Source organism: Sphaerimonospora mesophila, from assembly GCF_001417795.1.
Lineage (GTDB): Bacteria > Actinomycetota > Actinomycetes > Streptosporangiales > Streptosporangiaceae > Sphaerimonospora > Sphaerimonospora mesophila.
This window is the reverse complement of sequence record NZ_BCBX01000034.1, coordinates 172,056-229,726: the sequence shown is the minus strand read 5'-3', so window position 1 is coordinate 229,726 and position 57,671 is coordinate 172,056. Positions and strand designations below refer to the sequence as shown.

The following is a 57,671-nucleotide window of genomic DNA, read 5'->3' as shown; positions in this document are numbered from 1 at the left end:
GCGCGGAGTGCTCAACTCCAACGGCTTCGCACAGGGCAGCCTCGTGCCCATCTCAGGCGCGGACGGCGGCACCGACTGGTACGGCATGTTCTTCCGCGACACGTTCCCGATCGGGCGCATCCCGGCGCTCATCCCCGCGACGTGGCAGGACGGGTGGCCGACCTTCGGCGACAACGGGGTCGTGGCGGTCGACGGCGAGTTCGCCAAGCCCATCGAGCTCGGCCCGGAGCAGGAGACGTTCGAGCGGCAGAAGAGCATCGTCGCCTCCGACGACTTCGCCAACGACGCGCCGCACAAGGCGTACATGGACGAGGAGTGGACGATCCCGGATCCGCCCAAGTACGACGACTCGCTCATCGGCGTCGAGCTCCTGCAGAACCCCGGGTTCGAGTCCACGCCGGTCGCGCCGTGGGCCGCGCAGTACGGCGCGACGCTGACCCGGGACACGACCGATCCGGCCTCGGGATCGGCGGCGCTCAAGGTGAGCGGCCGTACGCTCAACGGTTCCGGTCCGAACCAGTTTCTGAACGGGAAGATGCAGCGCGGTGTGACCTACACCGTGTCCGCCAAGATCAAGTACACCTCGGGTCCGGACAGCGTGCGGTTCAACCTCGCCGCCGACTGGGGCTCCGGCGTCCAGGTGATGTCGTCAGGGAACGTGCCACGCGGGCAGTGGACGACGGTCTCGGGCCAGTACACCGTGCCGGCGACGGCCAACGTGGACAACTTCAAGTTCGCGGTGGAGACGCCGTGGGCCAACCCGCAGCCGCCGTCGTCGAGCGTGGAGTATCTGATCGACGACGTCTCGATCGTCGGGCAGCCGGTGACGGCCGAGTCCCCGGCCGAGGCGGAGATCGCGTTCAACGGGTCGCGGCTCGACCCGGTCTGGGAGTGGAACCACGCCCCCGACAACCGCCACTGGTCGCTCACCGATCGCGACGGCTGGCTGCGGCTGACGACCGGCAGGGTGGTCACCGGCAAGTACGTCTACACGAAGCTCTCCAACCGGCCCGAGCTGGCCTGGTTCGAGGAGGCGCGGAACACGCTCTCGCAGCGTACGTTCGGGCCGCGGCAGTCGGTCGAGACCAAGATGGACATCTCCGGCATGAAGGACGGTGACGTCGCCGGCCTGGCCGCCTACAACCGCGGGTTCTCGTACGTCGCGGTCAAGCGTGCGGGCGGCCAGAACACGCTGGGCGTCGTCAACCGGGTGCAGCCGTTCTCCGTCGACCTCGACCAGGCGACGCTGGAGAACTTCGTGCCGGGCACGACGGTGTCGCTGGGGGACGCCACCCAGGTGCACGTGAAGGCCGACCTCGACTTCGCCTCGCCCACCGGACAGCTGTGGACGACGTTCTACTACAGCCTCGACGGGCTGGAGTGGACCCGGCTCGGCGACCGCGTCGGCCCGCAGACGCTGGACGGCACCCTCGCGCACTTCATGGGACACCGAGTCGGCCTGTTCAACTACGCCACCCGGCAGAAGGGCGGGCACGTCGACTTCGACCACTACCTGCTCAGCGACACGCTGACCGCGCAGAACAGGCCGCTCGACACGAGCGCCCTCGACGCGGCGATCGCGTACGCCGACAGTCTGGACGGGCGCGCCTACCCGAAGGACGCGTGGGCCGAGATGCGGACCGCGCTGGCCGACGCCAGGACGGCGCGGGCCGGTGAGCTCGGCACCCAGAACCAGATCGACGCGCCGGAGCGGGCGCTCAGCTACCAGTTGGCCCGGCTCGGCACGCTCAAGGCGGCCGCGCCGTCGCTGAACCTGTCCGTCACGGCCGGCACCCGGTGCGTCGGCAAGAAGGTGATGGTGACCGTCGAGGTGACCAACAACGAGGCGGTCCACGTGAAGGCGTCGGCCGAGTCGGCGTACGGCTCGGCCCCGTTCGGCGCGGTGCCCCCGGGCAAGACCAAGTCCCGCTCGTTCCCGGCCGGCGTGGCGAGCGTACCGGCCGGCCAGGTCACGGTGACGGCCTCCGGAACGGTGGACGGCGAGCCGGTGTCGGCGTCGCTGGACGCGAAGTACGACGCCCGCACCTGCGGCTGATCTCCGCCGGGGCGGCCCGGTGGTGGCGGCCCGGTAGGGATGGCCCGGTGGAGAGGGCCCGGTGGAGAGGGCCCGGTGGAGACGGCACGTGCCACCGGGCCACCCCGCCCTGCCTCTGTCCCTGTCCCTGTCCCCGTTCCTGCTTCTGTTCCTGATCCTGTTCCGGTTCGAGACCCCCTGCCCCGGGGCCCGCGGCCCGTCGGCCCTGGGCGTTCTACCACCCCCCATCCAAGGAGGACAGTTCGTGTTGAAGCATGTTCGAAGGGCGATCCGGCGACGGGTCGCCGCGGTCGCCGCGGCAGGCGCCGTGCTGGCGGCGGGGCTCGTCGCCACGGCGGCGCCCGTCCAGGCCGCCGGCCCGGACATCATCGTGAACGGCGGGTTCGAGGACGGCCTCGCCGGCTGGTTCGCCAACGACGGGAACGCGACCGACGGTGCGACGCTGTCGCCCACGACCGACGCCTACTCCGGTTCCGGCGCGGTGCTCGTCACCGAACGGAAGACGACCGGTTCCGGCCCGATGCAGGACCTCTCCGGCAAGGTGGAGGCGGGCAAGACCTACCTCGTCACGGCCCGGGTGAAGTACGAGAACCCCGACAGCCCGGCGACCAAGCAGTTCTTCGTCACGATGCACTACGGCGGCGGGACGTACACGAACCTCGGCACCGTGACGGTGCCGCGCGGGCAGTGGGGGCTGATCCAGGGCACGTTCACGATCCCCGCTTCGCAGAACGTCTCGACCGCGAGGATCTTCGTGGAGACGCCGTGGACGTCGAACCCCTCGTCGGCGCCGGACACGCACCTGATGGACTTCAAGGTCGACGACGTGACGCTCAACGAGTTCGTGCCGTCGCAGACCATCGAGGTGCTCGGCAAGAACCCCGGCGAGGGCAACCCGCTCATCTCGCACAAGTTCGGGGCGGACGGCAACGCCTTCGTTCACGGCGGCCGCGTGTACCTCTACATGACCAACGACACGCAGATGTACAACCCCGGTCCCAACGGGGTCTCCCCGACCAACACCTACGGCGGCATCAACACGATCACGGTCATCTCGTCCGACGACCTCGTCAACTGGGTCGACCACGGTGAGATCCCCGTCGCCGGTGCGAACGGGATCGCCCGCTACGCGAGCCAGTCGTGGGCCCCGGCGGTCGAGAGCAAGGTCGTCGACGGCAAGGAGAAGTTCTTCCTCTACTTCGCCAACAACGGCAGCGCCACGGGCGTCATCGTCGGCGACTCGCCGCTCGGCCCGTGGCACGACGAGCGCGGCAGCCTGCTCATCACGGGCTCGACCCCGGGCGCGTCGAACGGCAAGAACTGGCTGTTCGACCCGGGCGTGTTCGTCGACGACGACGGCCAGGCCTACCTCTACTTCGGCGGCGGTGGCGACGACGGGTCGGGCAGCTACGAGAACACCAACCACCCGAAGTCCACGCGGGTGATCAAGCTCGGCGACGACATGATCAGCACGAAGGGTTCGGCGGAGGTCATCGACGCGCCGCTCGTCTTCGAGGCGGGCCACGTGTTCAAGCGTGACGGCAAGTACTACTACTCGTACTCGTCGAACTTCGGGTACGGCGGCCCGATCGACCCCAACGGTCCGCCGACCGGGGCGATCGCCTACCTCATGGCCGACAGCCCGATGGGCCCCTGGACGGCCGACACGTACGCCGGCCTCATCTTCCGCAACCCCGGCACCTACTTCGGGGCCGGCGGCAACAACCACCAGTCGGTGTTCGAGTTCGACGGCGAGTACTACTTCACCTACCACGCCCAGACGCTCAACAGCCGGATCACGGGCGGTGCCACGCAGGGCTTCCGCAGCCCGCACCTCGCCAAGCTCGAGTTCGACGACGACGGCACGATCAAGGAAGTGAAGGGCGACTACAAGGGCGTCGAGCAGCTCCGCGGCCTCGACCCGTACCGCGTGATCGAGGCCGAGACGATCGCGTGGCAGCAGGGCATCACGACGAAGAAGATCGACGGAGCTTCGGAGGAGTTCGGTGCGCAGGCGCCGAACCTCGTGGTGCACGACATCGACGACGGCGACTGGACGTCGCTCGCGAAGGTCGACTTCGGCGAGGTCGGCGCCGCCGGCATCACCGCGAAGGTGCGCCCGCTCGTGGCCGGCGGGAAGATCGAGATCCGGCTGGACGGCCGCACCTCGCCCGTGGTCGCGACCATCCCCGTCGACGCGCCGCTCGGCGAGTGGACGGAGCTGACCGCCGACCTCGACGGCGTCACCGGCGTGCACGACGTGTACTTCACCTACGCCGGGCCCGGCGGCGACGATCTCTTCGAGATCGACTCCTGGGCCTTCGACGGCGGGAAGGGCACGGACACGACGCCCCCGACCATCGCGGTCTCCGGTGTCACCGACGGCCAGGAGTACGGCGACAGCCAGGACCTGACCATCGGCTGGACCGCCGATGACGCCGACTCCGGGGTGAAGTCGGTGACCGGCACGCTGGACGGTGAAGCGTTCGAGTCCGGAACCGTCAAGCCGCTGTACGAACTGGCCCTGGGCGAGCACACCCTGACCGTCACGGCCATCGACAACGCCGGCAACAAGGCCGAGCAGACGGTGAAGTTCTCGGTCGTCGCCTCGACGGACGACATCGCCGCCCTGATCGACCGCTTCGAGGCCGCCGGCAAGATCGGCGCCAAGAGCGCACACCGGCTCCGGATCAACCTCGCGACGGTTCGCGACGCGGAGCAGAAGGACAAGAAGATCGACAAGATCGTGAAGGAGCTGCGGAAGTTCCAGGACCTCGTCGACGACCCCAGGGTCGTCACCGACGCCCAGGTCCGTGACACGCTGATTCGGGACGCCGAGGCGCTGATCGTCCGGTACGGCGGCGCGTCGAAGTAGGACCGGCCACGAAGGATCACGGCATCGAGGGTGCCGGGCGACCGGAAGGGAACCCGGCACCCTCCGAAAGTTTCGGACACGTAGTCGGGCACGACCCCGCCTTTCCCCCGATTCAGCGGCTACATTGTCCGAAACATTTAGAGCTCGCGGCGGCGATTCGCCGTTAGACTGCGCCTTGTGACCGTATTCGACGAGTCGGCCGCGTCCGAGCCCGAACCGCTGACTCTCGCGCAGCTCGCCGAACTCGCGGGAGTGTCCACTGCGACGGTCTCGAAAGTGGTGAACGGCCGATCGGCCGTGGCGCCGGAGACCCGCGCCATGGTCGAAGCCCTCATCCGCAAGCACGGCTTCCGCAGGCAGCGGCGGCGCTCCAGCCCCGCTGCCGTGCTGGAGCTGGTGTTCCACGAGCTGGCCGGCGACTACCCCACGGAGATCGCCCGGGGGGTCGGGCAGGTCGCGCGCGAGCACCACCTGGCCGTGGCGATCTCCGAGCTGCAGGGTCATCACACTCCCGGCGGCGACTGGCTGGAGGACGTGCTCAGCCGCCGCCCCACCGGTGTGATCGCGGTCTTCTCCAGCCTGACCGATGCCCAGCGTGAGTGGCTCTCCACCCGCAAGATCCCGCTCGTTCTGCTGGACCCGACCGGCGACCCCGGCCATCTGGTCCCCTCCGTGGGCGCGGGAAACTGGAACGGCGGCCTCACCGCCACCCGCCACCTGCTGGAGCTCGGGCACCGGCGGATCGCCATCATCACCGGGCCCTCCCACGCCCTGTCCAGCCGGGCCCGTCTCGACGGCTACCGCGCGGCGCTGGACACGCTGGGCGTGCCCGTCGACCCCGACCTGATCTGCCCGGGCGACTACCGGATCGAGGACGGTCTGACGCACACATACCGGCTGCTGCAGCTGCCCGACCCGCCCACCGCCGTCTTCGCCTCCAACGACGGCCAGGCCATCGGCGTCTACCATGCGGCCTACCGCCTGGGGCTGCGCATCCCGCAGGATTTCAGCGTCATCGGCTTCGACGACATGCCCCCGGTGCGCTGGGCCGTCCCGCCGCTGACCACGATCCGCCAACCGCTGTCCGAGATGGCGGCGGCCGCGGCCAGGATGCTGGTGACGCTCGCCGCCGGCGAACCCCTCCCCACCAACCGCCAGGAGTTCGCCACGACCCTCGTCATACGCGACAGCACCGCTCCGCCGAAGCGATAGCGGATAGAAGCCGCCGGTGTTCGCCAACGCCGACGGCCCTCGGGGGGGATGCGCCATCCCCGAGGGCAGTGGGGGCCTCCGGCTCAGGGCTTGATCGCGATCCCGCCGTACGCCCAGGCATGGCCGCCGCCCGGAATGTGTTCCCGGTGCCCGTCCTCGTCCGGCCGCCACTTCACCACCTCGACGACGCCCGGATCGACCAGGTGCCAGCCGTCGAAGAACCGCATCACGCCGGCGTGCGTACGGGGCACCATGGGCGCGGTGCCGTTGTCGTAGGGCTTGGTGAACTCGTCCTCATCCACCTGGGGCGCGAAGTCGAGGGTGATGTGCGACAGCAGCAGGTGGCTGCCGGCGGGCACGGCGGCCTTGAACCGCTCCACCACGGCGTACGGATCCTCCTCGTCGGTGACGAAGTGCAGGACGCCCGCCAAGATGACGGCCACCGGACGCGTGAAATCGAGGGTGGCCCGAACCTCGGGATGGGACAGGATGGCCTCCGGCTGCCGCAGGTCGGCCTCGATCACCGTGGTCGTCCCGGCAGCGCTGCCGGTCAGCAGGGCCCGGCCGTGGACAAGGACGATCGGGTCGTTGTCGACGTAGACCACCCGCGCCCCGGGATCGATCGCCTGTGCGATCTCGTGGGTGTTGCCCTGGGTGGGGATGCCGGTGCCGAGGTCGAGGAACTGCGAGACGCCCCCCTCTGCGACGAGGTGCCGCACCGCCCGGCGGAGGAAGGCGCGGTGGGCGCGTACCCCCTCACGTGTGCCGGGAGACACCTTGATCAGTTTCTCGGCCGCCTCGCGGTCGGCCGCGAAGTTGTCCTTGCCGCCCAGCAGGTAGTCGTACACCCGGGCCGGGTGCGGCACCGTGGTGTTGATCCGCGTGGCGGCCTCGGCCCGAGCATCTGTCAGATCCTCCACCGTCACTCCCGGTCACTTCTCGATCTCATCGAATCTCCTCAGAGCCCCGCGGGCGCGGACCCGCGGCGTCGGCCGAAGCAGCTCCCGAAAGCGGGAACACGCCGAAGGTCGGTCGCACCCGCAGGAGTGGACCAACCCGTGGCACCGTATCCGGCTTGGGCCGGTCGGCGTGGGATAGCGCTAACAAACAATTTAAGCAGCTGTTGCAGTGGTCTGCCGCGTATACACCGTTACGGGGCCGCCCCGGGGGCCGCCCCGGTGAGGGCCCGACGGGTGGGGTCAGGCGCGGGTCCACTGCTGGTTGGTGCCTCAATGGCAGGTCCAGATGTGGATCTTGCTACCGTTGGCGGTGCCGTACTCGGCGACGTCCAGACACTTGTTCGCGCCCACGGCGGTGATGGTGCCGTCGGCGTTGAACCGCCACTTCTGGCGGGTAAGGGGTTTCCGCTCATGCCTGAGCCTCCTTTGCGGCTGAATGCGATAAGGGAGCGCGGATCGATGACCGCGGAGAACGCCAGGCGATCCGTCTCGGTACGTCGAAGACGGCGCATCGAAGCCGGCGCGATCGAGGCGGCGTGTTGAGACCGGCGCGTCATGACCACGGCCCCTGCCGTCCACCACCACAGAACCGGCAGGAGGAAGCGCCCTGAGAGCCAGTCTGGAAATCATGACGAAACGTGTCAAGGTCGCCGCGAGAAAGTTTCGCTCGCCCCCCTCTCGGCCGAGCCCGTACGCTGCAGTGATCTCGTGCGTCATCGATGTAAGTTTTCGGCCGTCCCCTTGACCGTCTCTTTCGCCGCTCTCGACGGCCGTCATCGCGATGAACGTTTCATCGCCGCGCCGCCGCCGACCGTACGCCCCCGCCTCGCCTCAGCAGTTGAGACGCGTCGAATGGCCGGAGGACCGCACCGACGAGGGCGCGGCCCTTGACGGCGCGCGCCATGTCGTATTTGCTGCGCCGCACCACCACCTCCATCGCCGAGGAAAGGATCACTTGATTAACAGGACCTGGTGTTAGCGCTAACAACCCATCGCCGGCGGCCGGTCGACCGGCGCCATTACTCCCCCGGAAGGCGGAGGAAAATGACCCCCCATCGTGTGTCACCACAAGGACGACAGAGGAACTCGCGAGATGTCGAGGCATAGGTCTCTCTTCACCGCCGTCGCGACCGCGGCACTGCTCGTTCTGAGCACGACGCAGACGGCGCTGGGCGACACCGCGACCAGCGCGATCACATCGCTCACCGAAGTCATGGCCGCCTCCTCGGGATGCGGCAAGACTCCGACGCTGAGAAGCGGTACGCAGTCGATCACGACCAGCGGGAAGAATCGCAGCTACATCCTGAGAATTCCTGACAACTATCAAAACACCACGCCCTACCGGTTGATCTTCGGGTTTCATTGGCGGGGCGGCACCGCCAATGAGGTCGACTCGGGCGGAAGCAGTGGGTATGTCTGGTCCTATTACGGACTCAGGGCGCTGTCGAACAACACCGCGATCTTCGTCGCTCCCCAGGGCTTCAACAACGGCTGGGCCAACTCCGGCGGCGAGGACGTCACCTTCGTCGACGACGTGATCCGCCGGATCGAGGCGGACCTCTGTGTCGACACCTCACAGCGCTTCGCCTCGGGCTTCAGCTATGGCGGCGGCATGAGCTACGCACTCGCGTGCGCCCGGGCGACCACCTTCCGCGCCGTGGCGGTCTACTCCGGCGCGCAGCTCAGCGGGTGCAGCGGCGGCGACCGGCCCATCGCGTACATCGGCCTGCACGGTCTCAGGGACCCGGTGCTCAACATCTCCGCCGGCCGGTCGCTGCGTGACAGGTTCGTGAGGAACAACGGCTGCACGCCGCAGAACCCGCCGGAGCCGGCGCAGGGCAGCCTGTCGCACATCGTCACCTACTACTCGGGGTGCCAGGCCGGATATCCGGTCGCCTGGGCGGCGTTCGACGCGGGTCACACCCCCAATCCCGTGGACGGGAAGTCCGGCGACTTCGAACCCGGCGGGAACTCCTGGACCAGGCAGGTGGTGTGGAACTTCTTCGCACAGTTCGGCGGCGCCACCCCGACGCCGACTCCCACGAGCACCCCCACGGGCGAGCCGCCGGCCACGAGCGCGCTGCGGGGCGTGGGGTCGGGCCGGTGCCTGGACGTCCCCGGCGCTTCCCAGACCAACGGCACGCAGCTGCAGATCTGGGACTGCCACGGCCAGTCCAACCAGCAGTGGACCGCCACCGGCGCCGGTGAGCTGCGCGTCTACGGCGACAAGTGCCTGGACGTCAACGGCGCCGGCACGGCCGACGGCACCAGCGTGATCATCTGGGACTGCAACGGGCAGAACAACCAGAAGTGGCGGTTCAACGCCGACGGCACCATCACCGCCGTGGGCGCGAACAAGTGCCTGGACGTGTCCGAGTACGGCACCGCCAACGGCAGCAAGATCCACATCTGGACCTGCCATGGCGGCACCAACCAGCAGTGGACCCGCGCCTGACCCCACCCGTCGGGCCCTCACCCGGGGCGGGCTCCCGGAGGCGACGTGTTCGCCCCCGGGAGCCCGCCGCGGCCCTGACCCGGCGGGCCGGACTCACCCCAGGCGATAGACCCGGGTGGCCGTTCCTCCGAAGACCTCGTCGCGCTCGGCGGCCGACAGCCCGGCGTCGGTGAGGAGTGCCAGCGCGGTCTCGGCCCAGACGGGCAGGGACCCGGCGAGGAGGCAGACGGGCCAGTCGGAGCCGAACATGAGACGCGAGGGGCCGAACGTCTCGAGCGCGACCTCGACGTACGGCCGCAGCCGCGCCGCGTCCCAGTCGTCCCGGTCCGCTTCGGTGATCAGGCCGGAGAGTTTGGCCGTCACGTTCGGTTCCGCTGCGAGCTCACGGATCAGACCGGCCCACGGTTCGAGCTTCCCGGACGCGATCGGCGGTTTGGCCAGGTGGTCCAGGACGAAGGTCAGCTCGGGCAGCGCGCGTACGGTCTCGATCGCGGCGGGCAGCTGATGGGGAACGACGAGCAGGTCATAGGTGAGCCCGGCCGCCGCCACCTCCCGCAGCCCGCCGCGGACGTCGTCGCGTGCCAGCCAGCGCGGGTCGCCTTCGCCCTGGACCAGGTGGCGGACGCCGCGCAGCAGGTCTCCGCCGGGTGAGGCGGCCAGTGCGGCGAGTTCGCCGGGGAGGCCGGGCCGGGTGAGGTCGGCCCAGCCCACGACTGCGGCGACGGTCTGTGATCGCGCCGCCAGCGCGAGGAACTCGCGCGTCTCCTGGGCGTCGGCCAGGACCTGCACGAGCACCGAACGGCCGATGTCCGCCTCCGCCGCGGTGGAGGCGTAGTCGGAGAGGGTGAAGTCCCGGCGGATGGGGGCCATCTGAGGGGGTTCGAGCCAGCTCTGCGGTCGCCGGGCGAGCTCCCAGAAGTGGTGATGGGCGTCGATGCGGGTCCCCTTGGGTGTCCCGGTGAGTGTCACAGCGCGTCGTGAGCCTCTCGTGCGAGTTGTCTCAGTGGTCTTCCGGTGGCCTCGGCCAGCCTCGCCAGGTCGTCGTGTTCGGGTTTGACCCCCCACGGTCCGTGCTTCATCCGCACGTCCCGGCCGTACAACCGCACGGTCTCGAAGTGCCGGGGCAGCGCGACCTTCTCGACCGTGGTGCGCCGCAGTCCCAGGCTGCCCGTCTCGGCCAGGACGAGTTCCTGCAGACCGTCGGCGAGTTCGACGGGCGCGAGCACGTGGAGGACATGCGCCGGCCGGCCCTTCTTCATGACCGCCGGGGTGATCCACGCGTCGGCGGCGCCGGCGGCCAGGGCGCGCTCGACGACGTACCCGAGGATCTCACCGGTCACGTCGTCGAGGTTCGTCGAGAGGACGACCTGCGAAACGGGCTCGGCGGCGGCCTCCCGCCCGAGCATCGCCACGGTCACGTTGGGCCGGTCGGACAGCTCGCGGGTGCCGGCGCCGTACCCGGTGGCGCGCAGTTCCATCTCCGGCGCCGGGCCGTACACCGTGCCGGCGGCACGGAGCAGCGCCGCCCCGGTCGGCGTGACCGCCTCCCCCGCCGCCCCGCCCCGCACCAGCGCGCCCTTCAGCAGTGCGAGCGTGGCTGGAGCCGGTACGGGAAGCACGCCGTGACGGGTACGCACCGTGCCGCCGCCCAGCGGTAGCGGCGCGCAGTGGACGCGCGTCACCTCCAGATCGCGCAGGGCCGCGGCGCAGCCGACGATGTCGATCAGCGTGTCGTGCCCGCCGAGTTCGTGCAGACGCACGTCGGCGGCGGGCACCCCGTGCAGCGCGCTCTCGACCTCGGCGATCGCGGTGACCGCCGCCTCCGCGACGGGCAGGCCGGCCCGCGCCGCCATCGCGATCAGCTCGCCCGCGCCGCGTTCGGTGGCGTCGTCGTCGACGTCGATCCGGACACGGGTGGCGGTCAGCGCACCGGTCCGCACCCGCTCGGCGTCCAGCCTCCAGCCGGTCAGCCCGGTCAGGGCGACGGCTCCGCGCACGGCGTCGAGGCGGGCGCCCGCGTCGAGGAGGGCCCCGAGCAGCATGTCGCCGGCCAGGCCGGTGAACGGATTCAGGAAGAGGATCACGTCGCACCTCTCGTAAGGCGGAAGGCCGCCAGCGCGGCGCCGAACCCGGAGTCGATGTTGACCACGGTGATCCCCGCGGCACATGAGGTGAGCATGGCGAGCAGGGCCGTCACGCCCTCCAGCGCGGCGCCGTAGCCGGTGGAGGTGGGCACCGCGATCACCGGGGTCTCGACCAGGCCGCCGATCACGCTCGCCAGCGCCCCTTCCATGCCGGCGATGACGATCACGCTGTGGGCCGCGCGCAGGTCGTCGACGGCGGCGAGCACGCGGTGCAGCCCCGCCACTCCCACGTCCCTGATCAGCGTGGTCCGCAGGCCGAGTGCGCAGGCGACGGCCGCGGCCTCCGCGGCCACCGGGCCGTCCGCCGTCCCGGCGGTGACCACGGCGACCGTGTGCTCGATCCGCCGTGCCTCGCGCCAGACCAGCAACCGGGCGTCCCGGTCGTAGCGGCCGCCGGCGACACGTCCGAGCACGGCCGTGGCGGCGTCGGGCTCGACCCGGGTCACCAGGACGGGCCCGGTGTTGCGGCCGAGCAGCACGGTGACGATGCCGACGATCTCGCTCGCCCGCTTGCCCGGGCCGTACACGATCTCGGGCAGCCCTTGACGCGTCTCGCGTTCGAGGTCGATCCGCGCGTAACCGAGGTCGAAAGCGCCGGTCACGCCACCTCCTCAGGCCGTGAGGTAGGGGATGGTCATGGGCCCCTCCGGCAGGACGCAGACCCGCCCGGGCAGGGCGCGTACGGCGGCCGCGATGTCGCCGGTCTGCTCCAGGTGGGCGGCGGCCAGGTCGGCGTCGTCCAGGTAGGACGTGTGCATGATCACGTGGGCGTGCCGCTGGATGCGGGCCTGGATCTGGACCTGCCACTGGTCGGACACGGTCTCGGCGCGGCGGGAGATCTCCGCCAGCAGTGCCTCCGGGGAGGCCGCCGAGGTCAGCACGTCCCGGTAGGAGCCGTGGTCGGGGAACCCGTCCCGGCACTCGGCCGCGCAGATGATCGTGCCACCGGGGCGCACGACCTGAGCGGCGGCGCTCATCCCCTTCACCGACTGGTACAGGTTCTGGTCCAGCGGAAATCCGGCGTTGGTGGTCACGACCACGTCGAAGGGCTCCGCGACCGGCCGCATGGCGGTGGCGCGGGCGGCGGCCGTGGCGGCGGCGTGCATCTGCGGCAGGTCGCCGCCGAACGCCCGCACGATCCGCTGTTCGCGGTTGAGCACGACGTCGAGGGCGAAGGTGACGCCGGTGGCGGCGGCGATGGCGCGGACGTCGTCGTGGACCGGGTTGCCCTCGATGACGCCCCAGGTGGCCCGGGGGTCCGCGATCCGGGCCGCGTCGTGCAGCGTGAGCACGGTCTCCAGGGCGGCGAGCCCGGGCGCGACCAGCTTGGGTCCGCCGGAGAACCCGGCGAAGAAGTGCGGCTCGACGAACCCGGTCGTGATGCGCACGTCGGCGTCCGTCCACTCCCGGTTCAGCCAGACCGGCACGTCCTTGCCGTGGCGACCCATCCACCTCAGCGACGAGGCGTCGCGCGCGTCGTGGTTGACGATCCGTACGGCGTCCACGACCTGGTCGCCGAACATCGCGCGCAGTTCCGTCTCGGTGTTGCCGCGGTGGGTGCCGGTGGCGACCAGGATCACGATGTCGTCGGATTCGACGATCCCGTCCAGCTCGGCCAGGATCGCCGGGATCATCAGGTGCCTGGGCTGCGGCCGGGTCCCGTCACAGGCCGAGATCGCCACCGTCTGCCCGGGCCGTACCCGCTCGCGCAGCGGCGGGCCCGCGATCGGCTCGCGCAGGGCCCGGCGGACCTCGGCGGCCTCGTCCGCCACGGCGGGCCGGGCGACCGGCGTGATCACCGTCGTCCGGTCGGCGGGCAGATCCACCACCAGCCCGCCGGTGCCGTAGGCGAGGTCAACCCGCATGCTCCAGCTCCCTCCACAGTTCCCCGGGCACGGGCGTGGCGGCGAAATCGAGATCCGCCCCCGCCTCGGCGGCGCTACGCGCCCCGATCAGGACCGTGGTGACGGCGGGGTGCCGGTGCGGGAACCGCAGAGCCGCGGCCGGCAGCGGCACGCCGTACGACGCGCAGACCCGCCCCAGCTCGCGCACCCGCGCCAGCGTCTCGGGCGGGACGGTTTCGTAGTCGTAGGTGGTGCCGCCGGCCAGGACGCCGCTGTTGAACACCCCGCCCACGATCACCGTCACGCCGCGCCGCTCGCATTCGGGCAGCAGTTCGCGTGCGGCGGAGCGGTCGAGCAGCGTGTAGCGGCCCGCCACGAGCACCGCGTCGACGTCGGTCTCCCGGACGAACCGGGTCAGCATCTCGGCCTGGTTCATCCCGGCCCCGATCGCGCCGACCACGCCCTGGTCGCGCAGCTCGGCCAGGGCTGGGTAGGCCTGCCCGGCGGCCTGCTCCCAGTGATCGTCAGGATCGTGGATGAACACCAGGTCGAACCGGTCGAGCCCGGTGCGCTCCAGGCTGTCCTCCAGTGAGCGCAGGACGCCGTCGCGGCTGTAGTCGCGCACCCGCACGTGCCCGGTCCGGCCGGGGAACCCCTCCTCCTCGCCTTCGCCGGGCACCAGGACGCGGCCCACCTTCGTCGAGACGACCGCCTGCGCGGCGCCGTCCGGCAGGCCCCGGAGGAAGCGGCCCAGGCGCTGCTCGGCCAGCCCGGCGCCGTAATGCGGCGCGGTGTCGAAGTAGCGGATCCCCGCCTGCCAGGCGGCGGCCAGCGTCTGCTCGGCCTGCTCGTCGCTCACCGGGGCGAACAGCCCGCCCAGCGGTCCGGTGCCGAGCCCGTACGGCCCGAGCCCGACCCTCACGACGACACCGGCCTCGGCCGCAGGCCGGCCATCCCGCCGTCGACGGCCAGCTCGACGCCGATGGTCGAGCCCGACGTGGGGCTCGCCAGGTATGCGACGGCGTGGGCGACCTCCCGCGCCGTCACCAGGCGGCCGTGCGGCTGGCGGGCGCACAGCGCGGCCCGCTCGGCCTCCGGGTCGGGGGCGGCCGCCAGCAGCCGTCCGACCCACGGGGTGTCGACGGTGCCGGGGTTGACGCAGTTGACGCGGATGCCCTCGCGGATGTGATCGGCGGCCATGGCCCTGGTCAGGGCGAGCACCGCGCCCTTGGACGCCGAGTACAGCGCACGCAGCGGCAGCCCGGCCGTGGCCGCGATCGAGCAGGTGTTGACGATCGCCGCGTGCGGGGACTCGCGCAGGTACGGCAGGGCCGCGCGGGTCACCCGGGTGATCCCCACCACGTTCAGGTCGAACACCCGCAGCCATTCGGCGTCGTCGTTGTCGGCGACCGTGCCCTGCGCGCCGATGCCCGCGTTGTTCACGAGCACGTCGATCCGGCCGAACCGCCCGGCGACCGCGGTGATCGCCCGGCGCACGGCGGCGTCGTCGGTGACGTCGCACACGAAGTCGGTGTCCACGAGATCCAGCACGGCCACCCGGGCGCCCCGCGCGGCCAGTTCCTCGGCGACGGCCCTGCCGATCCCCGAGGCGCCCCCGGTGACCACGGCGACCAGGCCGTCGAACTCCCCGCTTCCGCCCCGTCCGCCGGCCGTTTCGCTCATGCCTGGCCGACCCGCTGGCGCTGGCGGCCGAGACCGTCGATCTCCAGCTCCACCACGTCCCCTCGGCGCAGGTAGACGCTGGGACAGCGGCCGAGCGCCACCCCCGCCGGGGTGCCGGTGTTCACCACGTCACCGGGCTCGAGCACCATGAACTGGCTGAGATACCAGATCACGTGGTGGACGCCGAAGATCTGGTTCTTGGTGTTCCCGTTCTGGCGGAGCTCGCCGTTGACCCACAGCCGCAGCCCGAGCGCCTGCGGGTCGCCGACCTCGTCCGCCGTGACCAGCCAGGGGCCCAGCGGGTTGAACGTCTCGCACGACTTGCCCTTGTCCCACTGGCCGCCGCGCTCGTTCTGGAACTCCCGCTCGGAGACGTCGTTGGCGATCGCGTAGCCGGCGATCACGTCCGCCGCCTCCTCGGGCGAGGACAGGTAGCGGGCCGTACGGCCGAGGATCACCGCGAGCTCGACCTCGTAGTCGGTCTTCACGCTGCGCCGCGGCACCAACACCTCATCGTCGGGCCCGACGAGCGTGTTCGGCGCCTTCAGGAACACCACCGGCTCTGGGGGGATCACGGCCCCGGTCTCCTCCGCGTGGTCGGAGTAGTTCAGGCCGATGCAGACGATCTTGCCCGGTCTGGCGACCGGCGCTGCGATGCGCTCGTACGGCCCGGCCTCGGGCAGCCGCCCCTCCGCCAGCGCCGACCGCACCCGTTCGACGCCGCCTCCGGCGAGGAACGCTCCGTCGATGTCGGCCGTCAGCGACGACAGGTCGAGGACCCTGCCATCGGGCGCGAGGACACAGGGCAGTTCCTCGCCCGCCGGACCCACTCGCAACAGCTTCACGGTCTGCCTACTCCGCTGCCTGATCGGGGACGTGTCGTACCGAGCGTGGCAGATTCATTGGGTTGATGTAAACCCATTGTTGGGATATGTGCCGGTTTTCTTGACCGCTTCTCCAGGCACCCATAGTGTTTGCTTCATATTCATCGGATCAATTGGAGCCCGCTCATGCCGACGATCACCTCTGTCGACGTGATGGACATCAGGTTCCCCACCTCCGCCACACTCGACGGCTCGGACGCCATGAACCCGGACGGCGACTACTCGGCGGCGTACGTGGTGCTGGGGACCGATGACGGTGAACTGGCGGGGTACGGGCTGACGTTCACCATCGGACGGGGCAACGACCTGTGCGTGGCCGCCGCCCGGCAGATCGGGGCCCGGCTGGTCGGCCGCGACGTGGACGAGCTGGCGGTCGGCCTCGGCGGCCTCTACCGGGAGATCATGTCCGACAGCCAGCTGCGCTGGCTCGGCCCGGAGAAGGGCGTGGTGCATCTGTCGGCCGCCGCCGTGCTGAACGCCGCCTGGGATCTCGCCGCCCGCCGGGCCGGCAAGCCCCTGTGGCGCCTCGTCGCGGAGATGTCACCGGAGGAGCTGGTCGCGGCATGCGACTTCCGCTACCTGTCCGATGTGCTCACCCCCGCCGAGGCCGTCGAGATGCTGGCCGCGCTCGCCCCCACGCGCCAGGATCGGATCGCCGAGCTGGCCGAGCACGGCTACCCCGCCTACACCACCTCCCCGGGATGGCTCGGTTACGACGACGCCAAACTGCGCAGGCTGTGTCGTGAGGCCGTCGCCGAGGGCTGGACCCATGTCAAGCTGAAGGTGGGCGCGAACGTCGAGGACGACGTACGCCGCCTGTCGATCGCCCGGGAGGAGCTCGGCGACCGCACGCTGCTGCTCGACGCCAACCAGGTCTGGGACGTCCCGCAGGCCATCGCCTGGGTGAGGCGTCTCGCGCCGTACGAGCCGTTGTGGATCGAGGAACCGACCAGCCCCGACGACGTGCTCGGCCACGCGGCCGTACGCGAGGCGGTCGCCCCCATCGGCGTGGCCACCGGCGAGCACTGCCACAACCGGGTCATGTTCAAGCAGCTGCTGCAGGCCGGGGCGATCGACTTCTGCCAGATCGACGCCTGCCGGCTCGCCTCGGTCAACGAGATCATGCCGGTGCTGCTGATGGCCGCCAAGTTCGGTGTGCCGGTCTGCCCGCACGCGGGAGGTGTCGGCCTGTGCGAGCTGGTCCAGCACATGTCCGTGGTCGACTACGTGTGCGTGAGCGGCGGCCTGACCGGTCGGGTCCTGGAGTACGTCGACCACCTGCACGAGCACTTCACCGATCCGGTCCGGGTCGAGCGCGGGCGCTATCTGCTGCCCGAGGCGCCCGGCTACAGCGCCCGCATGCACCCCGAGTCCGTGGCCGCCTACCGTTACCCTGATGGCCACCGGTGGGGAGGGTGAGTGGGCGTCATCGAGACCGCGATCGACACGATCAAGCAGATGATCATCAGCGGGGAGCTTCGCCCGGGACAGAAACTGCCCGTCGAGAAGGACCTCGCCGAACAGCTCGGCGTCGCACGCAACACCCTGCGTGAGGCCGTCCGCGCGCTGATCGCCATGCGGGTCCTGCAGACGCGACAGGGCGATGGCACCTACGTCACCAGCCTCTCCCCCGGCCTGCTGCTCGACGGGATGAGTTTCGTCGCCGACATCCACCTGGACGCCGGGGCCGGAGAGTTCCTGCATGTGCGCAGGATCCTCGAGGCGGAGGCGACGGCGCTCGCCGCCGCGCGCTTCCCCGACGCCGACCTCGCCCGCCTGGGCGAGCTGCTCGACCGGGCCGAAAGCGTCGCGGCGCAGAGCCCGATCGACCACGAGAAGCTGGTCGCCCTCGACCAGGACTTCCACGCCCTCATCGCCTCCCACTGCGGCAACGCCGTCCTCGCCGCCGTCATCCAGAACATGTCCGGCCGCACCGTGCGGGCCAGGATCTGGCGCGGCATGAGCGACCCCGAGGCGGTGCAGCGCACCCTCAGGGAGCACCGCGCCGTCCATCGGGCGCTGCTGGCGCGGGACGCCGAGCGGGCCCGGATCCACGCCGCCGCGCATGTCCTCGGGGTCGAGGAGAGCCTCAACGGTTCGCGTTCTCCGGCAGGTGACGACGATGAGTGACGACCCTTCCTCCTCGGCGCGGGCGACGGCCGACGCGGTGCATGCGGCGAACGACTCCAGCGGCGCCCTGGAGCGCCTGACGGCCCGGTTGCGCGGGGAGAACGCGATCGTCGTCGCCTTCTCCGGCGGCGCAGACTCCGCGCTGCTCGCCTTCGCCGCCACCCGGGTGCTCGGCACCCGGGCGCTCGCCGTCACCGCGGTCTCTCCCAGCCTGGCCGCCGCCGAGCGGGCCGCGGCACGCGCGTTCGCGCGCCGCTACGGCCTGGCCCATGTGGAGGTGTGCACCGACGAGGCCGACCGCCCCGAGTACGCCGCAAACGGCGCCGACCGCTGCTATCACTGCAAGTCGGCGCTGTTCGACGCGCTCACCCCGCTGGCGGCCGCCATGGGCGCCCGGATCGCGCTCGGCACCAACCTCGACGACCTGGGTGATCACCGCCCCGGGCAGCGGGCCGCGACCGAGCGAGGGGCCATCGTGCCACTGGTGGACGCCGGGCTCACCAAGTCCGGCGTCCGCGCGGTCAGCCGCGAGCTCGGACTGGTCACCGCCGACAAGCCGGCGGCGCCCTGCCTGGCCTCGCGGGTGAGCTACGGCGACCCGGTCACGCCGGAGGTCCTGCGCCGGATCGAGGCCGCCGAGGCCGTGCTGCGCGATCTCGGCTTTCCGGTGTGCCGGGTGCGCGCCCACGCCGGCGGCACACTGGCCCGGGTGGAGGTGCCGCAGGCCGAGATCCCGCGCGTGTGCGAGCTGCGCGAGCGCGTCGACGCGGCGGTCCGCGGCGCCGGTTTCACCTTCTGCTCGCTGGACCTTTCCGGTTTCGCTTCCGGCCGCCTCAACGCGCTGCTGCCGCTGCTCGGCCCCTAGTTCGTGTTTCAAGGACATGCCCTGCTACGCACGGTCCAGATGGCGCCTCGCTGCGTTGTCGTCGTTGCCCGTAGCTCCGCTACCGGCTCCTCCTCCGCCTTGCGATGCATCCATCTGGGCCCGCACTCGCGACGGGCAGCACTTTTTCAACACCCCTTAGCCGGGCCGCTCTTCCCGGTCATTCCTGTGACCTGCCCCCGGTGAGGCGGGAAATCGCGAGCGCGGTGAGGATGATTCCCCCATTGAGCGCCTGGATCCACTGTGCGGGGACGCCCGCCAGGGTGAGGACGTTCTGGATCATGTAGAGCAGCAGGATGCCGGTGAAAGCGCCGAAGACCGTGCCCCGGCCGCCGTTGAGGCTCACCCCTCCGATGACGGCGGCGGCGAACACCGTGAAGATCGCGCCGTCGCCCTGGGCGGCGGCGACGGAGGCGAGCCGTCCCGTCAGCAGCAGACCGCCGATCGCGGCCAGCAGGCTCGCGGAGATCAGCACGATCCACAGCACCCGATCGGTGCGGATGCCCGCCGCCCTCGCGGCGTCGACGTTGCCGCCGATCGCGTAGAGCGCGCGGCCGAACCGGGTGAATCCCATGACCACGATGCCGACGGCGAACAGCAGCAGGCAGACCCAGATGGACGCGGGCATACCGAGCCACATCGTCGAGCCGAGGTAGGTCATCGACTCGGGGAGGTTGAAGAAGGTCTGGCCGCCGGAGATGCCGGTGAGCAGGCCGCGCAGCACGATGAGCATGCCCAGGGTGACGATGAAGCCGTTGAGCCCGAAGCGCACGATGAACAGCGCGTTCACCGCCCCGATCAGCGCTCCCACCGCGATGGTCACCGGAACGCCCCAGGCACCGGGCAGCAGCCCCAGTCCCGGTCCCGTTCCGGCGGCGACCGTCAGCCAGGCGGCCACGCCGGGTGCCAGTCCGAAGGTCGACTCGAGCGAGAGGTCCATCTTGCCGGCGATCAGCACGAGCGCCTGGGCGAGGACGAGCAGCGAGATCTCCGACATGGTCTGCAGGATGTTGATCAGGTTGTCGCCCTGGAGGAAGATCGGGTTGACGATCTGCCCGACGATCGCGATCACGATGATCGCGGGGACCAGTGCGAAGTCCCGCAACCGGGCCAGGGGGAGCGCGACGCGGCGCCTTCCCATACCGTCCGGCGCCGGGGAGCCCGGCGGGCGTCCCGTGGTGGCGTGAGCGGCGGTGGTCTCAGGCATCGAGGTCGACTCCTTCCATGGCGGCCACCATCTCGTGGTCATGCCAGCCGGCGGGCAGTTCGGCGACGACGCGGCCGTGGAACATCACCAGCACCCGATCGCACAGCCGCAGGTCGTCGAGTTCATCGGAGGCGATCACGACGCCCGTGCCGTTGCCGGCGCTCTCCTCGACCTTGCCGAGGAGGAACTCCTTCGACCGGACGTCGACCCCGGCCGTCGGTGTGATCAGCACGAGCAGGCGGGGCTCACCGGCCAGCGCGCGGGCCATGACGACCTTCTGCTGGTTGCCGCCGGACAGCCCCGCGACGGGCAGTTCGGGGCCGGGTGTCTTGATCGCGAGATTGTCGATCATTTCGCGGGCCAGCGTGTCCTTGCGCCGGACGCTGACGAAGCCCGCCGTGCCGAGCCGTTCCGGGACGGTCATCGTGACGTTGTCGGCGATCGACATCAACGGGACGAGCCCCTGATGGTGGCGGTCCCTGGGCACGAATCCGACACCGGCGGCCAGCGAGTCCGGCACGCTGCCGGGACGCGGGCGGCTCCCGGCCACCTCAAGGGTGCCCGACTGCGGGGCGCGCAGCCCGACGATGGTCTCGGCGACCTCGATCTTCCCGCTGCCGCCGAGACCGGCCAGCCCCACGATCTCCCCGGCACGGACGCGAAGGTCGACGTCCCGGTAGACCTCGCCGTGGCTCAGGCCCCGTACGTCGAGGACCACCGGGGCGCGCTCCGGGACCGGCACACGGACGGCGTGATCACGTAGGCGGGCGGCCTCGCCGGTCATCGCCGCCACCAGGTCTCCCTGCGACAGGCCCGCCACCGGCGCGGTGAGGATGTGCCGGGCGTCGCGGTAGACGGTGACCGTGTCGCAGACCTCGTAGATCTCCTGCAGGTGGTGGCTGATGAACAGGAAGGTGACCCCCCGCTCGCGCATCGCCCGCATCCGCTCGAAAAGCCGGGCGATCGCCGCGCCGTCGAGCTGTGCGGTGGGCTCATCGAGGATGACGAACCTCGCGCCGAACGACAGCGCCCGGGCGATCTCGACGAACTGCCGCTGCTCCACCCCGAGTTCCCCGGCCGGCCGGCGGACGTCGACCTCCACCGACCAGGTCTCCAGGAGCTCGGCCGCCTTCCGCCACAGGCTCTTCCAGCCGATCAGCCGCAGCCGGTTTCTGTCGTGCCGGTTGAGGTAGAGGTTCTCCGCCACGGTCAGCTCAGGGATGATCGTGGACTTCTGGTAGACGCAGGCGACGCGCTCCCGCCAGGCGTCGCGGTCCGCCGGCCGCGGAGCGGGGACTCCGGCGAAGCGGACCTCGCCGTCGTCGGGCGCCTGCAGCCCCGTCAGGATGGAGACCAGGGTCGATTTGCCCGCGCCGTTGCGGCCGACCAGCGCGTGGGTCGCGCCCGGTTCGATCGTGATGTGCGCACCGTCGAGCGCCAGCGTCTCGCCGTACCTCTTGGTGACGCGCGCGGCCTCCACCGCGGCGGGCCGCGCCGCGACGGCGGGCCCGTCACCGCGGGCGGGTGGCGGGCTCGCGGGCCCTCCCGCGATCTCTTCCATCGCCACGCCCCCTCAGCTCAGGTTGTTGCCCCACAGCGACGTGTCGTCGTACTTGACGCTGGGGACGCCGCCGTAGGTGCCGCCGTCGGCGGTGACCAGCGGCGCGGTCAGCTGGTCCTCCAGCAGTCCCGGCCGCACCTCGATGATGGTGCTGTCGTGATCGGTCCTGCCCGGCTGGAAGGTCTTGCCCTCGATCGCGGCCTTGGCGTAGAACAGCGCGTACTTGGCGTAGAGGTCAGCGGGCTGGGAGACGGTCGCGTCGATGTTGCCGGAGGCGATGTCCTTGAGCTCCTGCGGGATGCCGTCGTTGGAGACCACGAAGACGTGCTCGGGGTCGTCCGGCGGCACCAGGAGGCCACGCTGCTTGAGCACCTGCAGCGTGCCGGCGAGGGCGAAGCTCGACTGCATGTAGACGCCCTTCACGTCCGGGTTCGCGGTCAGGACCGTGGAGAGTTTCTGCGAGGCCACGGCTCCGTCCCAGTTCGTCGCCTCACCGAAAACCTTGATGCCGGGGTAGTTCTGCTTCATGCAGTCGTTGAAGGCCTCGGTGCGGTCGCGGCCGTTGATGGAGGCCAGGTCGCCCTCCAGCATGACCACACCGCCCTCTCCGCCGAGCTTCTCGCCCAGGAACCTGCAGGCCTTCTCGCCGTACGCGCGGTTGTCGGCGCGGACGACCATGAAGGCCTCCCCCGTGTCCGGCCGGGTGTCCACCAGCACGGCGGGGATCTTCTTGCTCTTGAGCTGCTGCAGTGTCGGGGCCACGGCCGCGGTGTCCTGCGGTGCCATCACCACGCTCCGCACGCCCTGCCCGACCAGGGTCTGCACATTGGCGGTGAGCTTCGCGATGTCGTTCTGGGAGTTGGTGGTCTTGATCTCCGCGCCGAGCCCACCGGCGAGCTTCGGAACGTAGCCGATGTAGGAGTTCCAGAAGTCCGTGTCCGAACGGGGGTAGTCGACTCCGATGAGCGGACCCCCCTCCGCGCCCGCCCGGCCGCCGGAGCCGCCGCAGGCCACGGCGAGACACCCCGATAATGCCAAGACCGCGGCGAGCGCGACCCGTCTGCCTTCCATCGTTTCTCCTTCTGAAGCACCGGGGCCGCCGTACCGTCGTTGACGGCGACAACGCTCAGACAGGGCCCGCGGCCCGGCGCGGCGGACCCCGGCGAGGTTCGCCGCGAACGCACTCAGCGCCGACAGGACATGGGATGTCTTTCTACGGCCAAACCCCGGTCAGTGTCCAGACCCCGGAGCAGAATCGCGAAAATCCGGGCGTTCACCGGCACTTGCGGGGGAATTAACGGATACGTCGCAGGGCCCTTCGGACCCGGATCGGCGTACACATCACATGTCCGCTCCCTCGGCCCGCGTGCGGCCTGTGTGGAGGACGCCCGTCTCCACGTACCAGAATTCAGGTATGTCGTTGACCGAGCAGGCGATCGAACGCATCCGGCAGCTCATCAAGGACGGGACCCTGCCCCCGGGCGCCCGGCTGCCCCCCGAACAGGAACTCGCCGCCGAGCTGGGCCTGTCCCGCAACCTACTCAGAGAGGCGGTCCGCTCCCTGGTCACCACCCGCGTGCTGGAGGTACGCAGGGGTGACGGCACCTACGTCACGAGCCTTTCGCCGGAGCTGCTGCTGGAAGGAGTCGGCCTCGCCGTCGAGATGATGCGGGGCGACGACCTCATCGAGATCACCGAGGTGCGGCGGCTCTTCGAGCCCGTGGCCGCCGGATTGGCGGCGACCCGCATCACCGCCGAGCAGCTCGCGGAGGTCGAACGGCACCTCAATGCGATGATCGCGGCGCAGGACGACGTAGAGGCGCTCAACCACCACGACGACGCCTTTCACCGCGCCGTCTTCGAGGCGACGGGCAACAAGTCGCTGTCCGCCCTGCTCGGCGGCATCGCCAGCCGGACGCTGCGATCGCGCGTATGGCGCGGCCTCGTCGAGGAGAACTCGGCCGACCGCACGATCGCCGAGCACGCCGCCATCTACCGCGCGCTCGCGCACGGCGACGCCCCCCTCGCCCAGGCCGCCGCGCTCATGCACGTCAGCACCACCGAGACCTGGCTGCGGGAGAACCTCGGCCGTTCGCTGATGGAAACAGCCGCGGAACCACTGAGGTGATCATGCCGATCCTCACCCGCCCGGAGGCGGGTCTCGTTTCGTAGACATCACACCCGCGCCTTCGGGTTCTCCGCTGAGAACCGATGGATACGACGCACGGGTTCCGCGTGATGCGGTCAGGCCGACGTGGCCGGACCGGCCGCGGGCGCGGTCGCGTGAAACGTTCATCTCGTCCGCCGCGCCTTCCGACGACACCCGCCTCGGGCCGCGGCCGGCCGAGAGCGCCGCCGACTCGGTTTCCCGCGGCGCGGACCAGCGGGCATTCCACGATGACGATGTGAGCGGCAGGTACGGAGAGATCCCATCTCTAGTGCCGGAATTGGCGCAGGATCCGCCGCATTCCGGGGATTTTTCCGCACCCATTGACTGAATTGATCACATGTTTGTAGCCTCCCCTTGCTCGGAGTCTCTTGGTCACAGCTCCGCCGAACACCCGCTCGATATCCAGGCAAGTGATCGAATCGATTCGAAATGTCACCCCCTCGAGCTTGGAGGACCGAAATGTCGGATTTATCGCGCAGGCAAGTGCTGAAATTCGGTGCGGCCGGAGCCGGAGCCGCGCTGTTGCCGCTGCAGTGGACGGCGGCCGCGCGGGCCGCGTCGGTGGCGCCGGCGGAGGTAAGCGCCGCGAACGATCTGGCGCTGTGGTACGACGAGAGCGCCGGCACGGAGTGGCTGCGTGCGCTTCCGATCGGCAACGGCCGCCTGGGCGCCATGGTCTTCGGCAACGTCGACACCGAGCGGCTGCAGCTCAATGAGGACACCATCTGGGCCGGCGGGCCGTACGACCAGAGCAACTCGAGAGGCGCGGCCGCCCTGGGGCAGATCCGGCAGCTGGTCTTCCAGAACCAGTGGAGCCAGGCCCAGAGCCTGATCGACCAGAACATGCTGGGCAATCCCTCCGCACAGCTCGCGTACCAGACCGTCGGCGATCTACGGCTCGCCTTCGGCGGCAACGCCGGAGTCTCGGAGTACAACCGTTTCCTCGACCTGACCACCGCCACCACGACCGTGTCGTACCTGCAGAACGGCGTGCGATATCGGCGCGAGGTGCTCGCGAGCGCGCCCGACCAGGTGATCGTCATGCGCCTGACCGCCGACAGACCCGGCTCGATCACGTTCTCCGCGACGTTCGGCAGCCCCCAGCGGACGACGCGCTCCAGCCCGGACGGCGCGACGGTGGCACTCGACGGCGTCTCCGGCGACCAGCGGGGCCTGGCGGGCAAGGTCAGGTTCCTGGCGCTGGCCCGGGCCGTCGCCGAAGGCGGCAGCGTCAGCAGCTCGGGCGGCACACTGCAGGTGAGGGCCGCCGACAGCGTGACCGTACTGATCTCCATCGGCTCCAGCTACGTGAACTACCGGGATGTCGGCGGTGACTACCAGGGCATCGCGCGGCGGCACCTCGACGCCGCCGACGACCGGACCTACGATGACCTGCGCGCCCGGCACGTCGCCGACTACCAGCGGCTGTTCGGGCGCACGACGCTCGACCTCGGCCGCACCGCGGCGGCCGACCAGCCGACCGACGTCCGGATCGCGCAGCACGGCAACACCGACGACCCGCAGTTCTCCGCCCTGCTGTTCCAGTACGGCCGCTATCTGCTGATCTCGTCCTCGCGTCCGGGCACTCAACCGGCCAACCTGCAGGGCATCTGGAACGACTCGCTGACCCCCTCATGGGACTCGAAGTACACCCTCAACGCCAACCTGCCGATGAACTACTGGCCGGCCGACACGACGAACCTGTCGGAGTGCTACGAGCCGGTGTTCCGGATGATCGACGATCTCACGGTCACCGGTGCCCGCACGGCCCGGGCGCAGTACAACGCCGGCGGCTGGGTGACCCACCACAACACCGACGGGTGGCGTGGCTCGTCGGTCGTCGACGGGGCGTTCTGGGGCATGTGGCAGACCGGCGGCGCGTGGCTCGCCACCATGATCTGGGACCACTACCTCTTCACGGGCGACGTGGAGTTCCTCCGCCGGAACTACCCGGCGATGAAGGGCGCCGCGCAGTTCTTCCTGGACACCCTCGTGCGGGAGCCGAACCTGGGGTACCTGGTCACGAACCCGTCGAACTCCCCCGAACTGGCCCACCATTCGGGCGTCAGCGTGTGCGCCGGCCCGACCATGGACAACCAGATCCTGCGTGACCTGTTCGACGGCTGTGCCAAGGCCGGCCAGGTGCTCAACGTCGACGCCGACTTCCGGACCCGGGTCCTGGCCGCCAGGGACCGGCTCCCACCGATGAAGGTCGGCTCGCGCGGCAACATCCAGGAGTGGCTGTACGACTGGGTCGAGACCGAGCAGAACCACCGGCACATCTCGCACCTGTACGGCCTGCACCCCGGCAACCAGATCACCAAACGCGGCACCCCCGCCCTGTACAACGCCGCACGCCGGACGCTCGAGCTGCGCGGTGACGACGGGACGGGCTGGTCGCTCGCCTGGAAGATCAACTACTGGGCGCGGATGGAGGAGGGCAACCGGGCGCACACCCTGCTCCGCCTCCTGGTGACGACGGCCCGGCTCGCGCCGAACATGTTCGACCTGCACCCCCCGTTCCAGATCGACGGCAACTTCGGCGCCACGTCCGGCATCGCCGAAATGCTGCTGCAGAGCCACAACGGCGAGCTGCACGTGCTGCCCGCACTGCCGACCGCCTGGCCGAGCGGGAAGGTCCAGGGCCTCCGGGGACGCGGCGGCTACACCGTGGACGCGTCGTGGAGCTCCAACGGGGCCGTCGAGATCCTCATCAAGTTCGACCGCGACGGCACGGTGAACGTACGCAACCGGATCTTCACCGGGACCTATCAGGTGGTCGACACCGCGACCGGCGGTACCGTCGGCGTCACCGAACCCGAGGGCGACGTCATCGCGCTGACCGGCCAGGCCGGCCACACATACCGCATGACCGGATCCGCCGGGCCCGCGCCGTCGACCTACGTGCGGATCGCCAACGTCACCACCGGCCTGGTGCTGGACAGCGGCGGCAACGTCGGCTCCGGGTCGAACCTCAAGCAGTGGAACTGGGACGGCAGCCCCAACCTGCAGTGGCAGCTCGTGGACCTGGGCGGCGGGTGGTACCGCATCGTCAACCGCACCAACGGCATGGTCGCCGACAGCTGGGGCAACTCCGCCAACGGCGCCCCCGCCAGGCAGGCACCGTGGAACGGCGGCAACAACCAGCAGTGGCGCCTCAACGACGTCGGCAACGGCCGCTACCAGATCATCAACCGCGGGACCGGCACCGCCCTCGACGGCATGGGCAACCGCACCGTCGGCTCCACCGCGTCCATGTGGACGCCGAACGACAACACCAACAACCATTGGACCATCACGGGCGTGTGACGGCCGGGCGGCCCCGCCCCTCAGTCGGGATCACGACATGGTGGGGTAAGAGAAGGCCCCGGCGCACCGGAAAGGTGCACCTGATCCTGTGCGGATCCGATCCAGGCGATCGCATCCTCGCAGGTCAGGTGCACCTTCTTCATTTCACCGGTCTTGCCCGGCCGCCCGCAGGCGGAGCAGCGGAGGTCAGCGCTGCAGTGTCAGCAGACCCGGCCGGTAGGGCAGGAGGCCGTAGTCGCCGCCGGAGTTGGGGCTACGTCCCTGGTAGAGCAGCTGCAGGTTGCAGGGATCGACGGTCTTGGTCTGGTCGGGGTTGCTGCGGACCAGGTCGCCGTGGCTGATGTCGTTGGTCCAGGTGGCGCCGCTGTTGGCCTTGCCGGCGAAGGGATTGCTCTCGGTGGCGGCCTGCGGTGTCCACGTGCCGTCCAGGCTGGTGGCCGTGAACGAGCGGAAGTAGCGACCCTGCGAGCCGATCGCCTCGACGAGCATGAGGTATTTGTTCTGGCCCTGGAGCTTGTAGACCTCGACTCCTTCGAACAGGTTGTTCGTCGAGTCGCTCATGATCGTCGTGTAGTTCGAGCCGAAGCTGCCGGGGAAGTTCCCGATGGGCATGCTGGCCCGGTAGATCTTGCCGTTGTCACCGGCGAAGAACAGGTACATGTTGTTGCTGTCACCGATGAGCGTCTGGTCGATGGGTCCTGTTCCGGAGCCGGAGATGCTTCCGGTGAACAAGGTCTGCTGCGATGACCAGCCGTTCGGGTTGGCGGGGTCGGTGGAGGTCCGGTAGGAGAAGGCCGTCCCACCCCACTGGTAGGCCAGCACCCAGATGTTCTTCGGGGCGAAGTAGAAGAGCGTGGGCGCGACGGTGGAGAAGTTCATCGTGTTCTGGGGGGCCGAGGCCATGTCGGACCAGTTCGAGAAGAGGCCGAAGTTCATCGAACCCCAGCTCGAGCCATAGTCGTGCGTCGTCGCGTAGACGAGATGCTTGCCGTTGTAGACGACGTTGGTGAAGTCCTTGAGCGAGACCCACCCCGACTTCGGGTTCGCCAGCGGGCCCGTCGAGGTCCAGCGGTACGTCGACGGAAGAGCACACGTGCCGGTCGGCGTGGGCGTGGGCGTGGGCGTGGGGCCGGGGGTCGTGGTGCCGCCGCTCCAGGTCCACTTCTGGTTGTCGCCGTTCCAGCAGGAGTAGAGCTGGAGCTTGGTGCCGTTGGCGGTGCCGCCGCCGACCGCGTCGAGGCACTTGCCGGACTGTACGCCGACGATGGTGCCGTTGGAGTTGAGGCGCCACTTCTGGTTGTCGCCGCCCCAGCAGCTGTAGATCTGGATCACCGCGCCGTCACCGGTGCCGCCGGCGTCGAGGCATTTGTTGCCGTAGACCCGGAGCTCCTGGGCGGAGGTGTAGGTCCACTGCTGGTTGGTGCCGCCGTGGCAGTCCCACAGGTTCAGCTGGGTGCCGTCGGTGGTGCTGTAGTTGGGCACGTCCACGCAGCGGCCGGAGCCGACGCCCTTGATCAGCCCGGAACCGCCGCCGGGCGGGGTCGTGGGCGTGGGGGTGGGGGTGGGGGTAGGCCCGGGCGTGGCGGCGTTGAGTGCGTTGAGCACGGAGGTGTAGGCGGGCTTCTTGTTGCCGTTGCCGTCGAAGAGCAGCGGGGTCTGGCTGGAGCGCCAGGAGTCGCTGTCGCGGACGCCCCACACGGTGATGCCGACGCAGCGCGGCACGGCCAGGCAGTCGTTGACGATGTTGGCGTAGGTGGTGGGCGAGGCGCCCTCCACGTCCAGTTCGGTGATCGCGACGTCGACGCCGAGGGCGGCGAAGCTCTGCAGCGTGGTGCGGAAGTTGGGGTTGTAGGCGCTCTGGTTGTTGAAGTGGCCCTGGAAACCGACGCAGTCGATCGGCACGCCGCGCTGCTTGAAGTCGCGGACCATGTTGTAGACGCCCTGGGTCTTGGCCCAGGTCCAGTTGTCGATGTTGTAGTCGTTGTAGCAGAGCTTGGCGGCCGGGTCGGCGGCCCGCGCGGTGCGGAAGGCGACCTCGATCCAGTCGTTGCCGGTGCGCTGGAGGTTGGAGTCGCGGCGGCCGCCGGAGTTGCCGTCGGCGTAGGCCTCGTTGACGACGTCCCAGTAGGGGATCTTGCCCTTGTAGTGGGCCATGACCCCGTTGATGTGGTCGATCATGGCCTGGCGCAGCGCGCTGCCGGACAGCGACTGCATCCAGCCGGGCTGCTGGGAGTGCCAGGCCAGGGTGTGGCCGCGGACCTGCTTGCCGTTCTGCACGGCCCAGTTGTAGATCCGGTCGGCCTGGGTGAAGTTGAACTGCCCCCGGTTGGGCTCGGTGGCGTCGATCTTCATCTCGTTCTCGGCCGTGATCATGTTGAACTCACGGTTGGCGATCGAGGAGTAGGTCGAGTCACCGAGCCTGCCGGCGGCGATGGCCGTACCGAAGTACCGCCCGCTCTGCGCGGCGGCCGCGCCCAGCGTGCTCGCCGCGGCGTCGGCGGGAGCCGACACCGCCACCAGAGCCGTGGCAGCGCCGAGGATGCCGAGGGCGCCGGTGGCCAGAGCCCGGCGTAACCGGGTTCCAGGCGAGGGTAAGGCGTTGCCCATTTCTGAGCCTCCGTAACTGCATCACGAATAGAGGGGGAAGCGCGGGGACGTCCCCGCGGGCTCGACGCCGCGTCCCGCCGATTCGGGTGGACGCACACCACCAGGGCGTCGCAGACGCGCGGTCTCCCTGCCATCAGTCGGCTGTGGGGACCGCTTTGGAGACCAAGTGTGGAAACCCCACCGAAACTTGTCAAGAGCATAAGAGAAACTTTCGCCCCACCTCTTCTCCGGCATGCGAAGCTCCACCCGATGACACGGATTAATGTGGGTGGAAATTTTCGGCGTCCCGCAGTGCTGACGCCGGAAACGTCGGTGAAAGTTTCACCATCCGGTCCGCACCGGTCGGGTGCGCCGGCGCGAAGACTCCCAGGTGGGCCGGGATCAGGCCCCGCGCGGCCGGCGCGCGACACATCGGACCCTTGACATCTGCTCCGTCCCTCGTGTGTGCTCCACCCCACACCACCTCCACCCGTCCGATGGAGAAGGGACTCGACCGATCGATAGAATGTGAGCGCTAACATTCAGGGTGTACCACTAGAAATCCGTCATATCCGACCGAAACACCCTGCTATGGGTACTTATCCATGAGTGCTGAAATATCGCATTCTCAGCTATTAACTTAAGCACCGGCTCAGAAGCTCCGGGTCTACGGGTCTACGGGGCACATGCCCGGACTCGGGCGGCGCCGGCGACCACGCGGTGATCCGGCTCTACTCCTGCTGGGGCGGCGACGACCAGAGGTGAACCTGGAGCGGGCGCTCCTGACGTCGCACCACCGTTGGCGGAGATGGCCGGGAACCCCGGGGGCCCCGGCCATCGGTCCGTACGTCAATGGCGGCCGCACGTCGACGGACGTGGACGTCAGGATCCGCGTGGGGCGACCAGACCGGATTCGTAGGCGAAGACCACGAGCTGAGCGCGGTCGCGGGCGTGGAGCTTGGTCATGGCCCGGTTGATGTGGGTTTTCGCGGTCAGCGGGCTGATCACCATGCGGTCGGCGATCTGGTCGTTGGACAGGCCCCGCGCGACCAGGGCGACGGCCTCGCGTTCGCGGTTGGTCAGCTCTTTCACCCTCGTGTCGACCCCGGTGTGGAGCGGCTGGGTGACGTATCGGTCGATCAGTTTGCGGGTGATCGACGGTGCGAGCAGGGCGTCGCCGCGCGCGGCCACCCGTACGGCATGCAGGAAGTCTTCCGGCCTGATGTCCTTGACGAGGAATCCGGCCGCGCCGGCGCGCAGCGCGTTGAAGACGTATTCGTCCAGGCCGTAGTTGGTCAGGATGACGACGTGCACCCCGGCCAGGGCCGGGTCGGCGGCGATGCGCCGCGTCGCCTCGATGCCGTCGACGACCGGCATCTGGATGTCGATGAGCGCGATGTCGGGCAGGTGTTCTCTGGCCAGCGCCAGGCCCTCCATCCCGTCGCCCGCCTCGGCCACCACCTCGATGTCGTCTTCGAGGTCGAGGAGCGCGCGGAATCCGCTGCGCAGGAGCGGCTGGTCGTCGACCAGCAGAACACGGATCATGATGTTCCGTCCACGGGAATTTCGACCTGGACGGTGAATCCTCCCTCGTCGCGTGGCGCCGCCCGCAGCCTGCCGCCGAGAGCGGTGACCCGTTCGCGCATTCCGAGCAGCCCGACGCCGGGCACCGAGACGTCTGCCGGCGTGGCCTTGCCGTCGTCGTCGACGCGTATCGCGAGGGCGCCGGGACGGTAGCCGATGCGGACCGATGCCGTCGCGGCGGCGGCATGCCGGGTGATGTTGGTCAGCGACTCCTGGACGATCCGGTAGGCCGTCCGGTCCACCTCGGCGGGCAGGTCATATCGTCGTCCCTCGATCGTCAGTGTCGTGTCGAGGCCGGTCGTCCGGGTCCGGTCCACCAGTTCCGCGACGTGGTCGAGCCCGTGCGGGGGGCTCTCTCCGTCGTCGCGCAGCACCTCCAGGGTCGCGCGCAGTTCCCGGGCCGCCTCACGACCGGCCTCCCGGATCGCCAGCAGGGCCTGCGGCACCTGTTCCCCCCGTTTGCGCGCCACGTGGACGGCGACCTCGGCCTGCACCTGAATGATCGAGATCTGGTGGGTGAGCGAATCGTGCAGTTCGCGCGCGATGTGCAGTCGCTCCTCGTCGACGCGGCGCCGCGCGGTCTCCTCCCGGGTGCGCTCGGCCTCGTCCGCCCGCCGCTCGGCCTGCCGCAGCGCTTCACCCGCGGCGCCGGCCGCGATCAGCCAGGCCAGTTCGAGGGCGCCTCTGGCCCGCGCGAACACCTCGCCCGTGTCGTGCAGGCCCGAGGCCAGGGCCGCGAGAGGGAGAACGGCCAGCATGGCCACGCTCACCGCCACCGTGACGGTGCGCTGTCCCGCCCGCACCGCCGCGTACACCGCGAACAGGTACGCGACGGCGGGCACGTCGAAGCCGGCGGCCTGGTAGCCCAGCGCGCACAGCCCGGTCACGACCAGCACGGTGACCGGAGCCCGGCGGCGTGCGACGAGCGTCAGGCCGCCGACCGTCAGCAGCGCGTAGCCGAGCAGGGCGAGGTGCATGGCGGGGTGCCGCCCGGCCAGCCCGGTGACCAGCAGGGTCGCCGCCACGCCGACGGCGGTCGCCCAGTCGATGACAGCCGCCCGGACGCCGCACCGTCCTGTTCTCATGCGCCGCACCCTAGCCGGATGCGCGCGTGGGCGACTCCTGCGTACGGATGGTCGGCCGCTACCGCGTCCGCGGTACCTTCGCCACTCCCGTGGCGGCCTCGCCGGCCGGCTACCGCATCGGCGGCAGCCCGGATTGCCTGCGTCGGCCGGACGACCCGCGATGGTCCCGGCGGACATGATCTGGCGTGGCCCAGTCGTAGGAGAAGAAGGAGCACTCATGTCCGTCCGTCATCTGCTTCCCGTAGCCGCCCTCGCCCCGCTCGGGGCGCTGGTGCCTGCCGCACCGGCGGCCGCGCGCGTCTTGGCCCGGACCGCCGACGTCGATGCCTACGCATTGACCGCCGGGCGGGTGTGGTCCGTGGTGGCCGTGCTGCTGGGGCTGGTCGGCGTGGTCCTCGGCGGGCTGGCCCTGGCCCGCTCCACCGGTCGCATCGGCACCGGCAGCGGGAGAGGCGGAGCCGTCGCGGCCCTGGTCGCGGGGGCGGCCTGCGCGGTCATCGGCGGGCTGGTCGTGGCCGCTGCCGAGGGTGGCCCCGGCACCGGCTACGGAATAGTCGGCGGCTTCATCGCCCTGGCGGTGGGACTGATCGCCATGCTCCTCGGCGGGCTCACGCTGGCCCGCGCCCGCCGTACCGGCTGACCGCGGCGCGCACCCGTGCTCCGCCGCGAAGCACGGTGCCGCGCTGCGGGAGAATGCGGACATGGTTGAACAGAGCATCTGGATGCAGAAGGTCGCCGCCGACCCCGGTCACTCCACCTGGTACATCGAGCGCTTCCGTGCCATGGCCCGCGCCGGCGACGACCTCGCCGGGGAGGCCCGCCTCGTGGACGCCATGGTGCCGCGCGGCGCCCGCATCCTCGACGCCGGCTGCGGATCCGGCCGGGTCGGCGGCGCGCTGGCCGAGGCCGGTCACGACGTCGTCGGCGTCGACGTCGACCCGGCTCTGATCGAGGCCGCCGAGCAGGATCACCCGGGGCCGCGCTGGATGGTCGGCGACCTGGCCGAGCTCGACCTTGCCGCGCGGGGCGTCACCACGCCGTTCGACGCCATCGTCTGCGCCGGGAACGTGATGGCGTTCCTCGCCCCGAGCACCCGGCGCGAGGTGCTGAAACGGTTCCGGGCGCACCTCGCGCCGGGCGGCCGGGCCGCGATCGGCTTCGGCGCCGGCCGCGACTACGAGTTCTGCGATTTCTTCGCCGACGCGGCGGCCGCCGGACTCGAACCCGACCTGCTGCTGTCCACCTGGGACCTGCGTCCGTTCACGGACGACTCAAGCTTCCTGGTCGCCCTCCTCCGCCCCGCCTGACACGCGCGGCCCGGGTGAGAGCGGGCGGAGCGGCGTCAACGCAGGTGTCGGCTCGCAGGTCGTCGACCCGAGCGGCACGTCCGCGACGCGGGCGATCTCCCGGTGCGTCGTCGCCGCGACGCGGCTCGGCGATCACGTGAAGCGCGGCGTCGATCAGCTGGTCGCGCCGTCCGGGGCCGCCGTGAAACGGACTCCGTCCCTGACCAGGGTGGCGAAACGGGCGGCCACGCCACCCCAGGCGGCCCGCGCGAGCGGGTCGTCGGTCACGGCGGCGGCGTACAGCCCGTCGAGATCGAGGCCGCGCCGACGCGCGTGCTCGGCGTCCCACTGCCGGATGCGTTCGGGCCTCGCCTCGGGGTGGAACTGCACGCCCCAGGCGCGATCGCCCAGCCGGAATGCCTGGTAGGGGCAGCGTCCGGTCTCGGCCAGCCAGACCGCGCCCGGCGGCAGGGCCGTGATGGCGTCGACGTGGTTCTCGATCGCCGGGACCGCGGCGGGCAGCCCGCCGAAGACGGCGTCGCCCGCCGCCTCGGCCCGCACGGTGATGGACGTGCTGCCGTGCTCGGGCGCCCCGGCGTCGCCCTGGACCTTCCCGCCGCCGACCGAGGCCAGCATCTGCCCGCCGAGGCAGATGCCGAAGAACGGCACCGACCGGGCGAGGGCCTGCTCGACGAGGGCGCGGGCGGCCGGCAGCCAGGGCGCCCTGTCGTCGTCGTCCGGCAGGTAGCCGCCGCCGAGCACGATCAGGCCGTCGTGCTCCAGCCGTGACGGGAGGGCGGACCCGTCGAAGGCGGTGGCCACGTCGACGGCGACCCCGGCGGCGGCCAGCCATTCCCCGAATCGTCCAGGGCCTCCGCTCGCCTCGTTCTGTACGGCGAGCACACGCGGCATCTCCGGCATGAGGCCTGACTTTACCTCCCCCGCCGGCGTGCGCACCCGCGAAGTCCGCGGCCGCCGTACCATCCGGCGCCGGTACGATCGCCGGCGCGGCGAGCCTGACCGCCGGCTACCGGATCACAGCTGCTCGCCGAGCTTGAAACCGCGCTCGACGTCGCCCACCCGGGTGTAGGAGAAGCCGTCGGCGCCGACCGTCACGGCCATCTCGCTGGCCTGCGTGCGCTGCACGACCGGTACGGGGTCGCCGTCCAGGTCGAGCACCGCCGACGCCTCGGTGTACCAGCTCGGGACGACCTGGTTGCCCCACCAGTCACGGCGCTGGTTGTCGTGGACGTCCCACGTCACGAGCGGGTTGTCCGGGTCGCCGGTCCAGTAGTCCTGCGTGTAGATCTCCACGCGGTGACCGTCCGGGTCGAGGATGTAGAGGTAGAACGCGTTCGAGACGCCGTGCCGGCCCGGGCCGCGCTCGATCCGGTCGGAGATCCGCAGCGCGCCCATCTTGTCGCAGATCGCGATGATGTTGTGCTTCTCGTGGGTGGCGAAGGCGACGTGGTGCATGCGCGGGCCGTCGCCACCGGTCATCGCGGTGTCGTGGACGGTCGGTTTGCGGCGCATCCACGCGGCGTAGACGGTGCCCTCGCTGTCCTCGATGTCCTCCGTCACCCGGAAGCCGAGATCCACCATGTGCTTCGCCGCGCGCGGCACGTCCGGCGTGACCTGGTTGAAGTGGTCGAGGCGGACCAGCGCGCCCGGGATGTGCAGGTCGTAGCGCCAGGCGAGGCGCTCGACGTGCTCGACCTCGTAGAAGTACTCGATCGGGAACCCGAGCGGGTCCTGGACCCGGACCGCGTCGCCGATGCCCTTGACGAAGCCCTCCTTGCGGCGCTCCACCCGGCAGCCGAGCTCGGTGTAGAACGCGACCGCCCGGTCGAGCTCCTCGGGAGCGCGGACCCGGTAGGCGAACGCGGCGACGGCGGGCACCGGGCCCTGCCGCAGCACGAGGTTGTGGTGGATGAACTCCTCGAACGTCCGCAGGTAGATCTCGTTCTCGGTCTCCGCCGTGACGACGAGGCCGAGCAGGTCGACGTAGAACTCGCGTGACTTCTTCAGGTCGGTGACGACCAGTTCCATGTACGCGCACCGGACGATGTCGGGCGCCGGGGCCTTCGGGGTGGGGATGTCGGCGGTCATGGCGGTCTCCTCGCTCATTTCTGCGTCCTGAACGACGTGGCGGCCTCGGGTCCGCGGCCGAACCGGGGCGAGTGGGCCTCGTTCAGCGTGATGTGCACGGCCTGCTGGTCGGTGTAGAAGTCGATCGACCGGTAGCCGCCCTCGTGGCCGAGGCCGGAGGCCTTCACGCCGCCGAACGGGGTGCGCAGGTCGCGCACGTTGTTCGAGTTGAGCCAGACCATGCCGGCGTCGATGCTCTGGGCGAAGGTGTGGGCGCGCCGGAGGTCGTTCGTCCAGACGTACGCGGCGAGGCCGTACATGACGCCGTTGGCGAGCCGGAGCGCCTCCTCCTCACCGTCGAACGGGGTGATCGCGACGACCGGCCCGAAGATCTCCTCCTGGAAGATCCGGGCGTCCGGCTCGACGTCGGCGAAGACGGTGGGGGCGACGTAGTTGCCCTCGGCGAGTCCCTCCGGGCGGCCGCCGCCGGCGACGAGACGGGCCTCGCTCTTGCCGATCTCGATGTAGCTCATGACCTTGGCGTAGTGCTCGGGGTGCACGAGCGCGCCGACCTCGGTCGCGGGGTCGCGCGGGTCGCCCACCACGATGTTCTTCGCGCGCTCGGCGTAGCGCTCCACGAACTCGTCGTAGACGGACCGCTCGACGAGGACGCGGCTGCCCGCCGTGCAGCGCTCACCGTTGAGCGAGAACACCCCGAACACCGTCGCGTCCAGCGCCGCCTCCAGGTCGGCGTCGGCGAAGACGACGGCCGGCGACTTGCCGCCGAGCTCCATCGAGAGGCCCTTGAGGTGCGGCGCGGCGTTGGCAAAGATGATCTGCCCGGTACGGCTCTCGCCGGTGAACGAGATCAGCGGCACGTCGGGGTGCTTCACGAGCGCGTCGCCGGCGTCCTCGCCGAAGCCGTTGACCAGGTTGAAGACTCCGTCGGGCACGCCCGCCTCGCGGAAGATCTCCGCCCAGAGCGAGGCCGACAGGGGGGTGAACTCGGCGGGCTTGAGCACCACGGTGTTGCCGGTGGCCAGCGCCGGGGCGAGCTTCCACGACTCGAGCATGAACGGGGTGTTCCACGGCGTGATGAGGCCCGCGACGCCCTTGGGCTTGCGGTTCACATAGTTGACCTGACGGCCGGGCACCTTGTAGGCGTCGTCGCGCTGGGCGACGATCAGGTCGGCGAAGAACCGGAAGTTCTCGGCGGCGCGCTGGGCCTGGCCGAGCGCCTGCGTGATCGGCAGCCCGGTGTCCCACGTCTCCAGTTCGGCGAGCCGCTTGTCCTGCGCCTCGACCAGGTCGGCCACCCGGTGCAGCACCCGCGAGCGCTGGCGGGGCAGCAGCTTCGGCCACGGGCCGTCGAAGGCCCGCCGCGCCGCGGCCACCGCGAGGTCGACGTCCGCTTTCTTCCCGGCGGCGGCCTTGATGTAGACCTGGTCGGTGGCGGGGTTGAGCACGTCGAAAGTGTCGCCGTCGACGCTGTCGACGAACTCTCCGTCGATGAAGTGCCGGATTCGATCCGGCAACCCGTGCGGGGCGTTCTGGCTCAATGGTCGCTCCTGGCTGAGGTGGGTCGGTGTGGTCGGTGGTCAGCGGCCGGCCTGGTAGGCCAGCACCGCGTCGAGGGTGCCGAGCCGGTGGTCACGGGCCGCGAGTTCGATGGTCAGCGGCGTCTCTCCGGCTTCGATCAGCCGTAGCAGCGCCTCGTGCTCTTCGACGGACTCGTGTGCCCGGCCGGGCACGAAGCCGAAGACGGAGTCGCGGAGCAGGGCCAGCCGCTTCCACCCTCGCTGGACGAGGTCGGCGATGTGCGGGTTGGGACACTGCTCGAAGAGCACCGTGTGGAAGGCGAGGTTGAGCTCGGTGAACCGCTGCGGGTCGAAGTCCTTCAGCGACTCGGCCATCTGGTCGTTGATCGCCCGGGCCCGGGCGATGTGGTCGCCGGTGACGCGGGGCGCCGACAACGCGGTCGCGGCGCCCTCCACGAGGGCGAGCGTCTGCATCGTGTGCAGGTACTCCTGCTCCTGCATGAAGGCGACCTGGGCGCCGACGTGGCGCTCGAACGTCACCAGGCCCTCCGCCTCGAGCATGCGGATCGCCTCGCGCACCGGGACCGTGCTGACGCCGATCTCCCGCGCGATGGCATCGAGGACCAGGCGGTATCCGGGCGAGAACCGCCGGGTCTCGATCCGCTCTTTGATCCAGTCGTAGGCGAGCCGGGACTTGCTCCTGGTCTGGGTCACGACCGTTCCTCCCGCCAGGCCCGATAACGCCGGCGCCACTCGTCGCCGAGCGGGAAGAGGCCGTCGACGGGATGACCCTCCGCCACCCGCGCGGCGATCCAGGCGTCCTCGGCCTCCTGGTCCGCCGCTCCGGCGGCGACCTGCTCGACGAGCTTCCGCGGGATGACCACGACGCCGTCGTCGTCGCCGACCACGACGTCACCGGGCAGCACGGCGGTGCCGCCGCAGGTGATCGCGGTGTCGACCTCCCACGGGACGTGCCGCCTGCCGAGCACGGAGGGATGGGCGGCCCGGGCGTACGTCGGGAGGCCGATGCCCGCGACGGCGGCCGAGTCGCGTACGGCCCCGTCCGTGACGATCCCGGCGGCGCCCAGCGTCTTCGCGCGCAGCGCGAGGACGTCGCCGACGGTGCCGGCGGTCGCGTCGCCGCGTGCCTCGATCACCAGCACCTCGCCCTCGGCGAGGGAGTCGAAGGCCCGCTTCTGGGCGTTGTAGCCGCCGCCGTGCGAGGCGAACAGATCCGGCCGGTGCGCGATGAACCGCAGGGTCCGCGCGATCCCGATCATCTTCGTCCCGGGGACCAGCGGGCGGACGCCGTCGATCGAGGAATGCGGATGGCCCAGCTTGCGCAGCTGCGCGCTGATCGTCGCCACGGCGGCGGAGGAGAGCTTCTCGCGCAGCTCGTCGCTCAGGGTGAACGGCGTGGGCACGGTGACGCCCGCCGTCTCGGCGTCGCCCCACGCCTCGACGCGCTGCAGGTCGTCGACATGCGGCTTGGCGCCGTAGTCGGCGAACGGCGTCGTTCCCTCGACCACCCTGGTGACCAGGCGGCCGGTGCTGGGCGCGCCGGGGGCGGTCGGCGCGTCGACCTCGACCTCCACCACGTCGCCGGGGACCGCGACGGAGGAGCCGGCCGGGGTGCCGGTCAGGATGACGTCGCCGGGCTCAAGGGTGATCAGCTGCGACAGGTCGGCTACGAGCGTCCCGAACGGAAAGACCAGGTCGGCCGTCGTGTCGTCCTGCTTGAGCACGCCGTTGACCCAGGTGCGGACCCGCAGGGCGGCGGGGTCGACCGACGCGGCCGGGATCACCTCCGGGCCCAGCGGAGTGAAGCCGTCTCCCCCCTTGTTGCGGAGGTTCGAGCCCCTGTCGACATGGCGGAGGTCGTAGACGCCCCAGTCGTTGGCCGCGGTGATCCCCGAGATCGCCGCCCATCCCTCCGCTGGAGTGACCCGGCGCGCCCTGGTGCCCACGATCAGGGCGATCTCGCCCTCGTACGCCAGGAGCTCGGTGCCGGCCGGGCGCTCGATGACGTCGCCGCTCGCGGCCATCGACGAGGCCGGCTTGAGGAAGAACGACGGGTGCGCCGGGGTGCGCCCGCGCTGTGCGATGCGGGACGGGTAGTTCAGATGCAGGGCGATGATCTTGCCGGGCCGTCCGATCGCGCTCACGAGGTCTCCTTGGTGGACGAGGTCTCCTTGACGAACTCGGCGGCGAGCCGCTCGCTCCCGCGGGCGAGCAGCTGGACGTCGGCGCCGACGAGGATGAAGTCGGCGCCCGCCGCGAGGTAGCGCCGGGCGAGCGCCGGTGCGAAGGCGTTGAGGCCGGCCTTGCGGCCGGCCGCCGCCGCGGCCCGGAGGCAGTGCTCGACCGCGGCCACCACCTCGGGGTGGTCCTGCTCGCCGAGCACGCCCATCGAGGCCGCCAGATCGGACGGTCCGACGAAGATCCCGTCGACTCCGGGCGTGGAGACGATGGCCTCGACGTTCTCGACCGCCTCGGCCGACTCGATCTGGAGATAGAGCGAGATGGTCTCGCGGGCGGTGCGCAGGTAGTCGGGGACCCGGTTCCAGCGGGACGCGCGCGCCAGGGCGCTGCCCACGCCCCGGACGCCGCGCGGCGGATACTCGACGGCGCTCGCCATCGCCGCCGCCTGTTCCGCGGAGTGGACCATCGGGATCAGCAGGTTCTGCGCGCCCAGGTCGAGGTAGCGCTTGATGACGACGGGGTCGCCGACCGGCGGGCGTACCAGCGGAGTCACCGGATGGCCGTGGACGGCCTGCAGCTGGGCGAACAGGGACTCCAGACCGTTGGGGCTGTGCTCGGCGTCGATCAGCAGCCAGTCGAGCCCGCTGCCGGCGCAGATCTCGGCGACCAGCGGGCTGCCGCTGCAGACCCACATGCCGATCAGCGGCCGGCGGGCCGCGGCGAGGGCGTCGCGGAACGTCGGGTCTACTCGAAGCGACACGTGATCGCCCCCAGGTCGCCGTAGTCCGCGTGTACGGTGTCGCCGCGCTCCACCCACATCGGACGGGTGAAGGAACCGGAGAGGATGATCTCCCCGGCCGCGAGCGTGGTGCCGTGCTGGGCGAGCTTGTTGGCGAGCCAGGCCACGCCCGTGCCCGGGTGGTTGAGCACGCCGGCCGCGACCCCGGTCTCCTCGATGGTCTGGTTCCGGTAGAGCAGCGCGCTCACCCATCGCAGGTCCACCGCGTCGACGGCGACGGGGCGCCCGCCGACGACCATCGCGCCCATGGCCGCGTTGTCGCTGATCGTGTCGACGATGGTCCGGCCCCGCAGCTCGATGTGCGAGTTGAGGATCTCCAGTGCCGGGACGACGTACCTGGTGGCGTCGAGCACGTCGAACAGCGTGCAGGCCGGGCCGGCGAGCGGTTTGTCCAGCACGAAGGCCAGCTCGACCTCGACGCGCACGTTGGAGAAGTCGTCGTACGGAATCACGACGCCGTTCTCGAAGACCATGTCGTCGAAGATCACCCCGTAGTCGGGCTCGGTGATCCCGGTGGCGGCCTGCATCGCCTTCGAGGTCAGACCGATCTTGTGGCCGACGATCCGGTGGCCCGCCTCGACCCGGCGTTCCGCCCACAGCGCCTGGATCGCGTAGGAGTCCTCGATCTCCATCTCGGGGTGGCGGGCGCTCAGCAGCGGTACGACGCTCCGCTCGCGGTCGGCGGCGAGCAGTTCGTCGGCGATCCGCTCGATCTGTTCTTGCCGAAGCACTGGTTTCACTCTCCGTTACATCCTTCGACTACGGGACGACCATGAGGATCAGGAGGACCTTCAGCACCGCGATGGCCGCGCGACACGAATCATATACGATCTGGCATCAGGAACGATACATTAAACGTATTCAACATGCTCGATCGACCCGCACCCTCCTCGCGGCGGGGGCCGGACACGGGGTCCGCTATCGAACCTATTAAACATGTCTAATATGCACTATTGTTGCCCCTGCCGCGCCACGTGGTGGGTGGTGCCGCTGCATCGAACGGGAAGGTCAGGATGAATCTGAGTGCCGGCGAAGCACCCGGTGGCCGCTCCGCCATCGGGCTCGAGACGGGCGTGCCGGGGCTGCCCGCCGACCTCGACGGACTCGTCGTTCGTGAGCGGCTTCGATGACGGCGATGCGGCTCGACCAGCCGCTTGAGACCGGACCGGCAACGCGGACGCACCTGTCCCTGCGTGTCGCCACCCTGCACTGGGAGGCGGCGGGCATCGTGTCCGTCGTGCTCGCCTCGGCCGACCGGGCGCCGCTGCCGGCGTGGACGCCGGGCGCGCACGTCGACGTCGAGCTGGCGCCGGGGCTGGTCAGGCAGTACTCCCTCAGCGGCGATCCCGCCGACCGCTCGTCCTACCGGATCACCGTGGCCCTCGATCGCGGCGGCCGGGGCGGGTCGAGGCACGTGCACGAACGGCTCCGGGTGGGCGAGATCCTGCAGGTGAGCGAGCCGCGCAGCACGTTCCCCTACGTCGACGCCCCGTGCTACGTCTTCCTCGCCGGCGGCATCGGCATCACTCCGCTCCTGCCGATGATGCGGCGGGCCACCGCCGAGGGGCGGCCGTGGGAGCTGTATCTCGCCGTCCGTTCACGCGATGCCGTCCCGTTCCGTGACGAGCTCGGCGGCGCCGGCGACGGCCGCGGGGCCGTACACGTCTTCGCCTCGGACGAGGGACGGCGGCTCGACCTGCGCGACGCCGTCGCGCGGGCGCACCCGTCGGCGGCCGTCTACTGCTGCGGGCCGGAACGGATGCTCGTCGAGGTGGAGCGGCACGCCCGTGAGCTCGGACACGAGGTCAGGGTGGAGCGCTTCCAGGCCAAGCCGTTGAGCGAGCCGCTGCGCCAGGGTGCCTTCGTGGTGCGCTGCGCGCGCTCGCAGCGGTCGGTCACGGTCGAACCCGACCAGAGCGTTCTCGACGCCCTGGTGGGCGCCGGCGTCGGCGTCCCGTCTTCCTGCCGTGAAGGCGTCTGCGGCACCTGCGAGGTGGCCGTGCTCAGCGGCGCCGCCGACCACCGCGACTCGATCCTCACCGACGCGGAGAAGCAAGCGAACGAAACGATGATGGTCTGCGTCTCGCGGGCCCTGACAGAGGAGCTGGAACTCGATGTCTGACGCCACGACGACCCACGGCGCCGAAGCCGCACTCGACACGGGAACCGCCTACGGGCTGAAACTCGGCTCGCCGCTGAACGAGCTGGCGCTGATCGGCCCCGGCACGCCGTACGGGGAGGTGATGCGCCGCTACTGGCATCCGATCTCCAAGTCCGAGAAGGTCACCACCACCCCGCGCCGCGTCAAGGTCCTGGGCGAGGAGCTCATCCTCTTCCGCACCGGCCGCGGCCGGCCCGGCCTGCTGCATCCGCGATGCATCCACCGCGGCGCCTCGCTCTACTACGGAGGGGTGGAGGAGGACGGCATCCGCTGCTGCTACCACGGCTGGGTATTCGATCCGGCGGGCCACTGCCTGGAGCAGCCGTGCGAACCCGACCTCGGCCAGCATCGCGACAAGGTCCGGCAGCCCTGGTATCCGGTGCAGGAGCGCTACGGACTGGTGTGGGCCTACATGGGGCCCGCCGACAAGAAACCCGTCCTGCCCCGCTACGACGTCTTCGAGGACATCCCCGAGGGCGAGCACCTCATCGTCAACGACGCCGGCGTCGGCGGCGGCGGGCCGGAGGTGCTGGACTTCAACTGGATGCAGCACTGGGAGAACGTCATGGACCCCTTCCACGTGCCGATCCTGCACGCGCGGTTCAGCGGTGAGCAGTTCACCCCGGAGATGGCCGTGATCCCCGAGGTCACGTTCGAGTACACACCGGTCGGGGTCCGCTCGACGCAGATCAGGAAACTCGACGACGGCCAGGCGCTGCGCCGGCGGACCGAGGTGATGTTCCCCAACCTCCGGGTCGTGCCCAGTCCCCGGCTCACACCGGGCCAGACCAACCTGATCGGCTGGGTGGTGCCCGAGGACGACACCTCCTTCCGCATCTTCACCCTCGCGGTCCACGAGGACCCCGACTTCCTGGTCAAGCTGCGCTCCACCTTCGGCGGCAGGCCGTGGGCCGAGCTCGACGAGGAGGAGCACCGGCGGATGCCCGGTGACTACGAGGCGCAGAAGAGCCAGGGGCCGATCTCGCTGCACTCCGAGGATCACCTCACCACCACCGACCAGGGCGTGGCGATGCTCCGCCGGATGATGGCCAAGCAGGTCCGCGCCGTCGCCGCCGGGAACGACCCGGTCGGCGTGATCCGCGACCCCGCCGACGAGGTCGTCCACATCACCGGCGGCAACTTCTTCCTCACCCCCGAAGAGGCACTGGCGGAAGGACTCGTGGATGCCTAGCCCCGTCGCGCTGCTGGCCAAGTACACGCCGGCGGCCGTCACCTCCGGTACACCGCTGGCCGTGCTCGGCGTCGACGGCGTCGTCGTCCTCGACGGCGAGACGCGCGTCCCGGCCCGGCTCGAGCATCTCTCGGCACGGGGGAAGTGGGTGCGCGACCTGCGGGTGCCCGATGGCACCCGCGAGGCGGTCGCCCACCTGGCGCGGCGCTACGGCATCGTCTGGGCCTCCGAGTGGGGGCCGAACGCGCACCTCGCGCTGGCCGAGGTTCTCGGCCTCCCTGCCGATCCGTGGCCCTACCTGCCGTTGCAGTTCAACAAGCTCGCGGCGATCCGGCAGTACGCCGGGGACCGGCCCTGGGTGTGGATCGACGACCCGGTCGTCGACCTCGACCCGCTGCCCGACGATCCGGGCGGCGTCGTCGTCCGGGTCGATCCCGCCAAGGGACTGGTGGGACTCGACCTCTCCGCGATCGACGAGGCGGTCTTCGGCCCGGCGTCGTGACCGCGTCTCGCGTGCACGTCTCGTGAGCACGTCTCCTCACGCGTCGTGACCGCGTCTCCTCACGGAGCCGGGACGACGCGGAAATCGTCGTAGACGGTCTGGTGGCGTCGCACGGCGTCGGCGGCGGCGGCCCGGTCTCCCGCCACGATCGCGGCGATCAGGTCCTCGTGGATCTGGAGCCGGACCCGGGAGTTGGGCGGGATGCCGTCGTCCGCGACGTAGAAGTCGTCGTGCGACTCCACGTACGCCAGCAGGTTGAGATAGACCGTCTTCAGGACGGGGTTGGGCACGATCTCCGCGATCCTGCGGTGCAGCCGCCAGTTGTTGCGCAGGCCGGCGACCCGGTCACGCCAGGTCGCGCGGAGCTGTTCGAGCAGCCGGTCGAGGTCTTCCGCGTCGGCGGCGGAGCGATGCTCGGTGGCCGCCTGCACGACGGCGGGCTCCAGCGCGTCGATCACCCGGACGCAGTCGATCGCGGTGCTCGTCACGTCCTGCAGGTTCAGGAATCCGTTGCCGATCACGGCCTGCGCCGTCCGCTGGGCGACGAAGACCCCGCCCTGGGGACCGGTGCGGGTCGTGATCAGCCCCTTGGCCTCGAGGACGCGTACGACCTCGGCGATGGTGGTCGGCGCCACGCCGAACCTGCCGGCGAGCTCCGCACGGGTGCCGAGCCTGCTGCCGACCCGGAGCCGTCCCTCCGTGATGTCGTCTTCGATCTCCGACGCGACGGCGTCGACGGCTGAGCGCCGGCGGGCAACGGCTCGTGAAACAGACATGGTGCATCCAGTATCTCAGGCCGGTGGCGTCCGGGCGGCCGACGCGGAACCGGCCGGGGCCGCGGCCCCGCGTGGGAGCCGCGGCCCCGGCCGCCGACGGTTCAAGCGGTGGGCACGCCCACCACGGTCTTGATCTCCAGAAACTCCTCGATGCCGTAGCGCCCGCACTCGCGGCCGACGCCCGACCGTTTGTAGCCGCCGAAGGGCGCGGCGACGTTGAGTCCCGCCCCGTTGACGCTCACCATCCCGGTGCGCAGGCGGCGGGCCACCGCGAGCGCCCTGGCCGGGTCGGCCGACCACACGCCGCCCGACAGCCCGTAGTCGGAGTCGTTGGCGATGGCGACCGCCTCGTCCTCCGTGCCGTAGCTCATGATCGAAAGGACCGGGCCGAAGATCTCCTCGCGTGCGATGGTCATCTCCGGCCGCACGTCCGAGAAGATCGTCGGGGAGACGTAGGCGCCCGGCCCCGCCGGCTCCGCGCTCTCCGCGCCGCCCGCGATGAGCCGGGCGCCCTCGGCGATGCCGGCGCGAATGTGGTCCTGGACGATCCGCTGCTGCCGCCGCGACGCCTGCGGGCCGAGCCTGGTGGCCGGATCGGACGGCGGGCCGGGCACCCATCCCGTCGCCGCCTCGGCCGCGAGCCGTTCGACCTCCTCGAGCAGGTGCGCGGGGACGAGCAGCCGGGTCAGCGCGGCGCAGATCTGCCCCGCGTTCGCGAAGCACCCGCCGACCGCCTGCGGGACGACGGACGCGAGGTCGGCGTCGTCGAGCACGATTCCGGCCGACTTCCCGCCGAGCTCCAGCGTGACCTTCTTGATCGTGGGCGCGGCCAGCTCGGCCACCCGTGCTCCCGCCCGTACGGATCCGGTCAGCGTGACCACGTCCACCAGGGGATGCGCGACGAGCGCCTCCCCGGTGACCGGTCCGTCGCCCGGCACCAGGTTGAACACGCCGGCGGGCGCTCCGGCCGCCTGCACGATCTCGGCGAAGACGTAGGCGTCCAGCGGGGTCAGCTCGCTCGGCTTCAGCACGACCGTGCACCCGGCCACCAGGGCCGCGCCCACCTTGAGCGCGATCTGGTGCAGCGGGAAGTTCCACGGGGTGATCGCGGCGACCACGCCGGCGGGCTCGCGTACGACCAGGGCGCCGCCGACGACCTCCTCGGCCGTGTGGTCGCGCCCGGCCTTGACGATCTCGTCGAGGTCGGCCAGCGCGACGCCGAGCTGCGCCTGCCTCGCGAAGGTGATGGGCGTTCCCATCTGGAGCGTGAGCAGCGCCGCCAGTTCCTCGCGCCGCTCCTCGACCCCGGCTCTGATCCGCTCGACCAGGGCGACCCGCTCCCCCATCGGAACCTGGGACCAGCTCGGGAAGGCCGCCGCCGCGGCCCGGACCGCCGCGTCGACGTCGGCGGCCGAGGCCACCGGGACGCGCCCCACCACCCGGTCGGTCGCCGGGTCGACCACGTCGAGCGTGCCGGAGCCGTCCCCGCGCGGGGCGGTCCACTCCCCGCCGATCAGCAGACGGTCACGTGTGATCATGACGCCTCCAGCGGCGCGGGGCGCGGGACGCCCTCGTGGATCAGGTGCCAGGGGCCGGGGAACTCGCCGACGGGGGCCTCGACGAGCACCGGCTCACCTGCGTCGAGCGCCTCCTTCAGCACCGTCTCCAGCTCCTCGGGGCCGGTCGCCCGGGCGGCGGCGATGCCGAAGGCGTCGGCGAGCCTGGCGTAGTCGGGGTTGACCAGGTCGCTGGCGAAGTAGCGGGCGCCGAAGCGGTTCTTCTGGATCCGCCGCACGTTGCCGAAGAATCCGTCGTTGAAGACCACGGTCACCGTGGCCAGGCCGTACTTCTTCGCGGTGGACAGCTCCTGCAGCGTCCAGGAGAAGCCGCCGTCACCGGTGATCGAGACCACCGGCCGGTCCGGGTCGGCCGCCTTCACGCCGAGGGCGGTGGCGAAGCCGTACCCCAGCGTGCCCTGGTAGCCGGGGGTGAGGTAGGTGCGCGGCCGGTAGACCGGGAAGCACGCGTTGGCGGCGTAGCCGACCTGGGTCAGCTCGCTGACCAGCACCCCGTCCTCGGGGAGCGCGGCGCGGATCGCCCGCAGGTAGGCGCGCTGCGGCGCGATGTCGGCGTACTGCTCCTCCAGCCAGTCCCGCACGGCGGCGAACTCGGCCGTGCGGGACTCGCGGTCGAGGCCGCGCAGTTCCTCGGTCAGGGCGGCCAGGGCCAGCCGGGCGTCGCCGTGCACGGCGAGCTCGGGGGTGCGGGGCTCGCCGAGGTCGGCGGCCTCCGCGTTGATCAGGACCAGGCGGGCGCCCGCCGTGTCGACCTGCGAGCTGAAGGCCGTCACGAACCGGGTGCCGATCGCGAGCACGACGTCGGCGTTCTCCCGCAGCCGGCGGAACGCCAGCGCGTCGAACGCGAGCGGGTGCCTGGCGGAGATCGCGCCGCGGCCGTTCTCGCTCACCACCACCGGCGCGTGCAGGATCTCGGCCAGCTCGCGCAGCTCCGCCGAGGCGTCCGCGGCGATCACGCCACCGCCGGCGTAGATCACCGGCCGCCGCGAGCCGCGCAGCAGTTCTGCCACGGAGTCGATCAGCTTCTGGTCCGGTACGGCGGGCGCGGGCGGGGCGGCGTCGGGGATCTCGACGTCGGCGGTCGCGGCGAGCACGTCCGGCGGGATCTCCAGGCCGACCGGGCGGGGCCGGCCGGAGCGCATCTCGGCGAAGGCGCGGTGGACCAGGCCGGGAATCTCCTCGGGGCGGGAGGCCAGGGCGCTCCACTTGGTGAGCGAGCGCAGGATGCCGCTCTGGTCGGGGATCTCGTGCAGCGCGCCGAGCCCCCTGCCGATGGCCCCCGAGTCGATCTGCCCGCAGATGTAGAGCAGCGGAGAGGAACAGGCGTACGCGGTGGCGAGCCCGGCCAGGCCGTTCAGCATGCCCGGTCCCGGCACCGTCATCGAGACGCCGGGCCGTCCCGTGGAGCGGGCGTAGCCGTCGGCCATGTAGGAGGCGGCCTGCTCGTTGCGCACGCAGGTGAACGCGATGTGGTCGCTCGCGTGGTAGAGCGCGTCCGCCGCGTGGTCGAGCTGCACGCCCGGGATGCCGAATACCTGGCTGACGCCGTTGGCGGCCAGCGAACGGGCGAGAGCCTCGCCGCCCGTCATGTTCATGTATCTCCTTAGGGAAGCTCATCGGCGGGGGACCGGGTGGGACGCACGGGGGCGGGAGACGCGGAGGAAGATCGTGTCCCTGGCGGCACGCTCGGCCTCGGTGAGCACCGACTGAGATGCTCCACCCCACCCTGACTTCATAAACCATATATATGGTTATGGCAGTAGAGGGAGAGTGTCAACCATTTGTATGGTTCCTATGGATCGAGGACGCGTGGAAGAGACTCCGCCACCGCGGCGAACGATCTACAGTTGACGGGTCGCCGTCGAGGGAGAAGCCGGAATGTACGACGCAGACGCGGTCACCCAGGTGACCTTCGACCGCAGCGACGCGCGGTCGTCGATCGCAGAGACGCTGGTCGAGCGCCTCGAGAACGCGATTCGCCGCAACCGCCTCGCGCCGGGCCACCGCCTGGGCACCAAGGACGAGCTCCGCCAGCAGTTCGGAGTGGCTCCCGCGACGCTGGCCGAGGCGATCCGCGTGCTGCGGCTGCGCGGCGTGCTGGACGTACGCCCCGGGCCGGGCGGCGGCATCTTCGTCGCCGAGCAGTCGCCACTGGTACGGCTCGGCCACGACATGCTCCAGCTCGGCGCCGACGGCGCGTCGGTGAAGCACTGCCTGGCCGTCCTGGACGTGCTCGACCAGGAGGTGGCGCTCGACGCGGCGGCCCACCGCACCGAGCAGGACATCGACGAGCTGGTCGAGATGGTCGAACAGCTGCGCCGGTCCTGGCCGGACGCCGCCGAGGCCCAGCGCCGCAACTGGGACCTGCACCGCAGGCTCGCCATGATCTCCCCCAACATCCTGTTGCGGACCATGTACACCCGGCTGGTCGACTACATCAGCAGAGAGCTGTCCTCGGCCATCTCCGCCGAGGACTTCCGCAAGGGCTCGGCCGACCGGCTCCAGGTGCACGTCGATCTGGTCGAGGCGGTCATCCGCGGCGACCAGCGCGGCGCCGAGGCCATGGCCCTGCGCCACCGCGGGCTGACGCGCGACGACCGCTGATCTCGGCGACCCCCGGAGGGGCCGGCGCCCGCGGGCGCCGGCCCCTCCGTCGTCTTGCGAATCAAGGGAAACCATTATATAGATTCATGTGATTTCTTCTGTCCTAGGGAGTGAGATGACCGTCAAGCACCGTGCCGCCATCGACGCGTTGGTCGCCTACAAGCCGGGCCGGGCTCCCGCGGCCGGCCGTTCCCAGGTCAAGCTCTCGTCCAACGAGATGCCGTTCGGGCCGCTGCCGGCCGTGCTGGAGGCGATCTCACGGGCCGCCGCCACCCTGAACCGCTACCCCGACTTCCACCGGGTGGAGCTGACCGAGGCACTGGCGAAGCGGCACGGTGTGGATCCCTCGCAGGTGGTCGTGGACAACGGCTCGGGCGCGCTGCTGCAGGTCCTGGCCTCGGTCCTCGCCGGTCCCGGCGACGAGATCCTCTACGCGTGGCGGGCCTTCGAGAGCTACCCGATCGTGACCGCCGTCTCGGGGGCGACCGCGGTCACCGTCCCGCTGGACGACCGGTACACCCACGACACGGCGGCGATGGCGGCCGCGGTGACCGACCGGACCCGGATGGTCATCGTGTGCAACCCGAACAACCCGACCGGCACCGTGGTGTCCCGCGCCGAGCTCGACCGGCTGCTCGACGCGCTGCCCGACGACGTGCTGCTCGTGCTGGACGAGGCCTACCGCGACTTCGTCACCGACCCGCACTCGCCGTCCGGCGTCGACCTCGTCGCCGAGCGGCCCAACATCGCCGTGCTGCGCACGTTCTCCAAGGCGTACGGCCTGGCCGGACTGCGGGTGGGCTACTGCGTGACCCGGCCGGAGACGGCCGAGATGGTCAGGAAGGCGATCGTCGGATTCTCGGTCTCCACCCTGGCCCAGGCCGGCGCCCTCGCCGCGCTGGCCCCCGAGGCCGCCGCCGAGATCGAACGGCGCATCGCGCTCGTCGTCGGGGAGCGGACCCGGGTGACCGACGAGCTGATCCGCCTGGGCGTGCCCGTCGTGCCCGGCCAGGCCAACTTCGTGTTCATGCCGATCCCCGACGGCCCCGCCAAGGCCGCCGCTTTCGAGGAGCGCGGGGTGATCCTGCGGGCGTACGGCACGGACGGGCTGCGGGTCACCATCGGCGCTGCCGAGGAGAACGACCGCTTCCTCACCCTCGCCGCAGAGCTGCTGCGGCGGTCCTGACCCGTGGGCGCCGGCGCGGCGGACCGACGCGCGCCGGCGCCCACGTTTCAATCCCGGACCGCCCGATCCCTGGCCGCGACGTGCCGCAGCGCCAGCGCGGCGAGCGCCGCGGCCTGGTCGGCGAGCACGCCGTCGTCGAAGACCGCCCGAGGCGAGTGGTTCATCTCGGCCTGCGCCGGGTCGAGGTGAGCGGGTGTCGCCCCCAGGAACACGAAGGCTCCGGGCACCTCGTCGAGCACGAACGAGAAGTCCTCCGAGGCCATGATGGGCGACTCGAGCCGTTGCACGCGGTCGGCCCCGAAGGTCTCGGTCAGCGTGTGGAGAGCGGTCTCCGCACGCTCCGCGTCGTTGACGGTGACCGGATAGACGACCTCGAACTCCGTCTCCGCGCGGCAGCCGTGCGCCTCGGCGATACGCGTCGCGAGCGCGGGCAGGTCGGCCGCCAGGCGTTCCGCCGACGCCTTCGACATGGTGCGGACCGTCCCGGCGAGCTCGGCGCGCTCCGGGATCGCGTTCAGCACCTCACCCGCCGAGAGCTTCGCCACCGAGATGACGACCGGGTCGAACACCGAGACGCGGCGGGTGACGTACGTCTGGAGCGCGAGCACGATCTCGGCGAGCACCGGCACCGGGTCGACCGCCTCATGCGGGCGCGAGCCGTGTCCGCCCCGTCCGGCGACCCGGACGCGCAGCACGTTCGCACCGCCCATGAGCGGGCCGGGGCGCGTGGAGAACGTGCCGGGCGCACCGGGCAGGACGTGGATGCCGTACGCCGCCTCGACGCGCTGTCCGGCCGCGTCGAGAACCCCCTCCTCGATCATCAGGGGCGCTCCCCCGCCGGCCTCCTCCCCCGGCTGGAACATGAGGACGACGGAACCGTGGATCCGCGATCGCCGGGCCGCGAGCAGCCGCGCCGCGCCGACGAGGCCGGCGACGTGCAGATCGTGGCCGCAGGCGTGCATCGCGTCGTTCCGCGACGCGAACTCGAGGCCGGTCTCCTCGCGGATCGCGAGCGCGTCCATGTCGGCCCGCAGCAGCACCGAGGGGCCGGGCCGGTCCCCGCGCAGGACGGCGGTGACGGAGCTGAGGCGCTCACCCGTACGGATCTCCAGGCCGAGGGGCTCGAGCGCCTCGATGATCGCCGCCTGGGTGCGCGGCAGCTCGAAGCCCACCTCGGGTTCGCGATGCAGCCGGCGGCGGAGTGCGATGAGGTCTTCCGCCAGTCCGGCGGCGTCCTCACGCAGCGACTCGGGCGTCGACGCGCTCATCGCCCGGCCCACCGATCCGCCACGATGGGCGCGCCGTTCTCGACTCGGTAGACCTCCCGGCCGAGGATGTGGACGCGCTCGACGGTCGAGCCGAGCTCGAGCGGGTCGCCGCTCCACACCACGACGTCCCCGTCGCGGCCGGGCTCGATGGCGCCGACGCGCTCGTCGAGCCCGGCGATCCCGGCGGCGGCAGAGCTGATCGCCGCTATCGCCTCGTCCCAGGTCAGTCCGGCTCTCCGGGCGACGGCCGCCTGCAGGACGAGGGCATCGATCGGCACCACCGGGTGATCGGTGCAGATGGCGGTGCGGACGCCGGCGCGCGTCAGCGCGACGAGATTGTTCACGGAGGCCTCTCGGGTCTCGACCTTGCCCCGGGTGGTGAGCACCGGGCCGAAGATGACGGGCACGCCGCGTTCCGCCAGCTCGGCGGCGTGCCGGTGGGCCTCGGTGCCGTGGTTGAGCACGAGGCGGAGCCGGAACTCGGCGGCGATCCGCAGCGCGGTCGCGATGTCGTCGTGGCGGTGCGCGTGCTGGTCCCAGACGAGGTCGCCCGCGAGCGCGGCGGCCAGCACCTCCTTGCCGAGATCGCGGGCGAAGAACTCGCCCTTCTCCCGGGCGTCGGCCCGCCGGGCGGCGTACTCTCCGGCCTCGACGAGCGCCTTCCTGATGACGAGCGCGATGCCGAGCCGCGTGCGCGGCATCTGGCCGCGCTCCCCCCAGGCGTTCTTGGGGTTCTCGCCCAGTGCCGACTTCACCCCGACGGGATGCTTCACGACCTGCTCGTCGACGGTCCGGCCGCCCCAGGTCTTCATCGCCACGCTCGTCCCGCCGATCGGGTTGCCCGATCCGGGCTTCACGACGACGGTCGTGACCCCGCCCGCGAGCGCGTCCCGGAACGCGCGGTCCTCGATGTTGACGGCGTCGATGGCCCGCACGGCGGACATGTCGGGTGCGCTGACCTCGCTGGCGTCCGCGCCCGCCGGGCCCTCGCCGTCCTCGTGGGCGCCGATGTGGGTGTGCGTGTCGACGAACCCGGGGAGCACCCAGCGCCCGTCGGCCGCCACGATGGGGACGCCCTCGGGTACGCGCGGATCGTCGTCGACGCGCTCGATGACGCCGTTTCGCACCAGGACCGTGCCGCGGTCGATGACGCGGCCGGTGCCGGTCACCACGCGGCCGCCGACGAATGCGACCTCCGCCATGCTCACTTCCCTTCCCTGCCGTTGCCGAGCGCGGCGGCCGTCCGCCGCGCGAGTGTGCCGAGACCGGGTCGCGCGGACGCGCGCCCGGCGTCGCCGATCACGCCGTTCCCTCGCGGACGAAGTCCCTGAGGTCGGCCGACAACGCGGCCAGGCTGCGGGGATCGGTGTACATCATGTGCCCGGCCGGGTAGCGCCCCTCGCGCAGGCGCCCGGCCGGCAGTCCGTACTGCGCACGCAGATGTTCGAGCGAGCCGACGGTCGTCAGCGTGTCGAAGTGCCCGGTGCCGAAGAACAGGCGCGCGCCGGCGTTGGCGCGCAGCAGCGCCACGAGGTGGGCCGGGTAGTCGAACATCGCGAAGGGCGAGGGCAGCGCGCTGCCGCCGAACCGCGCGACGGCCGCGCCCTCGAGGTAGTTCCAGCGTTCGTGTGCGGCGACCGCGACGCGGTAGCGGTGCTCGCCCGCGATCCCCAGGTGCTCGGTGAACAGCCGCCGCGCCGCGGCGTAGAAGACGGGACCGAGTCGTACGGACGCGGCGTCGACGTGCGGCTCGCCCGCGCCGGCCGGGGCGGGCAGGGTGTAGCGGGCGTCGGTCAGCCCGAGCACGAGCCCCCGGTCGGCCAGGAGCAGCCTGCGGTACTCCTCCTTGTCGACCCGCAGCCGGCGCGCCCGGAGTTCCGCCGGGCCGAGCCCGGTGAAGCCCGCCAGCCGCTCGACGACGGGGTCGGGCATCTCGCCGGTGAGCAGCGCCGACGCGTACTCGTCCACGGCGAACGCGTGCGCCAGGCGCACCACCTCGTCCAAAGTGAGCGCGCCGTGCGCGCTCTTCCCGTGGTACCACGCGGTGGCGGCGAGCAGCGGGAGCGCGGCGACGAACCCGACCGGGTTGCCGGGACGCTGGGTGGTCTCCTGCGCGTTCACGCACTGGCCGAGCATGGCGACGCCGGAGACCGCGACCGGCTCCTCGGCGGTGAGCAGGGTCGTCGCGGTGAGCGCGGCCCGAATCGTGCCGTAGCTCTCGCCGAGCAGGTAGACGGGTGATTCGAGCCGGTTGTGGCGCTCCAGCCACGACCGGACGATCTGCGCGGTGATCACGGCGTCCCGGTCGACGCTCGAGATCGCGGCGGGTTCCACGCCGTCGGCGAGCCGGCCGAAGCCGGTGTCGATCGGGTCGATGAACACCAGGTCGCCGGTGTCGATGAGGGCGTCGGGGCTCGGCGCCAGCGTCTCCCGCGCGACCGGCGCGGCGTCGAGGTCGCCGGGAACGGCGGCGCGCCAGGGGCCGAGCCCGCCGAGGTGGAGCCAGACCGACGAACATCCCGGCCCGCCGTTGAAGAGGAAGAGCACCGGCCGCTCCGCCGTCGCCGGGTCGAGAACGTACGCGAACGTCCACGCGTCGCCGAGCGTGCACCCGGACTCGTCGGCGATCGGGACGCGCTCCGCCGCCGCGGTGAAGTCGATCGGGGCGTCGCCGATCACCGCGGAGTGCCGACTCGTGTAGTGCTGGGGCATGTGAGGGGACCTCGCGAAGCGTTCGCATAAATAGTTATAATCATTTACGATCATAGGAAACGGGAGTCACAGGTGTCAACAGTGGCCGGGACGCGGCGGCGAGGCGCGAGGACGAGCCCGCACCCCGCGAGAACCGACACCGGCGCCTTCGCGAGAACCGGCACCGACGCTAGATTATTCGTCATAATCGTATGAATTGATTGGAGCGGGATGACCGAGCTCGAAACCGCGGGCGGCGCGGAGGAACGCGTCGAGACCCGGCACGCGATCCGATTCGGCGAGCGCACGCTTGAGTACACCGCGGCGGCGGGAACCGTCCTCGTCCGCGACGACGACGGGCGCCCGAGGACGAGCATGTTCTACGTCGCCTACTCCGCTCTCCGCGAGGAAGGCGCCCCGAGGCGGCCGATCACCTTCCTCTTCAACGGCGGACCCGGCTCGGCGAGCCTGTGGCTCAACATCGGCGGGTTCGGGCCGAAGCGCACACCGACCGCGACCCCGATGGCGACCCCGCCCGCGCCGTACACCGTCGGCGACAACCCGCACAGCCTGCTCGATCACAGCGATCTCGTCTTCCTCGACGCCCCCGGGACCGGATATTCGCGCCTGCTCGGCGACACGCCGGCCGCCGAGGTCTGGGGGGTCGACCAGGACGTCGACGCGTTCGCCCGCGCGATCATCCGCTACCTCACGCTCACGAACAACTGGAACGCCCCCCGGTTCCTCTTCGGCGAGTCGTACGGCACGACCCGGGCCGCCGCGCTCGTGCATCGGCTGCAGAACCAGGGGCTCGACTTCAACGGCGTCGTGCTGCTCTCGACCATGCTCAACTGGGCGGAGAACCACCTCGGCCTCGACCAGGAGCACATCAACATCCTGCCCTCGTTCGCCGCGACCGCCTGGTACCACGACCGGTCGCGCATCGGCGCGACGAGCGTCGAGCAGGTGCTGGACCAGGCGCGCGAGTTCGCCCAGGGCGAGTACGCGACCGCGCTCCAGCTCGGCGACCGGCTCCCCGCCGACCGCGAGCAGGCGGTCGCCGAACGGTTCGCCGCGTTCACCGGCCTCGACGTCGACCTCGTGCGCCGGCGCCGGTTCCGCATCGGCATGGAGCCGTTCCGCTACGCCCTCCTCGCCGACGAGGGCCGGGTCGTCGGCCGCTTCGACACCCGCTTCGTCGCCGATCACCAGTACGTGGTCGGCACCGGCTCGCACGATCCGGCGACCGACGACGCGGCGACCGCCGGCGTGAACAGCGCGCACCTGTCGGCGTTCCGTGAGCACCTTGTGAGCGATCTCGGCTACACGAGCGATCTGCACTACCGCCACCTGTACAACATGGTGATCTCCCGCGCCTGGGACTGGCACCACAAGGCCCCCGGCATCGACGAACCGATGCCGGTGCCCGTCGTGAGCCTCGACCTGTCCGCGGCGATGCGCCGCAACCCGAACCTCAGGGTCGCGGTGATGGGCGGCGTCTACGATCTCGCGACCCCGTTCTTCGGCGCCGAGGTCGACATCGCCAAGCTGTACCTCGCCCCGCGGCTGCGCGAGAACATCGAGTTCCGCTTCTACGAGTCGGGCCACATGACGTTCGTCGACGAGGTCGTCGTGGCCAAGATGAAGGCCGATCTCGCGGCCTTCTACGCCCGATCGACCGCCCACACCCCGGTCGCCCCCTCCTGACGGCCCGGCGCCGTCCCCGGCGATCCGGCGCACCGGGCAGACCCCGGACGCGCCGGATCGTCCGGCATGTGATCTCCGTACGGCGGTGCCTCCCGTCGCCGTCCTCACCCCGGGCCGAGGTGCCGCATCGCCAGCGACGCGAGCGCGACGGCCTGGTCGGCGAGCACGGCGTCGTCGAAGACGACGTGCGGCGAATGGTTCGGCGCGGCCGTCTCGTGATCGATGTCGCGCGGTGTCGCGCGCAGGAAGACGAAGGCCCCGGGCACCTCGCGAAGGACGTGGCTGAAATCCTCCGATCCCATGACGGGGGCGGGTGAGACGCGGACGCGGTCGGCGCCGAAGGTCTCCGACAGCGTGGCCAGCGCCTCGGCCGCCCGGGCCGGATCGTTGACCGTCGGGGGGCACAGCACCCGGACCTCCACGTCGGCCGCGCACCCGTGGGCGGCGGCGACGCCCCTGACGAGCCCGGGCAGCTCGGCCCGCAGCCGGTCGAGCGCGTCCGCCGACAGCATGCGGATCGTCGCGCCGAGCCTCGCCTCGTCGGTGATGATGTTGCGGGCGGCCCCGCCGGCCTGCAGTTGCGTCGTGCTCAGCACCACGGGGTCGAAGACGTCGAACCGGCGTGTCACGAACGTCTGCAACGCCTGGACGAGCTCGGCGGCGGCGGGCACGGGGTCGACCGTGAGGTGCGGGGCGGAGGCGTGGCCGCCCCGGCCCCGGACGACGACGTCCATCTCGGCGCACCCCGCCATGATCGGTCCGGGACGCGTCGAGAAGACGCCGAACTCGCCCGGCACCACGTGGATGCCGTAGGCCGCGACGGGGCGCGCCCCGGCCGCTTCGAGCACCCCCTCCGCGATCATACGGGCGGCGCCGTCGCCGAGCTCCTCACCGGGCTGGAACATGAACACGACGTCGCCCGCGAGCGTCTCCCGCCGCCCGTGCAGCAGCATCGCGGCGCCGACGAGCCCGGCCACGTGGAGGTCGTGCCCGCACGCGTGCATGGCGTCGCCGCGCGCCCGGTAGGGCAGGTCGGTCTCCTCGCGCATGGGCAGCGCGTCCATGTCGGCGCGCAGCAGCACGGCGGGCCCGGGACGGCCGCCCCGCAGCACCGCCACGACCGAGTCGAGCTCAGCGCCGAGCGTGATCTCGAGATCGAGGCCGGCCAGCGCGTCGACGACCCGCCGCTGCGTCCTCGGCAGCCTGAGGCCGAGCTCGGGGTCGGCGTGCAGCTCGCGGCGCAGGCGGACGAGCTCGGGCAGGATCCCGCCGGCTTCCTCGCGCATCAACGGAGCCCCTCCTCGTCGGCGAAGCGCAGCAGGTGATCGGTGCCCGCGTGCTCGATCCGCGGGATCGCCGACACCAGCGCCCGGGTGTAGGGCTGCCGCGGATTCGCCACGATCTCCTCCGAGTCGCCGTGCTCGACCACGCGCCCGCGGCTCATCACCACCGTGGTGTCGGCGATGT

General features: G+C 70.9%; 48 protein-coding genes (2 of these 48 cut by a window edge). 18 read left to right on the top strand and 30 right to left on the bottom strand.

Translation table 11 applies throughout. From position 1 onward, the window contains the following. The 3 genes from AP234_RS13125 to AP234_RS13115 form a co-directional block, all read left to right on the top strand. A protein-coding gene (locus AP234_RS13125; RefSeq protein WP_055479900.1) for a family 43 glycosylhydrolase crosses the window boundary here: on the top strand, positions 1 to 2,056 show its 3' portion. 824 nt of this gene lie to the left of the window's left edge; 2,056 of the gene's 2,880 nt are visible here — the last part of the coding sequence; its start codon lies off the left edge, out of view; its stop codon occupies positions 2,054 to 2,056. A 244-nt stretch (positions 2,057 to 2,300) separates the two neighbouring features. Beyond that, positions 2,301 to 4,931 (top strand): family 43 glycosylhydrolase, encoded by a 2,631-nt coding sequence (locus AP234_RS13120; RefSeq protein ID WP_083502090.1) that lies wholly within the window; start codon positions 2,301 to 2,303, stop codon positions 4,929 to 4,931. Positions 4,932 to 5,108: 177 nt separating this feature from the next. After that, positions 5,109 to 6,143, top strand: coding sequence for a LacI family DNA-binding transcriptional regulator (locus tag AP234_RS13115; RefSeq protein WP_152990392.1), 1,035 nt, complete (start codon positions 5,109 to 5,111; stop codon positions 6,141 to 6,143). Between the two features lie 83 nt (positions 6,144 to 6,226). Here AP234_RS13115 and AP234_RS13110 read toward each other — a convergent pair whose 3' ends face one another. Then, entirely contained in the window at positions 6,227 to 7,063 is an 837-nt protein-coding gene (locus AP234_RS13110; RefSeq protein ID WP_055480082.1) for an SAM-dependent methyltransferase, read from the bottom strand. Between the two features lie 309 nt (positions 7,064 to 7,372). Then, positions 7,373 to 7,819 carry a ricin-type beta-trefoil lectin domain protein gene (locus tag AP234_RS34940; RefSeq protein WP_235558149.1) on the bottom strand — a complete coding sequence of 149 codons (447 nt, stop codon included), beginning with the start codon at positions 7,817 to 7,819 and terminating at the stop codon, positions 7,373 to 7,375. Positions 7,820 to 8,195: 376 nt separating this feature from the next. Between AP234_RS34940 and AP234_RS13105 the strand changes: the two genes are divergently transcribed. Then, positions 8,196 to 9,557 carry a lectin gene (locus AP234_RS13105; protein ID WP_055479897.1) on the top strand — a complete coding sequence of 454 codons (1,362 nt, stop codon included), beginning with the start codon at positions 8,196 to 8,198 and terminating at the stop codon, positions 9,555 to 9,557. 93 nt (positions 9,558 to 9,650) lie between these two features. Here the strand turns inward: AP234_RS13105 and AP234_RS13100 are convergent, their stop codons facing one another. From AP234_RS13100 to AP234_RS13070, 7 genes are read right to left on the bottom strand one after another with little or no spacing between them, the layout of a single operon-like run. Next, complete coding sequence (locus AP234_RS13100; RefSeq protein WP_055479896.1) at positions 9,651 to 10,526, bottom strand: amidohydrolase family protein; 876 nt, start codon at positions 10,524 to 10,526, stop codon at positions 9,651 to 9,653. Beyond that, on the bottom strand, positions 10,523 to 11,641 hold the full coding sequence (gene larC, locus AP234_RS13095; RefSeq protein ID WP_083502055.1) for a nickel pincer cofactor biosynthesis protein LarC: 1,119 nt from the start codon (positions 11,639 to 11,641) through the stop codon (positions 10,523 to 10,525). The genes AP234_RS13100 and larC overlap by 4 nt, the downstream gene beginning before the upstream one ends. Next, the gene (gene larB, locus AP234_RS13090; RefSeq protein ID WP_055479895.1) at positions 11,638 to 12,303 is read right to left on the bottom strand and encodes a nickel pincer cofactor biosynthesis protein LarB; all 666 of its coding nucleotides are present in this window, start codon (positions 12,301 to 12,303) and stop codon (positions 11,638 to 11,640) included. The genes larC and larB overlap by 4 nt, the downstream gene beginning before the upstream one ends. A 9-nt stretch (positions 12,304 to 12,312) precedes the next feature. Then, complete coding sequence (gene larA, locus AP234_RS13085) at positions 12,313 to 13,566, bottom strand: nickel-dependent lactate racemase (RefSeq protein ID WP_055479894.1); 1,254 nt, start codon at positions 13,564 to 13,566, stop codon at positions 12,313 to 12,315. Continuing rightward, a complete protein-coding gene (locus AP234_RS13080; protein WP_055479893.1) occupies positions 13,556 to 14,467 on the bottom strand; it encodes an aldo/keto reductase in 912 nt (303 codons plus the stop codon). The genes larA and AP234_RS13080 overlap by 11 nt, the downstream gene beginning before the upstream one ends. Beyond that, positions 14,464 to 15,228 carry an SDR family NAD(P)-dependent oxidoreductase gene (locus AP234_RS13075; RefSeq protein WP_055479892.1) on the bottom strand — a complete coding sequence of 255 codons (765 nt, stop codon included), beginning with the start codon at positions 15,226 to 15,228 and terminating at the stop codon, positions 14,464 to 14,466. Before AP234_RS13075 ends, AP234_RS13080 begins: the two co-directional genes overlap by 4 nt. Further along, positions 15,225 to 16,073 carry a fumarylacetoacetate hydrolase family protein gene (locus tag AP234_RS13070; protein ID WP_055479891.1) on the bottom strand — a complete coding sequence of 283 codons (849 nt, stop codon included), beginning with the start codon at positions 16,071 to 16,073 and terminating at the stop codon, positions 15,225 to 15,227. The genes AP234_RS13075 and AP234_RS13070 overlap by 4 nt, the downstream gene beginning before the upstream one ends. Positions 16,074 to 16,238: 165 nt before the next feature. Between AP234_RS13070 and AP234_RS13065 the strand changes: the two genes are divergently transcribed. Genes AP234_RS13065 through larE form a run of 3 tightly spaced genes read left to right on the top strand, consistent with a single transcriptional unit; the run spans position 16,239 to position 19,107 of the window. Then, on the top strand, positions 16,239 to 17,531 hold the full coding sequence (locus AP234_RS13065; protein ID WP_055479890.1) for an L-fuconate dehydratase: 1,293 nt from the start codon (positions 16,239 to 16,241) through the stop codon (positions 17,529 to 17,531). Next, positions 17,532 to 18,242, top strand: a complete 711-nt coding sequence (locus AP234_RS13060) for an FCD domain-containing protein (RefSeq protein WP_055479889.1) — start codon at positions 17,532 to 17,534, stop codon at positions 18,240 to 18,242. Further along, a complete protein-coding gene (larE, locus tag AP234_RS13055; RefSeq protein WP_083502088.1) occupies positions 18,235 to 19,107 on the top strand; it encodes an ATP-dependent sacrificial sulfur transferase LarE in 873 nt (290 codons plus the stop codon). Before AP234_RS13060 ends, larE begins: the two co-directional genes overlap by 8 nt. Before the next feature lie 178 nt (positions 19,108 to 19,285). Here the strand turns inward: larE and AP234_RS13050 are convergent, their stop codons facing one another. The 3 genes from AP234_RS13050 to AP234_RS13040 are packed head-to-tail and all read right to left on the bottom strand — an operon-like array spanning position 19,286 to position 22,964. After that, the gene (locus tag AP234_RS13050) at positions 19,286 to 20,332 is read right to left on the bottom strand and encodes an ABC transporter permease (RefSeq protein ID WP_055479888.1); all 1,047 of its coding nucleotides are present in this window, start codon (positions 20,330 to 20,332) and stop codon (positions 19,286 to 19,288) included. After that, positions 20,325 to 21,893 (bottom strand): sugar ABC transporter ATP-binding protein, encoded by a 1,569-nt coding sequence (locus AP234_RS13045; RefSeq protein WP_083502054.1) that lies wholly within the window; start codon positions 21,891 to 21,893, stop codon positions 20,325 to 20,327. The genes AP234_RS13050 and AP234_RS13045 overlap by 8 nt, the downstream gene beginning before the upstream one ends. A gap of 12 nt (positions 21,894 to 21,905) precedes the next feature. Beyond that, positions 21,906 to 22,964, bottom strand: a complete 1,059-nt coding sequence (locus AP234_RS13040) for a sugar ABC transporter substrate-binding protein (protein ID WP_055479887.1) — start codon at positions 22,962 to 22,964, stop codon at positions 21,906 to 21,908. 343 nt (positions 22,965 to 23,307) lie between these two features. Between AP234_RS13040 and AP234_RS13035 the strand changes: the two genes are divergently transcribed. After that, a complete protein-coding gene (locus tag AP234_RS13035) occupies positions 23,308 to 24,021 on the top strand; it encodes a FadR/GntR family transcriptional regulator (protein WP_055479886.1) in 714 nt (237 codons plus the stop codon). Between the two features lie 471 nt (positions 24,022 to 24,492). Further along, positions 24,493 to 27,372, top strand: a complete 2,880-nt coding sequence (locus AP234_RS13030; RefSeq protein ID WP_431998510.1) for a glycosyl hydrolase family 95 catalytic domain-containing protein — start codon at positions 24,493 to 24,495, stop codon at positions 27,370 to 27,372. A 186-nt stretch (positions 27,373 to 27,558) separates the two neighbouring features. Here the strand turns inward: AP234_RS13030 and AP234_RS13025 are convergent, their stop codons facing one another. From AP234_RS13025 to AP234_RS13015, 3 genes are all read right to left on the bottom strand, one after another. Continuing rightward, a complete protein-coding gene (locus tag AP234_RS13025; RefSeq protein ID WP_055479884.1) occupies positions 27,559 to 29,979 on the bottom strand; it encodes a non-reducing end alpha-L-arabinofuranosidase family hydrolase in 2,421 nt (806 codons plus the stop codon). Positions 29,980 to 30,840: 861 nt separating this feature from the next. Continuing rightward, positions 30,841 to 31,503, bottom strand: coding sequence for a response regulator (locus AP234_RS13020; protein WP_055479883.1), 663 nt, complete (start codon positions 31,501 to 31,503; stop codon positions 30,841 to 30,843). Beyond that, a complete protein-coding gene (locus tag AP234_RS13015; protein ID WP_055479882.1) occupies positions 31,500 to 32,627 on the bottom strand; it encodes a histidine kinase in 1,128 nt (375 codons plus the stop codon). The genes AP234_RS13020 and AP234_RS13015 overlap by 4 nt, the downstream gene beginning before the upstream one ends. A gap of 26 nt (positions 32,628 to 32,653) precedes the next feature. On the opposite strand from AP234_RS13015, the gene AP234_RS37220 reads away from it, so the two are divergent. From AP234_RS37220 to AP234_RS13005, 3 genes are all read left to right on the top strand, one after another. Further along, positions 32,654 to 32,806 (top strand): hypothetical protein, encoded by a 153-nt coding sequence (locus tag AP234_RS37220; RefSeq protein WP_160330431.1) that lies wholly within the window; start codon positions 32,654 to 32,656, stop codon positions 32,804 to 32,806. A gap of 38 nt (positions 32,807 to 32,844) precedes the next feature. Next, a complete protein-coding gene (locus AP234_RS13010) occupies positions 32,845 to 33,267 on the top strand; it encodes a DUF6223 family protein (RefSeq protein ID WP_055479881.1) in 423 nt (140 codons plus the stop codon). Between the two features lie 61 nt (positions 33,268 to 33,328). Beyond that, entirely contained in the window at positions 33,329 to 33,934 is a 606-nt protein-coding gene (locus tag AP234_RS13005) for a class I SAM-dependent methyltransferase (RefSeq protein ID WP_055479880.1), read from the top strand. 153 nt (positions 33,935 to 34,087) lie between these two features. Here AP234_RS13005 and AP234_RS13000 read toward each other — a convergent pair whose 3' ends face one another. The 7 genes from AP234_RS13000 to hpaH all read right to left on the bottom strand — a co-directional run bounded on the left by AP234_RS13000 (position 34,088) and on the right by hpaH (position 41,271). Further along, positions 34,088 to 34,834 (bottom strand): type 1 glutamine amidotransferase, encoded by a 747-nt coding sequence (locus tag AP234_RS13000; protein ID WP_152990390.1) that lies wholly within the window; start codon positions 34,832 to 34,834, stop codon positions 34,088 to 34,090. Positions 34,835 to 34,948: 114 nt separating this feature from the next. Beyond that, positions 34,949 to 36,040 (bottom strand): 3,4-dihydroxyphenylacetate 2,3-dioxygenase, encoded by a 1,092-nt coding sequence (hpaD, locus tag AP234_RS12995; RefSeq protein ID WP_055479879.1) that lies wholly within the window; start codon positions 36,038 to 36,040, stop codon positions 34,949 to 34,951. After that, a complete protein-coding gene (gene hpaE, locus AP234_RS12990; RefSeq protein WP_055479878.1) occupies positions 36,037 to 37,560 on the bottom strand; it encodes a 5-carboxymethyl-2-hydroxymuconate semialdehyde dehydrogenase in 1,524 nt (507 codons plus the stop codon). The genes hpaD and hpaE overlap by 4 nt, the downstream gene beginning before the upstream one ends. A gap of 39 nt (positions 37,561 to 37,599) precedes the next feature. Next, positions 37,600 to 38,253, bottom strand: coding sequence for a GntR family transcriptional regulator (locus tag AP234_RS12985; RefSeq protein WP_200926497.1), 654 nt, complete (start codon positions 38,251 to 38,253; stop codon positions 37,600 to 37,602). Beyond that, positions 38,250 to 39,704 (bottom strand): fumarylacetoacetate hydrolase family protein, encoded by a 1,455-nt coding sequence (locus AP234_RS12980; protein WP_055479877.1) that lies wholly within the window; start codon positions 39,702 to 39,704, stop codon positions 38,250 to 38,252. The genes AP234_RS12985 and AP234_RS12980 overlap by 4 nt, the downstream gene beginning before the upstream one ends. After that, positions 39,701 to 40,501 carry an aldolase/citrate lyase family protein gene (locus AP234_RS12975; protein ID WP_200926496.1) on the bottom strand — a complete coding sequence of 267 codons (801 nt, stop codon included), beginning with the start codon at positions 40,499 to 40,501 and terminating at the stop codon, positions 39,701 to 39,703. The genes AP234_RS12980 and AP234_RS12975 overlap by 4 nt, the downstream gene beginning before the upstream one ends. Continuing rightward, entirely contained in the window at positions 40,486 to 41,271 is a 786-nt protein-coding gene (gene hpaH / locus AP234_RS12970; RefSeq protein WP_055479876.1) for a 2-oxo-hept-4-ene-1,7-dioate hydratase, read from the bottom strand. The genes AP234_RS12975 and hpaH overlap by 16 nt, the downstream gene beginning before the upstream one ends. Before the next feature lie 395 nt (positions 41,272 to 41,666). Here hpaH and AP234_RS12965 point away from each other — a divergent pair, with 395 nt between their 5' ends. From AP234_RS12965 to AP234_RS12955, 3 genes are read left to right on the top strand one after another with little or no spacing between them, the layout of a single operon-like run. Beyond that, the gene (locus AP234_RS12965) at positions 41,667 to 42,662 is read left to right on the top strand and encodes a 2Fe-2S iron-sulfur cluster-binding protein (protein ID WP_055479875.1); all 996 of its coding nucleotides are present in this window, start codon (positions 41,667 to 41,669) and stop codon (positions 42,660 to 42,662) included. Next, complete coding sequence (locus AP234_RS12960; protein ID WP_055479874.1) at positions 42,655 to 43,893, top strand: Rieske 2Fe-2S domain-containing protein; 1,239 nt, start codon at positions 42,655 to 42,657, stop codon at positions 43,891 to 43,893. The genes AP234_RS12965 and AP234_RS12960 overlap by 8 nt, the downstream gene beginning before the upstream one ends. After that, the gene (locus tag AP234_RS12955) at positions 43,886 to 44,395 is read left to right on the top strand and encodes a hypothetical protein (RefSeq protein ID WP_055479873.1); all 510 of its coding nucleotides are present in this window, start codon (positions 43,886 to 43,888) and stop codon (positions 44,393 to 44,395) included. Before AP234_RS12960 ends, AP234_RS12955 begins: the two co-directional genes overlap by 8 nt. 59 nt (positions 44,396 to 44,454) lie before the next feature. Here AP234_RS12955 and AP234_RS12950 read toward each other — a convergent pair whose 3' ends face one another. The 3 genes from AP234_RS12950 to AP234_RS12940 all read right to left on the bottom strand — a co-directional run bounded on the left by AP234_RS12950 (position 44,455) and on the right by AP234_RS12940 (position 48,343). Continuing rightward, entirely contained in the window at positions 44,455 to 45,171 is a 717-nt protein-coding gene (locus AP234_RS12950) for an FCD domain-containing protein (protein ID WP_055479872.1), read from the bottom strand. A gap of 101 nt (positions 45,172 to 45,272) precedes the next feature. After that, on the bottom strand, positions 45,273 to 46,709 hold the full coding sequence (locus AP234_RS12945) for an aldehyde dehydrogenase family protein (protein WP_055479871.1): 1,437 nt from the start codon (positions 46,707 to 46,709) through the stop codon (positions 45,273 to 45,275). Further along, positions 46,706 to 48,343 carry a thiamine pyrophosphate-dependent enzyme gene (locus AP234_RS12940; RefSeq protein ID WP_063842885.1) on the bottom strand — a complete coding sequence of 546 codons (1,638 nt, stop codon included), beginning with the start codon at positions 48,341 to 48,343 and terminating at the stop codon, positions 46,706 to 46,708. Before AP234_RS12940 ends, AP234_RS12945 begins: the two co-directional genes overlap by 4 nt. A gap of 283 nt (positions 48,344 to 48,626) precedes the next feature. Here AP234_RS12940 and AP234_RS12935 point away from each other — a divergent pair, with 283 nt between their 5' ends. Together AP234_RS12935 and hisC are read left to right on the top strand one after the other, a co-directional pair. Further along, positions 48,627 to 49,352: an FCD domain-containing protein gene (locus AP234_RS12935; protein WP_055479870.1), complete on the top strand. Its 726-nt coding sequence runs from the start codon at positions 48,627 to 48,629 to the stop codon at positions 49,350 to 49,352. A gap of 115 nt (positions 49,353 to 49,467) precedes the next feature. Continuing rightward, complete coding sequence (gene hisC, locus AP234_RS12930; protein ID WP_055479869.1) at positions 49,468 to 50,538, top strand: histidinol-phosphate transaminase; 1,071 nt, start codon at positions 49,468 to 49,470, stop codon at positions 50,536 to 50,538. Positions 50,539 to 50,585: 47 nt separating this feature from the next. Here hisC and AP234_RS12925 read toward each other — a convergent pair whose 3' ends face one another. The 3 genes from AP234_RS12925 to AP234_RS12915 form a co-directional block, all read right to left on the bottom strand. After that, positions 50,586 to 51,806 (bottom strand): M20 metallopeptidase family protein, encoded by a 1,221-nt coding sequence (locus tag AP234_RS12925; protein WP_055480074.1) that lies wholly within the window; start codon positions 51,804 to 51,806, stop codon positions 50,586 to 50,588. Next, positions 51,803 to 53,008 (bottom strand): amidohydrolase family protein, encoded by a 1,206-nt coding sequence (locus AP234_RS12920; protein ID WP_200926495.1) that lies wholly within the window; start codon positions 53,006 to 53,008, stop codon positions 51,803 to 51,805. The genes AP234_RS12925 and AP234_RS12920 overlap by 4 nt, the downstream gene beginning before the upstream one ends. Before the next feature lie 97 nt (positions 53,009 to 53,105). Next, positions 53,106 to 54,518, bottom strand: a complete 1,413-nt coding sequence (locus AP234_RS12915; RefSeq protein WP_055479867.1) for a S10 family serine carboxypeptidase-like protein — start codon at positions 54,516 to 54,518, stop codon at positions 53,106 to 53,108. A gap of 210 nt (positions 54,519 to 54,728) precedes the next feature. Here AP234_RS12915 and AP234_RS12910 point away from each other — a divergent pair, with 210 nt between their 5' ends. Next, positions 54,729 to 56,204 (top strand): S10 family peptidase, encoded by a 1,476-nt coding sequence (locus AP234_RS12910; RefSeq protein ID WP_055479866.1) that lies wholly within the window; start codon positions 54,729 to 54,731, stop codon positions 56,202 to 56,204. Between the two features lie 104 nt (positions 56,205 to 56,308). Here AP234_RS12910 and AP234_RS12905 read toward each other — a convergent pair whose 3' ends face one another. Both AP234_RS12905 and AP234_RS12900 read right to left on the bottom strand, forming a co-directional pair. After that, on the bottom strand, positions 56,309 to 57,490 hold the full coding sequence (locus AP234_RS12905; RefSeq protein WP_055479865.1) for a M20 metallopeptidase family protein: 1,182 nt from the start codon (positions 57,488 to 57,490) through the stop codon (positions 56,309 to 56,311). After that, positions 57,490 to 57,671, bottom strand: the 3' end of a protein-coding gene (locus AP234_RS12900) for an ATP-binding cassette domain-containing protein (RefSeq protein WP_055479864.1). Its footprint extends 634 nt past the window's final position; 182 of the gene's 816 nt are visible here — the last part of the coding sequence; its start codon lies beyond the right edge, outside the window; the stop codon is at positions 57,490 to 57,492. The genes AP234_RS12905 and AP234_RS12900 overlap by 1 nt, the downstream gene beginning before the upstream one ends.

Bases quoted from the DNA above. Each gene is read 5' to 3' on its own strand.
- AP234_RS34940 (WP_235558149.1), bottom strand. From the start codon at position 7,819: ATGACGCACGAGATCACTGCAGCGTACGGGCTCGGCCGAGAGGGGGGC.
- AP234_RS13105 (WP_055479897.1), top strand. From the start codon at position 8,196: ATGTCGAGGCATAGGTCTCTCTTCACCGCCGTCGCGACCGCGGCACTG.
- larA (WP_055479894.1), bottom strand. From the start codon at position 13,566: ATGCGGGTTGACCTCGCCTACGGCACCGGCGGGCTGGTGGTGGATCTG.
- AP234_RS13075 (WP_055479892.1), bottom strand. From the start codon at position 15,228: ATGAGCGAAACGGCCGGCGGACGGGGCGGAAGCGGGGAGTTCGACGGC.
- AP234_RS13065 (WP_055479890.1), top strand. From the start codon at position 16,239: ATGCCGACGATCACCTCTGTCGACGTGATGGACATCAGGTTCCCCACC.
- larE (WP_083502088.1), top strand. From the start codon at position 18,235: ATGAGTGACGACCCTTCCTCCTCGGCGCGGGCGACGGCCGACGCGGTG.
- AP234_RS13050 (WP_055479888.1), bottom strand. From the start codon at position 20,332: ATGCCTGAGACCACCGCCGCTCACGCCACCACGGGACGCCCGCCGGGC.
- AP234_RS13045 (WP_083502054.1), bottom strand. From the start codon at position 21,893: ATGGAAGAGATCGCGGGAGGGCCCGCGAGCCCGCCACCCGCCCGCGGT.
- AP234_RS13040 (WP_055479887.1), bottom strand. From the start codon at position 22,964: ATGGAAGGCAGACGGGTCGCGCTCGCCGCGGTCTTGGCATTATCGGGG.
- AP234_RS13035 (WP_055479886.1), top strand. From the start codon at position 23,308: ATGTCGTTGACCGAGCAGGCGATCGAACGCATCCGGCAGCTCATCAAG.
- AP234_RS13030 (WP_431998510.1), top strand. From the start codon at position 24,493: ATGTCACCCCCTCGAGCTTGGAGGACCGAAATGTCGGATTTATCGCGC.
- AP234_RS13025 (WP_055479884.1), bottom strand. From the start codon at position 29,979: ATGGGCAACGCCTTACCCTCGCCTGGAACCCGGTTACGCCGGGCTCTG.
- AP234_RS13020 (WP_055479883.1), bottom strand. From the start codon at position 31,503: ATGATCCGTGTTCTGCTGGTCGACGACCAGCCGCTCCTGCGCAGCGGA.
- AP234_RS13015 (WP_055479882.1), bottom strand. From the start codon at position 32,627: ATGAGAACAGGACGGTGCGGCGTCCGGGCGGCTGTCATCGACTGGGCG.
- AP234_RS13010 (WP_055479881.1), top strand. From the start codon at position 32,845: ATGTCCGTCCGTCATCTGCTTCCCGTAGCCGCCCTCGCCCCGCTCGGG.
- AP234_RS13005 (WP_055479880.1), top strand. From the start codon at position 33,329: ATGGTTGAACAGAGCATCTGGATGCAGAAGGTCGCCGCCGACCCCGGT.
- AP234_RS13000 (WP_152990390.1), bottom strand. From the start codon at position 34,834: ATGCCGGAGATGCCGCGTGTGCTCGCCGTACAGAACGAGGCGAGCGGA.
- hpaD (WP_055479879.1), bottom strand. From the start codon at position 36,040: ATGAGCGAGGAGACCGCCATGACCGCCGACATCCCCACCCCGAAGGCC.
- AP234_RS12965 (WP_055479875.1), top strand. From the start codon at position 41,667: ATGACGGCGATGCGGCTCGACCAGCCGCTTGAGACCGGACCGGCAACG.
- AP234_RS12960 (WP_055479874.1), top strand. From the start codon at position 42,655: ATGTCTGACGCCACGACGACCCACGGCGCCGAAGCCGCACTCGACACG.
- AP234_RS12955 (WP_055479873.1), top strand. From the start codon at position 43,886: ATGCCTAGCCCCGTCGCGCTGCTGGCCAAGTACACGCCGGCGGCCGTC.
- AP234_RS12950 (WP_055479872.1), bottom strand. From the start codon at position 45,171: ATGTCTGTTTCACGAGCCGTTGCCCGCCGGCGCTCAGCCGTCGACGCC.
- AP234_RS12945 (WP_055479871.1), bottom strand. From the start codon at position 46,709: ATGATCACACGTGACCGTCTGCTGATCGGCGGGGAGTGGACCGCCCCG.
- AP234_RS12940 (WP_063842885.1), bottom strand. From the start codon at position 48,343: ATGAACATGACGGGCGGCGAGGCTCTCGCCCGTTCGCTGGCCGCCAAC.
- AP234_RS12935 (WP_055479870.1), top strand. From the start codon at position 48,627: ATGTACGACGCAGACGCGGTCACCCAGGTGACCTTCGACCGCAGCGAC.
- hisC (WP_055479869.1), top strand. From the start codon at position 49,468: ATGACCGTCAAGCACCGTGCCGCCATCGACGCGTTGGTCGCCTACAAG.
- AP234_RS12925 (WP_055480074.1), bottom strand. From the start codon at position 51,806: ATGAGCGCGTCGACGCCCGAGTCGCTGCGTGAGGACGCCGCCGGACTG.
- AP234_RS12920 (WP_200926495.1), bottom strand. From the start codon at position 53,008: ATGGCGGAGGTCGCATTCGTCGGCGGCCGCGTGGTGACCGGCACCGGC.
- AP234_RS12915 (WP_055479867.1), bottom strand. From the start codon at position 54,518: ATGCCCCAGCACTACACGAGTCGGCACTCCGCGGTGATCGGCGACGCC.
- AP234_RS12910 (WP_055479866.1), top strand. From the start codon at position 54,729: ATGACCGAGCTCGAAACCGCGGGCGGCGCGGAGGAACGCGTCGAGACC.
- AP234_RS12905 (WP_055479865.1), bottom strand. From the start codon at position 57,490: ATGCGCGAGGAAGCCGGCGGGATCCTGCCCGAGCTCGTCCGCCTGCGC.